We start from the raw sequence: 40,594 nt of genomic DNA, 5'->3' as shown, positions 1-40,594 counted from the left end.
TGCCGCCGGTTGGGTGGGTTCAAGTTCACCCGGAGATTACGCCACCTTCAAATTTCCACCACCTTCGCGACACGACCGTCGATTTCGAAGTATTCTGTTAAGGAGGCTGAATAATGCCAGTCATAAATACTGCTGCTGTTCGGTTAAGAGCTAACAATACAGCATCATTTCATGAAACGGTCTTCGCGCAGGGCTGGGACGAAACGGTTGATTTCGGAACACGCGGCACGCTTTTCGTCGATCAGGCTAATGGATCAGATGTGAATGATGGGTCGTCGCTGGCGAATGCCTTTGCCACAATGGGCGCGGCAAAGGCTGCCGCAGTCGATGGCGACCGCATCAAGGTTCGGGCTGGAACATACCGTGAGCAGATCGACGTTAAGCAGGGCGTCACTTGGGAGGGCTACGGCACCGACAAACCGATCCTGACCGGGGCCGAGGTAATGACTGGGCTCGTGCAATGCACGGTGGCAGACCAAACTCGCGTCGGGTCGAACTATGCCAGCATCTATAAGAAGGTGATGAACAAGACGAGCATCGCGCAAAACGATCCATACAATATGAACCTGCACGAAAACGGCGAGCGGCTGTTCATTTGCCGAGAATGGGGAACACCAAATTGGCGCGCTCTGAAAATTGAAGAGGAATACGGCATCTCGCCCTTGATGGGAGAGTTCGCGGTCGGAAACTACATGACTGCTGACACCATCCACCTCAAGAACACTGACGAGATTGACGGCTATACTCTGACATCGGTGACGAATAACTATACCCAAGAGCAGATCGAGGGTGCGATTATTCACGCCTTCCGCTCACCCAACGCAATTTCCATCATGGAAATTTCCAGTTTCGATCCGGTGAGTAACAAGATCACGGTGGTCAATGACACTGGTATCGTTGCTCAGGGTGGGGCGGCAAGTCCCTCGGCTAAGTTCGCCATCTTCAACCTGATCCCGGCAATGGAGCAGGGGCAGTATGGCTGGATTGATGAGGGTGATGAAACCGTCACTGTGTACGTGCGACCTAACAACCCGGCAAACATCAACACCGGAATTGAATACTCGGCTCGCACGCTGGGATTTCATGTCGAGGGCAGTCGCTGCGCTATGCGCGGCTTCGATGTGCGCCAGCAGGCTGGCACCGGCACGGGTAACGGCATTGGTATTTATGCAAACACGTCTATCAGTGACGCCACGGATGTTTCCATAGACCACGTTAAGGTCAGCAAGACGCGCCAAAGCGGTGACCGGGCTGCGATAACAATGAATGGTGCGCGGGCGTTTGTGAACCGCTGCTCGGTGGAAGATGTGCAAAACAGCTTTGGCATATTCATGGCTACACCCGGATTTTCACGCTTGCGTCGGTGTTATGTTTTTGGTGCAGCAAGCTCTCCAATCCGAGGGTTCGGAAACCCGGACAGCATCTTCGACCACTGCCTTTGCGTCGCATCCGGGTATTCCGCCCATGCCAACAAGTTCAACCATTATCAGGGCACGATCAGAACGCTATCCATCGGCATGGCATTCAAGGATTGCGACGGCTACGCCACCTATCAGGACGCCTCGCAACTCTACTATATCTCGTGCCTGTTCCCCGCGACCTTTAACGCCGGCAGCGGCAACACGTCCCGTGCCTTTGTCGATCAGAACCGTTCCAGCACACCAAGCCCCACACCTGCCGGGCCGATGGTCTTTGCGAACAACTCGTTTATTCCGCAGCCCGAGATCAACGGGTCCGATCTTTCAGCGGTTGGGAATACACTGACGCTGGGCGAAACATCAAACAATCACTCGCAGGTCTTCTTTGATCTGGTCAACAATTACTGGCATGGCGGAGGGGCTGGTGGGCAGACAAATTTTCGCGACTACAATGTCAACTCGCAGACTGCCCAAGTGCCAGTTGGAGCTAATGACCAGTCTGTTGCAATCAGCAGCGTGTTCGCCGATCCGGTAAATGGCGATTTTTCTGTCCCGGCCAATTCCGTGCTGCGCACTGGCACCGGCATGAGCCTGCAAGACTATATCACCAACACGCTTGAGCCGCTGTTCGGGGATCGCTTTGCCGACTGGAATATTGATGCTGCAGGCAAGGTCTTTGACCTGACGGCCCCGCATATCGGCTGTTTTTCAGACGCAGACGACTACGCCGTTTACCAGAATAAGATCATAGACGTCGCATGATCTTCGCCCTCGCAATCTGCCTGCATTTGGAGGCAGCGGTGTTCGCTATCTACGGGCCGCGCACCTCGGCCAGGCGCGTGTAGAACATCTTGATCGCTCCCGATTTGATGCTGAACGCGTCTGGCGGCGGCGACCCCGACGAAACGGTATCCAGCCGAGCGGCGGAACCGTCACACAAGCGCGGCTGGTATTGGTCGGCTTCGATCTTGGGCGCGATCGCCCTAGGCCACACAGTGCGATCCCGAGAGGATGATGAAAGCGGGCGCGCTGTGTGGGACCGAGGCTTTCTGGAGTATATATTGGTTTCACCGAGAGTTCGGGCAGCGGCTTCTCCTCGCTTCTAGGTCGCGTCGCATTCATAGGTTCAGAGTCCAGGCTCCGGCAAAGCGGATCTCTATTGGCGTGCCCCAGCCACAGTTTCATGGTCTGTTCTTACAGTGTACATGTGCGCGAATTCAGACAGGCACATGACAAGGCGCGGCTTCAGGCAAATTCAAAATCCCCCGCCGCAAGCCTTGCCGGTTCGTGGCCGGCCTTGGGTACCGCCCTGTTCTGATGGGACTTTCCGCAAATCGAGATTGGATGATACGGTTTGCGATGTCTGCGCACTCGCAAAAACCACTCGCGGTTTCTTGTTCCATATTGGCCTGCTGCGGCGTTACCCACATGGCGGTGCGTCGGCGCCATGTCTCATGAGGCATGAGCCGATTCGACGATCCCGAGTTTCCCAATTGGAGCCAAATCGACGAATCCGTGGTGATTGGTCCTTTTCTGACGACATTTTTTTTGCCGAAATTCTGACATAGTTAACGACCGGATCGGGGCGGCTCGACGGTGTTTGGGGACGCAATCCTGCCACACAAACAGGCTGTCAAAACCGGATTCGTGCGCCGGTTCATGCCTTTTTTTATTGGGCTAGAATAGATGAATACCCGCATAAATTGAGTGAAAACAGCTGCATACTTGCGTTCTGAATTGCGGCAAGACAGTGGCGCGATCATCCGGATTGCGCCACATTCAAAACACAATTGGCTCAAATTTCGCTTTGTTCGCCGCGGGCGGTAACCTACAAGAATTATGCCCACTGGGGGGTAGTGTTTGTGGTCATGGGGGCGGCCACACGGAACGTGCATCTTTGCAGATGTGGGAGACGTGTGAGCGCCGTGTCGCTGAATTGCGATATGATGAAGACGCGTAGTCGCGGAGTGTCTTCGCGGCGCGTTCCTGCTTGCGTATCCACCATTCTCCCTCGGTTAAGTGCGAGTCGCGTGAAGACCGTTATCGGCCGCGTCGACGTCAGTAACGATTTGCAATGACCGTGATTTGCGGTGCACCGGTCACGGTTGTGTATGAGGGGAATGTTATGGGTATCGATAGAACGGACACCGGTGCCGGCGTCGTGGATGGAACCCGCGGTGACGATACGATCGACGCCAATTACAGGGGCGATCCGCAGTGCGATGCGATCGACGGGGGTGATGCACGCCTTCCCGGCGAGAGCGGCGATCAGGACGTCGTCAATGCTGGCGATGGCGACGATATCGTTTTGGCGGGCGCGGATGACGACGAAGTCTTTGGCGGCGCGGGCGACGATTCTCTGGATGGCGGCGCAGGCAACGATTTGCTGCTTGGTGATCGCGACACCGCGGATAACGGCCCCACGCGCGAGGTCTTCAAATGGAGCGAGGCGCCCGATCCCCATCACATCCACGACAAGTGGAACGACATCGATGATGGCGACAAGCTGCGCGGCTTTACCCAGGATACCGGCAAGACCGAGGTGACCTTCAGCGGCACGTCGACCGGTCCGACGGTCTATAGCGAAGACAAGCATCTTGTCGCCGGTCTGGACACCGGCAATCTGCCTGCGCCGGACGCCAAGAGCGCGCTCGACAACGTGCTGAGCAAGGGTGGATGCTCCTCCTACAAATTCGATTTCTCGAACTCCGTTGAGGATGTCGCGTTTCGCATCAACGATGTAGATGGTGACGGCGTCGTCCAAGTGCGCGCCTTCGATGCCGATGGCAATGCGACGACCGTGAACCTGACCGCCGGCGCGTGCGTGACCCTGCTGGACAGGGACTCGGTGGCGGGGGCCGATACGGCCGACAGCAGGGGCGGATACGGCGACAACACCGATCCGGCCTACTCTGTTCTGGTCGAGATACCCGGACCCGTGGCGCGGATCGAGGTGGAGCACACCCAGAACGGGCCGCAAACCTCGGGTATCAAGATCACCGACATCTATTACGACACGGTCCAGGAGGTCGCGTCGGGCGACGATACCCTGAATGGCGGCGAAGGCGATGACAGCCTGCTGGGCGAGGGCGGCGAGGACGTTATGACCGGCGGCGCGGGCGCGGATCAGATCTGGGGCGGCGATGATGCGGACTTGATCATTGGCGGCACCGCGGGCGACATGGTCGATGGCGGCGCGGGCGGGGATGACGATGACACGCTTGATCTGTCGGGTAGCGGCCCGCTGCGCATCGTGGGCCAGACCACCGATGCCGATGGCAATTCGACCAGCGGCACGGTCGAATTCCTGGATCACACTGGTGCCGTCACCGGCACCATGACCTTTACCGAGATCGAGAACCTGATCCTGCCCGATCTTCCGGAGCGCGACGGCATCGTGTCGGGCACGGCCGGCAACGATGTGATCGACCTTTCGTATACCGGCGATCCCGATGGCGACCGGATCGACGCCAATGACGCGATCCTGGGCGATGTCGGCTCGAACGACGATATCGTTGAGGCGGGTGCCGGGGATGACACCGTCCGCGGGCGTGACGGCGATGACACGCTCTATGGCGGCACGGGCGATGACAGCATGAGCGGCGATGCGGGCGATGACAGCCTGAATGGCGGCGCGGGCAACGACACCCTGAAGGGTGGCACCGGCGACGACTCGCTGATCGGCGGTGACGGCAAGGACATCATCCTGGGCGGCGACGGTCAGGATACGGCACTTGGCGGTGACGGCGACGACTTCATCGACACCAGTGCGCCGCTGACAGGGTCCAACACGCCGCTGCCGGATGACGGCTTCAACGATCCGGCGGGCGTGCCTGCCGATCCGGATACCGAGAATGATCGTGACCTCGTTTCGGGCGGTGCGGGAAACGACACCATCTTTACCGGCGACGATGCCGACACCATCACCGGCGGTGCCGGGGATGACGTGATTTTCGGCGGTCTTGATGACGATGAGATCGACGCGGGCGAGGGCGACGATCTGGTGATCGGCGGTGAGGGCAGCGACGCCATCCTTGGCGGTGACGGCAACGACACCATCTATGGTGGTATCAAACTGTCTGTGGCCAACATCCCGGACGCAATCGATCCCGAGCTGGACAATGGTGACGACTACATCGATGGCGGTGCGGGCGACGACCTGATCTTTGGCGAGGATGACAACGACACGATCCTTGGCGGCAGCGGGGATGACACGCTGGACGGCGGGATCGACGATGATTTGATCCAAGGCCAGGACGGTGACGACAGCATCCTTGGCGGTAAAGGCGATGACATCCTCATCGGCGGCGCCGGTGCGGATGACATGTCGGGCGGGACCGGCCGCGATACGTTCATCATCGCGTCCGCCGAGGACGGCAATGGCGACAATGCAGATGGCGGCTCGGGCGGCGATGATTTCGACACGCTCGATCTGACCGGTGCCGGTCCCTACAAGATCGTCGGCGAGACGGTCGATGCCGATGGCAATTCGACCAGCGGCACGATCAACTTCCTCGATGCGCCGGGCGGGGCCGTGACCGGCTCGATGACCTTCCAGGAAATCGAGCGGATCATCCCCTGCTTTACCCCCGGCACCGTGATCGCCACGCCCAAGGGCGAGCGTCTGGTGGAGGAGCTTCAGGTCGGCGACCGGATCATCACGCGCGACAACGGGTTGCAGGAAATCCGCTGGCTGGGCCGCCGTGATCTGGAAGGAGCCGAGCTTTTGCAAGCGCCGCAACTGCGCCCGGTTCTGATCCGCGCCGGAAGCCTTGGCCGTGGCCTGCCCGAGCGCGACCTGCTGGTCAGCCCGAACCACCGCGTGCTGATCAACAACGAGAAGACCGCGCTCTATTTCGAGGATCGCGAAGTGCTGGCCGCCGCCAAGCATCTGACCGATCTCGAGGGCGTGGATGCGGTGGACACGAGTGCGATCAGCTATATCCACTTCATGTTCGACCAGCACGAGGTCGTCCTGTCGAATGGCAGCTGGACCGAGAGCTTCCAGCCCGGTGAGCAGACGCTCGACGATATGGACGACGCACAGCGCGGTGAGATCTACGCGCTCTTCCCCGAGCTGCGCGATCTTGAGGGTATCGAGGCCTATCAGGCCGCCCGCCGCTCGCTGAAACGTCACGAGGCGCGCCTGCTGACCAGATAAGCCCTTGGGTTCCGGTCGCGGGGCATCTTGGATGCAAAGTGATAGGCAATCCCGGTCGCAAGACCGGGATTGTTTCGTTCTTGGGTTCAGCGATTCTCAGGAGTCTCGCGCACGCCACGCCGCCCACGCCTCGGGCGTGTCCAGATCGGTAGTGGCGCGGTCGCCGGGTAATGGGACGGGATCGAAGCCCGCCGCGCGGATCAGTGCGGCCGCGCCGGTATCGCCGCTCACGTGCGCTAGCTGAGGGAAATACCGCGCCGGGAAGAGCGTGGGATGGCCCGCTGTACCATTCCCCGCCACGGCCCGCAGAATGCGGTCCGGTGCCGCGCGATGGGCGGCCAGCATGGCCTTTAGATCGTCGATATCGATATCGGGCAGGTCCGGCAGAAGGATCATCAGCGCGCTGGCGCCATCCGGCAGGGCGGCGATCCCGGCGCGCAGGGAGGCCGCGATGCCTTCCTCCGGCGCGTCTACCGGCACGGGTCGTGCGGCCGTGCCCTTCAGCGCGGCGATCCGGGCGGGGAAATCAGCGCGGGTCGTCACCAGAACATCGGCGCCCGTGGCCAGCGCGCGCCTTGTCTGGCGCAGCAGCAGGGGCACGCCGCCGACCTCTTCCATCAGCTTGTCGCGCCCGTCCATGCGCGAGGATGCGCCGGCAGCAGGCAGGAGGATTGCGATGGTCATTCCAGCGTGCGGGCGAGGGCGCAGAACTGCTCCAGCCCGACGGTCTCGGCCCGGTCGGTCGGCTGGATGCCCGAGGCGATCAGCCGGTCCTCGATATCGGGCGCCAGCCCCTTGAGCGCCGCGCGCAGCATCTTGCGTCGCTGGTTGAAGGCCATGGCGACTGTCCGCTCCAGCAGCTTGGGCTGCGCGGGATAGCGCGGCTGGGGCAGGGCGGCGAGATGCACAACTGCGGATGAAACTTTCGGCGGAGGGCTGAACGCCTCGGGCGGGAGATGCATGACGATGCGCGGCTCGGCCCGCCACTGGGCCAGAAGGGCAAGGCGGCCATACGCCTTGGAGCCGGGCGCGGCCACGATGCGCTCGGCCACTTCGCGCTGGAACATCAGCGTGAGCGATTGCCAGAAGGGTGGCCATGCATCGGGTGTCAGCCAACGAACCAAAAGCTCGGTCCCGACATTATAGGGCAGGTTGGCGGCGACCCGGATGGGCGGCGTCAGATGCTCTAGCGGGTCGACCTTCAGAGCGTCCCCCTCGATCACGGTCAGGCGGCCCGGATAGGCCTCGGCGATCTCGTTCAGCGCGGGTAGGCAGCGGGGGTCTTTCTCGATCGCCAGCACACGGCGAGCGCCTTCGGCCAGCAAGCCGCGCGTCAGGCCACCGGGGCCGGGGCCGATCTCCAGCACGTCGCACTCGGTCAGATCGCCCGCCTGCCGCGCAATCTTGGCCGTCAGGTTCAGGTCCAGAAGGAAGTTCTGCCCCAGCGATTTGCGCGCGCTCAGCTCATGCGCGGCGATCACCTGCCGCAGCGGGGGCAGCGTGTCGATGCTCATGCGCTTCGCGCGGCGCCCATGCGCGCCGCCATTTTCAGCGCTTCAATCAGCGAGGTGGGGTTGGCCATACCGCGACCGGCGATGTCCAGTGCGGTGCCGTGATCGGGCGAGGTACGCACGATGGGCAGGCCCAGCGTCACGTTGACGCCCCGGTCGAAATCCAGCGTCTTGATCGGGATCAGAGCCTGATCGTGATACATCGCGATGGCGGCATCATATCCGGCGCGCGCGGCGGCGTGGAACATCGTGTCGGCGGACATGGGCCCGGTGATATCCATCCTCTCGGCCTGCAATTCGGCAATCAGCGGGGCGATCATGTCCAGTTCCTCGCGGCCCATCTTGCCGCCTTCGCCTGCATGGGGGTTGAGGCCCGCGACGGCGATACGGGGTGCCGCGATACCAAAATCGCGGATGAGGCCGGCATGGGTGATGCGTATCGTGTCGACCAGCAACTCGCGCGTGAGCGCGCCCGGCACCTCGGCCAGAGGGATGTGAATGGTCGTCGGCACCACGCGCAGCTGATCGCTGGCCAGCATCATCACCACGCGCGGCGTGCCTGTCAGCGCGGCAAGGTATTCGGTATGGCCCGGATGGCCAAAGCCCGCGCCATCCTGCAGCGCCTTCTTGTGAATGGGCGCGGTGCAAAGGGCCAGCGCCGCGCCGTCCCGCACCAGATCCACACCGCGGGCGATGACGTCGATGACCCCTTGGGCATGGGCCGGATTGGGCGTGCCGAGGGTCAGCGGGCCGGGCATGGGATGGGAGAGCACCGGCAACCCCTTGGACGGGTCGGCCTGGGCGGGACGGTCGATAACCTGCACGGGGCAGCCTCCCGGCAGATGCGACGGATCGCCGATCCAGAAGAAGGGCAGGGACGGCCCCAAAGCCTCCCACGCCTTTTGTGCCAGCTCCGGGCCGACGCCCGCCGGCTCGCCGCAGGTGAGGGCGATGGGCAGGGCAGCTGGCATCAGTATTCGATGATACGCGCCTCGGCGCGCAACTGCTCCAGATAGCCGTCGGCAAAGGATTCGAGGCGCCGCGCTCCGATCTGCTGCGCCAGTTGCGCGGTATCGTCGCCAGCGTCTTCGCCGCCTTCCGCGCCCTCACCTGCGCCCTCTATCGTCTCGCTGCGACCGCACATCATAAGAAGGACCAGCGTCTGACCATTGGCGCGCGTCACGTCATAGGACACTTCGCCGGGGTCCAGCCGCGACAGCGAAATGGCGATATCATCCGGAATTTCGCCGAGGGCCTTGGTGCCGCGCTCCAGCACGCTTTCGGGCTGGCCCTGCGCGATGCCATAGAGGTCGTCGCAGGTGTCGGTCTGCGCATCGATCTGCGCCGCGCGGCCCAAAGCCTCGGGCGTGCGCCCGCCGGGAATGTAATAGGCGGCGTATTCGATAGCGCTATAGCTGGGCTCCTGCACGTCTGTTTCCTGGATGTCGCGCAACTGGAAGAGCGCGACCGCGCCGTCTAGCGGCAGCGGATCGGTCACCTCGCCGGGCGCGAGGCCCAGAACCAGCGGGCGAAGCACCGGAGGCAGCTTGGTGATCGGCTGCCAAGGCAACTGGCCGCCCGCCTCGCGCGTGGGCGTGGCCGAGAATTGCCGCGCCTGCGCGCTGAAGGCGGCGGTCGACGTCAGATCCGAGATTTCGCGCGCCTTGGCCAGCACCTGCTCTTCGCCCCGGCCCTCGAAGGGGATGATGATTTCCGACAGAAGGACCCGCACGCCGGTGCCGTCCGAGACGGCGGCGCGGGCACGCTCCAGATCGTCCTCGCTGACGGAGACGCGGGCGCCAAAGCGCGCCTGCGTCACCTCGCGCCAGAGCAGGCCGGAGCGGATGAACGCCTCGAACGTCTCACGGCTGACGCCGCCCCGCTCGAGCAGGGCGATCATCTGATCAGCCTCAAGATTGCCCTGCGCTGCGAAATTCTGCATCCCGGCGGTGATCTGCTCGTCACTGACGGTGATGCCCTGCGCGGCGGCGGCCTCGGCCTTGAGCCGGTCCTCGATCAGCTGCTCGCGCGCGAGGCGCGCGGGATCTGCCGGCGCGCGCAAAAGCCTCAGCAGCGCTGCGCGCTGCGTCAGCTCATACTGCGTGATGGCGGCGCCGTTGACCTTGACCACCGGATCGAAAAGACCCTGCGCGGTGGCGATGCCCGGTGCGGCGATGCCCGCCGCCCCCAGCGACAGCGCGAAAGCGAGGCCGATGGCCCGCATGGCCTGCGTGGCGGTGTGACTGGCGGTCTTGGTCAGTGAAGTCATTTCTTGCATTCCCGAACGTAGCTTTTGTCCTCGGCGCGGGCGCTGAAGCCGCGGAGGCCGACGGTCAGCGATATGTCCGTCGACGGCTCGAGGATAGTGGAAGAGGTGAAGCGGCGCGAGGCCGAAAGCGTAACATCGACGCATTCATTCGTATAGGTGATGCCGACGCCGGCATTGACGTTTTCATCGCTGGCCACGTCATACCGCCATTCGGCGCTGCCCGTCCAGTGCCGCGACAATCGGTAGGAGGCGTCGAAGGCCCATTCCGAAACCGTGCCGCCCCGATCCTCCAGAGGATCGTTCGGCAGCCAGATGTAAGTGGCCCCCAGGTCCAGCGCGGCATTCCTCCAACCGGCGCGCGCCTCTGCCTTGGTGGCGTCGAACACTTCATCGAACAGGCTGCGCGCGGTCAGAGTCAGGCCGTTCTGCGTGGCGATCTGCCCCGCGATCAGAAGATCCGAGGTCGATCCCTGCAGCCCTGAGGACAGGGGAAAGCTCTCGGCGCCGGTCACCTCCAACTGCGCTTTTTCACGCATGATCTGGCCCAGGCTGAGTGTGCTGCGCAGGCCGCCGGGCGCAAAGCGCGTCCAGTTGAGCCCCCAGACAGCGCTCAGCCCGCGATCGCGCCGGTCGGGGCCGGTGAAACGCGACAGGGACAGAAGGTTGCCCTCGTCGAACTCGGCCCGAGTGCTCTCGTCATTGGCGATGTTGGGCGTGCTGCCGCCAACCCATGCCAGTTGCACGACTGGCTCGATCATGTGCACCGTGCCGCGCGCCGTCGTCTTGGCCAGCGGGTAGCGCATGGTCAGCGCGGCGCTGGGAGTGGCGTCGGTATACTGACTGCTGGACGTGACCGCCGCGCCCCGCACATCGATATGATCTACTGCGACGCCGGTCTGAAAGGAGGTCCGCAGCCCGTTCGCCATCGTCCAGCTGCGGAGCCAGTCGGCACTGGCGGTCAGCCGCGCGACGTCGCGTCCGTCGGCAAAGCGGTCCAGGTCCGGGCCATCCGTTGTCAGCGAGGATGTCCGGTAGTGCCCATGCGCCTGCGCGGCAAAGCGCAGCTCGCCGCCCACGCGCTTGGGGAAATAGCGTTTCTCATAATCCAGATTGCCGACGCTGGTCGGCAAGGTCGCGTTGCTTTCATCGTCGCGCAGCGTGCGGAAATAGGTCAGGGCGGCGCGGCGCCATTCATCGCGCCGCACCCGCTCGACCGAGATCTCACTCTCGAGGCGATCCTTGTCGGAATAGCCGTAATCGACGAGATAGGCGTCGTCCTTGACCGCCTCGATGTTGAATCGCAGCACATAATCCTGCGGTAGCGAAAAGACGCCTTTGCCAAAGACGTAAGCTCGCCGATCACGCCTTCCGAGATCGTCGTCGCTGATTGCGCCTTCAAATTCGATCCCGCCCCTGGTGAATTCCTGGCGATAGCGGAACTCCAAGGTGCGCGTCTCGGTCGTGTAATACGGCGTCAGCGTCAGATCCTTGTGATCGCCGATACGGATGAAATAGGGCACTTTGACCCCGGTTCCGAGCAACGAAGAATTGTAAAACGATGGCGTCAGAAAGCCGGTCAGGCGTTCAACCGTGGGATCGGGCAGGCGCAGGCGCGGGAAATAGGCGATCGGCACATTGCCCACGCGAAATTGCGCGCCGTCCAGGAACAGCTGCCGCGTTTCAGCATCGTGGATCACGCGCCTTGCCCGGATCTGCCACAGCGGCGCGTCGCCCTCCTTGCACACCCGGCAGGAGGTGACGGCGGCCTTGTAGAGCTGCGAATAACGCCCGTCCGTGCGGCTGATCTGGTTGGCGGCCAGTTGCAGCTGATCATCCATCACCAGCCGCGCGCCGGTCAGGATGCCGTTGCGCATGTCGCGGTCCAGTTGCCCCTCATTGGCCAGAACGGTGGTGTAGCCCCCGTCATAAAGCGTCAGCGGCCCGGTGATTTTCAGCTGATCGGTGGTGCGGTCATAGGTGATGCTCTGCGCCTTGAGGCGCTGGCCGTTGAAGACAGCCTCGACATTGCCGGTGGCGATCAGGCTTTGATCTCCGTCGAGGGTCACATCATCCGCGATCAGCAGCGCCGGAGCGGGGGCGGCTGGGGGGGCGCTGCGCTCTTGGCTGCGCAGGGGGGCGCTGGCCAGGGCGATGGCGGCGACAAGGGCCAAGGCCGAGGTGGCAAGAGGGCGCGTGCGGATCATCCGTCCTCCATATGCAGAACGATGCCGAGGGCAAGCATCAATGACGCAACGGGCGGGGCCCAAGCGGCCAAAACCACTGGAATTTGCCCGTTCTCACCCAGAACTTGCGCGAAATTGCGGATGTAATGCAATGAAAAGCCCAGCATGATCGCGATCAGAACCGATACGCCGGTGTTCGTCGTGCGCACATGGCGCATGGTGAAGGCAGCGGCGATCAGCACCAGTGCCATCAGGAAAATAGGCCGCGCCAGCTCCATCTCGTACCAGACGGCATAGCGGCGAGCGGAAAAACCGGCCGCCTCCAATTGGTCGATGAAATCGGGCAGGTCCCAGATCGGGATGTATTCCGGCTTGCCGAAACTGTCGACGATGCCCTCGCGGGTCAGGGCGGAGGGCACCGATAGCGTCTCCATCCGCTCGGCCCCAGCCTCGGGGTTGAGCCCGCTGGCGAGGGTCCAGAGCTTGACGTCCGTCAATTGCCACTCGCCGATGCCCAGCGATGCGGTGCGCGCGGTAATGCGCCGGATGGGATCGCCCGTTGGAGAGAACGAGATGAAGGTCGCATCGTTCAGCACCGATACATCCGCGCTGGCCGAGACGGCATGGATCACCGTCTGCCCCTCGGCGCTGCCCTGGCGCAGCCAGAGCCCCTCGGCAGAGAGCGCGAGGATGTTCGAGCCGTAGCCGCTATAGGAGGCGACCAGATCGTGATATCTCTTGGCCGATGCGGCAACCAGAGGGTTGAAAACCGCAATCGACACGAAACCGACAAGCGCGGCCATCAGGACGGGCGCGCTCATGCCGCGCAGCCCCGAGAGGCCAGAGGCGCGCACCACCACCATTTCGGACGAGCGGGCAAGGCGCACGAAAACGGCGACGGAGGCCAGGATGATGACCAGCGGCAGGATCTCGTAATTGGCATGGGGCAGGTTCAGCAGCACCACCTCGGCGACCTCCCAGACCGTGAGGTTGGGGAAATCCTGCAACTCGTCCACCATGTCGATGAGGCCGAGGATTACCGCGAAAATTGCCGTGATGCCCAGATAGGTCCAGAGGAACTTGCGCGCGAAATACCAGTGCAGCGTCATGTGGCCGCCCCCTCCGGCGGGATGCGCCGGATGCCGCGCAGGCGCCGCAAGACGCCCGGATGCGCAGCGGAATAGAGCAAGATCCACACAATGGCGAAGCCGATCAGCGACGGCAGGTAGAGCAGGGGCCACATCATAGGCGCGATCAGCACGGGCCCCGCGACGCCGCCTTCGACCAGCTTGACGCCGATCAGCAAGAGGAACGCGGTCAGGATCTGGCGCCAGACGCCAAACCGGCTGAAGCCCCCCTGCAAGAGCGTGGCAAACCCGATCAGCGCCGCGACGATGCAAAGAATCGCCTGCGCAAAACGTGCATGAAGGGCCGTGACCGCGACCCCGAGCGTCACGCCCGTCCGCTCGGCCACTGCGGCCGGATCGCGGATCAGCTCGGGCGTGCCGGCAAAATCGATGCGGTCGAGGTTGAGCGCGCTTTGCGCCACGAGGCGGCTGATGTCATATGAAAAATCATCGAAATGCGTGGTGAAGAGGCGCTGGCCATCCGGCGCGATATTCTGCGCCAACCCGTCCAGCATCACCAGCTTGGTCCCGCCGCCCTCCTGCACCAGATAGGCCGAAGAGGAGGTATAGGTCGTCGGCGCGTTCGCGCGGCGGCGATCCGACAGGAAGACGTTGCGCAGCTCGCCCTCGGGCGTGATCTCGCGGATGTAAAAGGTAACGCCCGCGGCGGGATGCAGAAATTCGCCCTCGGTCAGAAGCTTGGCCGTGATATTGCCCGACACCTCGGCGCGGCGCTGTTCCAGCTTTTGCAGGCTGAGTGGGATGAGCACATGCGACAGGAGCGACATCATCAGCGCGACGATGACCCCGTAGTAGAGAACGGGCCGCGCCATGCGCCACGGCGAGTAACCGGTCGCCTGCATCACGGTCAGCTCGCTTTCGGTCGAAAGGCGATTGGTCACATAGACTGCACCCGCAAATGCCGCGATCGGCAGCACGATGCCGATCACGCCCGGCAGCGTGAGCGCGGTGAACTCGACAAAGACCCAAGACGACTGCCCGTCGCTGACGAGGCGGTCGAACATGCGCACGGCCTTGTTGATCCAGAAGATGGATACGAGGACCAGCGCGAAAAAGCCGAACAGCATCATGAATTGCGACAGCATGTATCTGTCGAATCTGGCCAACTCATTCCCCCCGCAACACCATATCTGGTGGCAAGTTATCTGAATTGGCCGCGCGGTAAAACTGCTAAAGCGGGCACGAGCCGGGCAATGGGCGGCGCCGCGCCGCCGGTGCGGCGGCCATTGCACTCGGGGCGAAAATGCGCAGAGTCCGGCGCAGAGAGTACATGACACGCATCGGCGCATACCGGGCCCAGCCGCCCGGTCGCCACAGCCTTTCAGGAGCCACTACATGACCGCACCCGCATCCACCCGGATCATCGAAACCGATTTCGACATGCTGGCCGAGGCCAAGGGCCGCATCGCCGTCGTGATCGGCAAGGACGGCAAGCTGGGCGCAGGCGCGCGGCGCATCAACAAGCTGACTAGGGGCGCGCTGGCGCGGATGATAGAAAGTGGCGCGCTGGAGGACATGAAATCGGGCGACGTGAAAACGCTGGCCTGGCCCACGGGTCTCAAGGCCGAGGCGGTCGACGTGCTCTGCCTTGAGCGGGGCGCCAAGGAGATCGAGGCGCGCAAGGGCGGCGCGGCATTGGGCAAGCTTTTGGACAAGGGCGGCATGACGGTGCTGGCCGCGCAGCAGCGCCGTCCTGTCGATCTGATGCTGGGTCTCATCCTGCGCGCCTACAGCTTCACCGACCGCAAGACGGACGAAAAGAAAGCACTGGGCGAGGTGACGATGATGGTCTCAAAGCCCGATGAGATCAAAGCGGAGGTCGAAGCCGCGCGCGCGGTGGCCGAAGGCGTCTTTTTCACCCGCGATCTGGTCAGCGAGCCGGCCAATCACCTGACGACCACCGAATTTTCCAAGCGCATCAAGGATATGGAGAGCCTTGGCCTGAAAGTGACCGTGCTGGAGGAGGACAAGCTGGAGAGCCTCGGCATGGGCCTTTTGCTGAGTGTCGGTCATGGCAGTGCCAGCCCCTCGAAGGTTGCGATCATGGAATGGAAAGGCGGCGCCAAGGGCGATGCGCCGCTGGCGCTGGTCGGCAAGGGCGTTGTCTTTGACACTGGCGGCATCAGCCTCAAGCCCGCCGCCGGCATGGAGGACATGACAATGGACATGGGCGGCGCGGGCGTCGTTGCCGGCGTCATGCGCACGCTGGCGCTGCGCAAGGCCAAGGCGAATGTCGTCGGCCTTGTCGGGCTGGTCGAGAATATGCCCTCGGACCGCGCGACGCGCCCCGGCGATGTGGTGACCTCAATGAAGGGCGACACCGTCGAGATCATCAACACCGACGCCGAGGGCCGGCTCGTTCTGGCCGATGTGATGTGGTATGCGCAGGAAACCTACAAGCCGCGCGCGATGGTCGATCTGGCCACCCTTACAGGGGCCATTATCATCGGTCTTGGCCACGACAACGCGGGCGTTTTCTCGAATGACGACACGCTTGCGGGCGACTTCCTCAAGGCGGCGGGCGCCGAGGGCGAGGGCGCGTGGCGCATGCCGATGGGCAAGTCCTATGACGACCAGCTGAAAAGCCAGATCGCAGACATGAAGAACGTGGGCGGGCGGCCCGCGGGCTCGATCACCGCCGCGCAGTTCCTGCAGCGCTTCGTGCAGGAGGGCACGCCCTGGATGCATCTGGATATCGCCGGCGTCGCTTCGGTCAAGGATGCCACGGATTACGCCCCCAAGGGCGCGACGGGCTGGGGCGTCATGGCGCTCAATCGCCTTGTTGAGGACATGTCCGGGGAGGGCTGATGGGCGCAGCCTATTTCTACCATCTGACGCGCGCCCCGCTGGAGGTGACCTTGCCCATGCTGCTGGACAAGGCGCGCAGTGCGGGCTGGCGCGTGGCGGTGCGCGGGGTCGATTCCGCGCGCATGGATGCGCTGGATGAGGCCCTGTGGAGCGCAGGGGGCGACGATGCCTTTTTGCCGCACGGCCGCGCAGGCCAGCCGCATGAGGCGGATCAGCCGATCCTGCTGACCACGCTGGCGGACATGCCCAACGGCGCCAGTTGCCTGATGGCGGTGGGCGGCGCCGAGGTGCAGCCCGAAGAGGTGCAGCGCCTTGACCGGGTCTGTGTGCTCTTCGATGGCAATGACGAGGCCGCGGTTACCCATGCGCGCACTCAGTGGAAGGCGCTGACTGACGCGGGCTGCGCCGCGCAATACTGGTCCGAGGCGTCGGGGCGCTGGGAGAAAAAGGCCGAAAAAGAGCCCGCCACGTCCTAGGACGGGCGGGCTGGGTTGTCCGGCCGTGTCCAGCGATGCTTACTCGCTGCGCAGCGGGATCTTGTCCTTGTTCATCTTGTAGCTCCAAGGCAGTTCGCTGTTCTTCCAGCCATCCTTCAGCCGCCAAGGCCCGCGCGGGTCGTCCTTGAGCGAGCCGCCCTCGAAGCCGTCGACCACGACGTAGACCTCACTCAACCCCAGTTCGGCCAAAGCGTTGGCCGAAGGCGCGCCGCGCGTGCCGCCCGAGCGGCACATCAGGATCACGGGCGTGTCCTTGTCCATGCCGCGTGCTTCTAGCGCCGCGGCGATCAGGTCGGCGAAAGCGGGGTTCTTGCGCATCTGTAGGACAGGCTTTTCAGAATTCCATGTGGTGGGATCCACCAATAGGAAAGGCACGTTCAGATCCACCACGTCCGTCCAGCCGGTGAACATGATCTCGATCGGCTCGCGCACATCGACAAACAGCACCTCGTCGCCGCGCGCCATCTTCATTTCATATGCTTCGCGGGCCGTCAGGTAGAGGCCCCATTCGGTTTGCTCGTCAGGGTCTTCGGGCGCATCCGCTGCAAAGACGGGGCTACCCAGTGTGACGGCGACAAGGGCCGCCGCGATCCAGGTCTTCATGGCTCAATCCTCCGTGCCGGTTCAGAATGACAGGACGCGCGCATCGGCGGCCATCAGCCGCGCGGCCATTTCGGGCGGCTTGGCGACGGTGATGCCGTCCAGCAGCACGTCCGCCTCGGCGCCCTTGCCGGGCAGGTAGATCGCGCAGACCTCGACGGTTGCGCCTGCCTCGCGGATCTTCTGCATCAGGCCCTGCGGGCTCATGCCCTTGGGCGGCTGGCCCGCGGTCGCGCTCTCGGGCGCGTCCTTGAGCGCCAGATCGCCGCCCGGCCCGCAAAGAAGCATATAGCCTTCAGCCCCTTGCTGAACCGATTGCATGGTCAGCACCATGGCCATCAGCTGCGTCTGTGCATCGGCACTGGTGACGACCGTCACGACCTTGGCGGGCGCATCCTGTGCGGCGGCGGGCTGCGCTGCGGCGAAGACGGCGGCGCAAAGGGTAAGGGCAGGCAAAAGACGCATGGGATATCTCCTTGAATGAACGCATTCGCTTAGATGAATGTAAGCGCAAACACCGCAGGGTGATTGATCTTGATCAATTCGTCCTGCGGTGGGGTGTCGCAGGACCCCGGTGCCCTAGCGTTCCAGGATCAGCGTGCCGCCGGTGATCTGCATGTTGGTGAACCGCTCGAGATAGCCCATGCCCAGTAGAGACTCGCGCAGCTCGCCCGAGTTGACGACGGCGCGCACGCTGCGGTCGGTGATCCCCTCGACAGAAAGGCTGTCGAGGCGCACGGGCGCGGTGCGCACGATCCCGTTGGCGGTGCTGGCCTGCCCGGTGAATTCCAGATCCTCGGGGTGCAGCCCCGCGGCAATGGCATCATCGCGGCTGAGCACGATATCGCTGGCGCCAGTATCCACGACAAAGCGGATCGGCGCGCCGTTCACTTCGGCGGCGAGGTAGTAATGCCCGTCCGGCGCGCGGGGCAGCTCGATCCGGCCCGCTTCCGAGCTGACCAGCTGGCGGGGCGCGACCGTGCCGCTGATCTCGTCCCAAAGGCCGATGGCGGCGATCACGCCGATGAAGATCAGCCCCCAGACCGCCGCCTGCTGAACCGTTTTGCCCAGTGAATTGCGGTTGGCGGCAAAGAACCAGATCATGACGGCGCTGCCCAGCACGACCAGGTAGATGAGGTTTGCGGTATCGAAATCAGTGTTCATGGGATCAAGATAAGGCGCGCCGGGCGGTTTCGCCAGATGACCCGGCGCGTGTTATGCCGCAATGCCGAATCCGCGCAGACCGTCCAGCACGAATTGCACCGCCAGCGCCGCTAAGAGCATACCGAGGACGCGGGTGACAACGGCAATGCCGGTCTTGCCAAGCGCGCGCTCCAGCATCCCCGCGCCAAGGAACGAGATGAAGACCAGCGTCATGACGAAAAGCATCGTGCCCAGCACCCATGCAAGCCCGCTCATGCCGCGATGCTCACCCGTCAGCAGGATGATCGTGGCAATGGCGCCGGGGCCGGCGATGAGGGGGATGGCCAGCGGAAAGATCGAGGGATCGTCATGGTCATCCTGCTCGGCCGTATCCTCGCGCCGCGCGGTGCGGCGCTGGAACAGCATGTCGAGCGCGGTGAGAAAAAGAAGGATGCCGCCCGCGATGCGGAAGGCGGGCATCGAAATGCCAATAAAACCCAGCACCGCCTCGCCAAAGGCGCCAAAGACGCAGAGCAGGGCCGCGCCCATCAGGCAGGCACGAATGGCGATCACGCGGCGCATATGCTTGTCCATGCCTCGCGTCAGCGCCAGGAACAGCGGCGCCAAGGCGAACGGGTCAAGCACGATGAAGAGCGTGACGAACGTGGTGATGAGGGCGGCGCTTTCCATGCCTCTCCTTACCGTCTCAAGGCGGGGTTGGCTATCATGCCTCTGCGCGTTCCAGTTTTTCCAGCGCGCGCATCCAGAGGGATTCGGCGCGCTCCTGCGCCTCCATCACCTCCGAATACTTCTTTTGCCAGACGGTCGCCTCGTCCTTGTTATCCTCGTCATACATTGCGGGATCGGCCAGTTTCCGGGCCAGCTTGTCGGCCATTATGTTCAGCTTTTCAACGCGTTCCTCGCATTTCCTCACGTCCTGCTTGAGCGCGGTGATGGCATCCTTCGTGGGGCGCTTCGGCTTTTGCTCCTTGGGCTTCGGCGCGGGCTTGTCGCCCGCCAGCAACATGGCGCGATAGCTCTCCAAATCGCCCTCATAGGACGAGACGCCACCATCCTTGACCAGCCAGAGGCGGTCGGCGACGAGACTGAGCAGGTGCATGTCGTGGCTGACGAGGATCACGGCGCCTGTGTAGGCGGTCAGCGCCTCCACCAGCGCCTCGCGCGATTCGATGTCGAGGTGGTTGGTCGGCTCGTCGAGAATGAGCATATGCGGCGCGTCAATGGTGGCCAGCATGAGGCTGAGCCGCGCCTTCTGCCCGCCCGAGAGCTTGCCCACCAGCGTCTCGGCCTGCTCGGCGCCGATGCCGAAGCCGCCGAGGCGCGCACGCAGGCGCGATGGCGTCTCGCCGGGGCGCAGGCGGCGGATATGATCGATGGGCGTCTCGTCGACATGCAGCTCCTCGACCTGATGCTGCGCGAAGAAGCCGACGCGCAGCTTGGACGAGGTGGTCATCTTGCCGCCCATCGCTTCAAGTTTGCCCGCCAAGAGTTTGGAAAGGGTAGATTTTCCCTCGCCGTTCTTGCCGAGAAGCGCAATGCGGTCATCCTGGTCGATGCGCAGGTTCAGACGTTGCAGGATCGCCTTGCCGTCATAGCCGACCGAGCCGCCCTCCATATGGATGATGGGCGGTGACAGTTCCTCGGGCGAGGGGAAGGTGAATTTCTTGAGCGCAGCCTCCTGCGGGGTGGTGATCGGCTTCATCTTGGCGATCATCTTGAGGCGGGATTGCGCCTGCACGGCCTTGGACGCCTTGGCGCGGAAGCGATCAACAAAGCTTTGCAGATGCGCGCGGCGCGCCTCCTGTTTTTTCGCCTCGGATTCGGCGGCCGCCAGCCGAGCAGCGCGTGTCTCGGCGAAGGTGTCATAGGCGCCCTGATAGAGCGTCAGCTTCTTGTCCTCGAGATGCAGGATAGAGCCGACAGCGCGGTTCAGGAGGCCCCGGTCATGGCTGACGATCAGCACGGTGTGCGGATAGCGGGCCAGATAGGTTTCCAGCCAGAGCGCGCCTTCGAGGTCGAGATAGTTGGTCGGTTCGTCGAGGAGCAGCAGATCGGGCTGCGAGAAGAGGACAGCGGCCAGCGCTACGCGCATCCGCCAACCGCCCGAGAAGGCGCTGCACGGCTGTCGTTGCTGGTCGTCGTCAAAGCCAAGTCCCTTGAGGATCGAGGCCGCGCGGGCCTCGGCGCCCCAGGCGTCGATATCCGAAAGGCGCGTCTGCACCTCGGCAATGCGCGTGGGGTCGGTCGCCGTCTCGGCCTCGGCCAACAAGGCCGCCCGCTCGGTGTCGGCAGCGAGGACAGTGTCGATCAGCGACACCTCATTGCCGGGCACCTCCTGGCTGACACCGCCGATGCGGGCGCGCTGGGGCAGGGTGATGGCTCCGCCCTCCAGCGCCAATTCGCCCCGGATGATACGAAAGAGCGTGGTTTTGCCCGTGCCGTTGCGGCCCACAATGCCCACCTTATGCCCGTCAGGGATGGTGGCCGAGGCGTTTTCGATCAGCGGGCGGCCCGCGACGGAGTAGGATATGTCATCAATGCGCAGCATGCGCGGAGCGATGGCGGACCGCTCCGCCCTTGTCAACGTCTTAGTCGAGCAACGTGGACAGCCCTTCGGCGGGGAAGGATTTGAAACCTGTCATCGGCTGATCGCCTTCGTTTCTGAAGGCAAAGACGTGGATTTCATCGTGCCGCAGCGTCGCCCGGCAAAAGCTGTCCTCTTGCTCCATCGAGGGCGGGCAGGTTGCGAGGTCCATATGCGGTACGGCCAACTCGAACTGGTCATAGGTCAGCCGGCCTGAATTCTCGGCGAATAATGGCGTGGCGGTCAGGGCGAGGGCCGATGCGGCCAAGACGGCTTTAAAGGTCATCTGCGGAGTCCTTGTGTGTATATTGGTTCGTGACGGTTACTTGATCGAAACTATCGGGAATAGAAATGGTAAAACGAAGCCATAGTGTCGCAGCCCGAATAGGTCTTTTACCCGGTTCCCGCGCGTGTTACCGCAGCGCCCATATCATCACCCACACATATAGAGGCTGACATGGCTAAAGAACGCACACTGAGCATCATCAAACCCGACGCGACCAAGCGCAACCTGACCGGCAAGATCAACGCCAAGTTCGAGGATGCCGGTCTGCGCATCGTCGCACAAAAGCGCATCCACCTGACCCCGGCGCAAGCGGGCGAGTTCTACAAGGTTCACGCCGAGCGTCCGTTCTATGGCGAGCTGTGCGAATTCATGGCCTCCGGCCCGGTCGTCGTGCAGGTGCTGGAAGGCGAAGGCGCCATTGCCAAGAACCGCGAAGTGATGGGCGCGACTAACCCCGCCGATGCCGCCGCCGGCACCATCCGCGCCGAATTCGCCGAGAGCGTTGGCGAAAACTCGGTCCACGGCTCGGACGCGCCCGAGACGGCAAAAGAGGAAATCGCGTATTTCTTTGCGGGTCTCGAACTGGTCGGCTAAGCGTCAGATCGTTTCGGGATCACACCGATCTCATCAAGGGCCGCATCCATCGGGGTGCGGCCTTTTTCATTGGATTGGGAGGCTTGCGTGGCGGTTTTGATCTGGTCGAACCGGGCGCGCAGGGCGGCCTTCTCGGCGCCCTGGCAATCATTCCAAGGGCGGCCCTGAAGGCCCATGACCATGGCATAAAAGCCGATGAAATGTGGCTGCGTTCCCGCCGCGATCAGGCGCGCATAGGCGGCATCGGGGCCAAGCGCGCGGAGCTCCTCGGCCGAATGGATGCCGGCGCGGGCGCAAGCCGCTTCGACGGCGGGACCCAGATTTCGGATGGCGGAGACGGGATCAGGCGCGGCGCTCATATGTGCAGCCTAGCGCCCGATCTTGGGGCGCGCCAGCGCTCAGATGTTGGCGAAATCGCTGAAGACCTGCCGCGAGATGATCTGCGGTTTCGTCTTGGACGGGCGCGCCGCAGGGCGCTGTGTCATGGTCTGGGCGGGTTCGGTAGCTTTGGCCGATTGCGGCTTGGGGGCGGGGGTCGAATCTGGCATCTGAGTGCTCCTGAAGAAAGGGTCACGCGCCGGAGGTATTTCCAGCTGGCAGCTGGTGTGATTCCCCATGCTCGCCGTGAACCGGGGCGTGAATGCGGTGCAATTGCGGCAAAATTTGGGCAATGGCAATATGCAAAGAACCGCATCGGCAAGGCAGGGCCGATGCCCCGCCAAGCTGTTGTCATGCCAGCATTTTTTCCACCGTCTCCCCAAAGGCCGAAGGGGTGGGCACAATTGTCACACCGGCCCCCGACAGGATTTCGACCTTTTCCTGCGCCGACTCGCCGAAGGCTGACACGATGGCGCCTGCGTGCCCCATGCGCCGTCCCTTGGGTGCCGACAGGCCCGCGACATAGGCCGCGACGGGCTTGGTCATGTGATCGCGGATATAGGCGGCCGCCTCTGCCTCCTGCGGGCCGCCAATCTCGCCCACCATGACGACCGCGTCGGTGCCCGGATCCTTCTCGAACAGCTCGAGGATATCGCGGAAGGACGAGCCGTTGATGGGATCGCCCCCGATCCCGATGGAGGACGACACACCGATGCCGCGCGCCTTCATCTGGCTGGCCGCCTCATAGCCCAGCGTGCCCGACCGTCCGACGATACCAACGCGGCCCGGCAGATAGATGGCCGGCGGCATGAGGCCGGCAAAAGCCTGACCCGGCGTGATGATGCCAGCGCAGTTGGGCCCGATCAGGCGCATGCGGCGCGCCTCCTTGTAGCGGCGCATGTAGCGTTTGACGCGGATCATGTCCTGCGTGGGGATGCCGTCGGCGATGCAGACGCAGGTCTCGATCCCGGAATCCGCCGCCTCCATGATCGAGTCAGCCGCAAAGGGGGGCGGGACGAAGCAGATGGCCAGCGTCGCGCCGGTCTCGGCAACCGCACCCTTGACGGTGTTGAAGACCGGCAGGCCATTGTGGAGTGCGCCGCCCTTCCCGGGGGTCACGCCGCCAACGACGTTGGTGCCATAGGCGCGCATCTCCTCGGTATGAAAGCTGCCGATGCGGCCCGTCAGGCCGGTGACGAGCACCTTTGATGTCTTGTCGATGAGGATGGCCATCAGTTCGCCCCCGTCTTGGATGAAGATTTCCATGCCGCAACCACCTTGTCCGCGGCATCCGCCAATGTCTCGGCAGTGGTGATGTCGAGGCCGCTGTCAGCCAGCACCTTGCGCCCCTCGTCGACATTGGTTCCCGACAGGCGCACGACCAGCGGCATGGTCAGCTCAAGCTCCTTGACCGCGCGCACCACGCCCTCGGCGATCCAGTCGCAGCGGTTGATGCCAGCGAAAATGTTGACGAGGATCGCCTCGACCTTGGGATCGTTGAGGACCGCTTTGAAGGACATCAACACCCGTTCCGGGCTGGCCCCGCCGCCGACATCAAGGAAATTGGCCGGCTCGCCGCCCGACATCTTGATCATGTCCAGCGTCGCCATGGCGAGGCCCGCGCCATTGACGATACAGCCGATATGTCCCTCAAGGCCGATATAGCTGAGGCCGCGATCCTCGGCATAGGTCTCACGCGGGTCCTCCTGGCTCTTGTCGCGCAGTTCGGAAATCTCGGGGTGGCGGAAAAGCGCGTTGTCGTCAAAGCTGAGCTTGGCGTCCAGCGCGACGATCTCGCCCGATTTGGTGACAACCAGCGGATTGATCTCGACCATGGCGGCGTCCATTTCGTCCATTGCGCGGTAGGCGCCGGTGATCTGCTTGACCGCCTGGGGGATCAGCGCGGGCTCAAGCCCCAGCTGAAACGCGATCTCGCGCGCCTGAAAGGCCTGCATGCCCACCGCCGGATCGACGACCGAGCGGATGATGCTGTCCGGCTCGTCCGATGAGATATCCTCGATCTCCATCCCGCCCTCAGCCGAGGCGACAACGACGACGCGCTCCTCGGTGCGGTCCATGACGAAGCCGAGGTAAAGCTCCTGCGCGATATCGGTCGCCTCCTCGATATAGAGGCGCCCGACCAGCTTGCCGCCGGGGCCGGTCTGATGCGTGACCAGCTTGCGGCCCAGCATCCAGGCAGCGGCATCGGCGATCTCGTCATCCGTGCTGCAGATCTTGACGCCGCCAGCCTTGCCGCGCGCGCCGGAATGGATCTGCGCCTTGACGACCACGCGCTCGCCCGAGAGTTCCTGCGCGCGGTAGACAGCCTGCTCGGGGGAATAGGCGATGCCGCCTCTAGGCACGTTGACGCCGAATTTCTTCAGCAGGTCCTTGGCTTGATATTCGTGGATATCCATGGCGCTACCTCATCCCTTGGCCGTGATGGCATCGGCCACCTGCAGCACGTTGTTGGCCATGCGCTCGCTGGCGGCGTCGATCATCTTTCCATCGAGGCTGGCCGCCCCCTTGCGTTGCGCTTCGGCCTTGCGAAGCTCTTCGATGATGCGCCGCGCACGGGTGACTTCGGCCTCGGGCGGCGAAAAGGTTTCATTCGCCAAAGCGATCTGGCTGGGGTGGATGGCCCATTTTCCTTCGATTCCAAGTGCGGCGGCGCGTTTGGCCGAGAGGGTATAGCCGTCCGGGTCGTTGAAATCGCCGAAGGGGCCATCGATCGCGCGCAGGCCGTAGGCGCGGCAGGCGACGGTCATGCGGCTAAGCGCGAAATGCCACTGATCGCCGGGATAGTCGGGATTCAGCCCGCCGATGACAACGGTGCGCGCGCGGTTGGATGCGGCGTAGTCCGCCACGCCGAAATGCAGCGCCTCCAGCCGTCCGGGCGCGGCGGCGATCGCCTCGACATTGGCCATGCCAAGCGCGGTTTCGATCAGCGCCTCGAGGCCGATCTTGTGCGTCAGGCCCATCGCTTCCTCAATCTGGCTGACCATGGTTTCCACAGTATAGAGGTCACCCGGCACGCCCACCTTCGGCACCAGAATCGTGTCCACATGGCTGCCGGCCTGTTCGAGGATGTCGACCACGTCGCGATACATGTAATGCGTATCAAGGCCGTTGATGCGGATCGACATGGTCTTGCCCTTCGCGCGCCAGTCGATGTCGTTCAGAGCCTCGATGATGTTCTTGCGCGCCTGAACCTTGTCGGGCGGTGCGACGGCATCCTCGAGGTCGAGAAAGATGTAATCGACATCGCTATCGGCGGCCTTTTCGATCATCGATGGGTTCGAGCCGGGCACGGCCAGTTCGGATCGCTGCAAGCGCTGTTTTTTGAGCGGGTGCAAGGTGTAGCTCATGTCGGTATCCTCCCTCGGATCATGTCACGAGGGTCAGACTGCCTCAGCCCGCGCCCGCCGCCTACTTTCGCACGGGTAGCTTTGCGAGGTCTGGGAGGGGCCCGCGCCGCGAACGGGTAGGGCGGCGCTACCCGGGCCAGGCGCTATGGCATGCAGCGGGGTGCGGAAAACGAATGTTTTCCGCTAGGGCACGATGCGCACCGGCTCGTTATTGCAAAAGATGATCATCTGACCGCCATTCTCGACCGCATGATAGCCGCAGCGCTGCCATTCCGCGACGAAGCGGGCGCGTCCGACATACCGGTTGAAATGATCCAGCTTTCGGCGCAGGACACGGCCATCGCGCGCGGCCTGCGTGCCCAAGACGCCGCGCATCCATTGCTCGGGCGTCAGGGGGATGGCGGCATTCATGCTCATGCCCCGACTATCGGCGGGGCATGGTTAATGGCGGCTTAAAAAAGCTCAGGCATGTTTGCGGTAATGCTCTTGGGCGGCCGCGACACCTGCACCGGGCGTGATCCTGGCGCCCGCATCGCGCAGCGCCATTTCGGTCGCCGACAGCGCACCGCAGAGCATCACCGAGTTGAGCGAGCCCAGATGGCCGATGCGGAACGCCTTGCCCGCCAGCTTGCTCAGGCCGCTGCCAAGAGAAGTGCGATACTTCGAATAAGCGCCCGAAATCACGTCCTTCGCGTCCACGCCTTCGGGCGTATATATGGCCGAGACAGTATCCGACTGCCATTCGGGCGCAGCGGCGACCAGCCTGCACCCCTCCCACTGGGCGACGGCCTGCCGCACGCCTTCGGCGAGATAAGCGTGGCGTGCCCAGACGGCCTCCATCCCGTCGGCCAGCATCATGTCCAGCGAGACGCGCAGACCGCGCAAAAGCTGGGTTGGCGGCGTGTAGGGGAAATAGCCGGTGTCGTTCAGCTTGATCATCTCGTCGAAGGCGAAATAGCTGCGCGGCATCTTGGGGCTGTTTGACGCGTTGATCGCCAGCGCCTTGTCCGACACGCCCAGAAAGCCGAGGCCCGCAGGCAGCATGAAACCTTTTTGCGAGCCTGCCACGGCCAGATCGACGCCCCAATCCTCCTGCTTGAACGGGATCGAGCCGATGGCGCTGACGCCGTCGACAAAGAGCAGCGCGGGATGGCCCGCCGCGTCCAGCGCATCGCGCACAGCCTTGACGTTCGAAGTCACACCTGTCGCTGTCTCATTATGAGTGACGAAAACGGCCTTGATAGCATGGTTGGTATCGGCCTTCAGCTTGGCAGCATATGCTTCGACCGGCACGCCCTTGCCCCACTCGACCTCGATCAGATCCACGTCGAGGCCCAGACGCTCGGCCATGTCGGCCCAGAGTAGCGAGAATTGGCCAAACCGCGCCATCAGCACCTTGTCGCCCGCCGCCAGCGTGTTCGAAATGGCGGATTCCCACGCGCCCGTGCCCGAGGACGGGTAGATGAACACGCGGCCATCCTTGAGGCGGAACACCTTCTTTATGTCTTCGAGAAGGGGGCGCACGAAATCGCAGAAATCGGGCGCACGCATATCCTCCATCGGAATGTTCATGGCGCGGCGCACCTCTTCGGGGACGTTGGTGGGGCCGGGAATGAATAGATGGGACGTGCCATGCATAAGTCTTCTCCTGTTGCTGCGGATATGTATCGGGATCGCTGCGCACAGCCGCAACGCCCGTCCGCATGGGCCTGTCCGCGATTTGCCGTGACGGCGCGCCGAACGGGTAGGGCGGGCCTACCCGGCAGGGTGAGGGCGGAGGGCGGCATACCATGGCACACCAAAAAACACCGCAAGATCAGGGAGTTCGCCCGGCGCGCCACGTAGAAAACCCGTGACAACGGCGCGCCGATATGCAGCAATCAAGCGATGGAGGAGACCGTTTTGACAGATGCGCGGGTGATCGTTGCGGACCGGCAACTGATCGTGTGCCAGGGGATCGGCTCGCTTGTCGGGCAGATTTCGGGGACCGAGCTGGGTGCGTTCGCGACCGATCTGGCAGCTCTTCGCGCGGCGCTCGAGGGCGAAAAGGGCCGCGTTATTGTGATCCTCGGCGTCCGGCTGGCGGATTGCGATCTGGCCACCGCGATGGAGATGATCCGGCGCGATTATCCCGCCGCACTGGTTGTCGTGGTGGCCGACGAAGGAGAGTTCGCCTTTATCCGTGCGGCGATCAAGGCCGGGGCCAATTCTGTCTGCATGATGGCGCAGATCCTGATTAGCCTGCCCAAGATCCTGGGCAAGCTGGTGGATGGCCATTCCATCGTCCCGACCGAGATCCTGCGCCGATTGGCAAACGAGACGACCGATACGCTGTCGCGGCGCGAGCATGAGATCCTGGGACTGTTGGCCAATGGGCTGACCAATTTTCAGATTTCAGCGCGGCTGGGCCTCTCGGAAAATACCGTCAAGTATTACCTCAAGGCGATCTATCAGAAACTGGACGTCAATTCGCGTGGCGGGGCCATCGCGAAATACGTGGCCGGAAACTACTGAACATGCCTGACGGGGTGCATCGCCATCCGAAGACGTCTGCGCCCCGTCGCGGCGGCGCGATCATTTGGTTGGCGCGTTCTTGACCTTGGCATCCTGCGCGATGCGCTTTGCCTCGGCCTCGCCTCCTGACTTGGAGGGATCATAGGTCCGGATGGCGATGGCGGGCTTGCATCCCCGCGCCTCGTAGCGGCTGAGCAAACCCTGATTGCGCCGCTGGTAGGCCCGCGCTTCTTCAGCGGACGCCCCTTTGAGATCCATGAAGAAGAGGGCCGGCCAAAACAAGATCGCCCCGGCCGTTCCGGCAACGACGTTCTTTGTCTGCTTGCTGTGCTTTTCGTCGATCAGCCCCTGAATGGCCTTGCTGTTGACGTCGATCTCGCGGCGCAGCTCGCCGCAGGACAAGCGCGCGTCGCCGTCATGTATCTCCTTGATCGGGTTTGGCTCGCGGCCCGCGCAGGCGGTCAGCAGCAAAAGAGCGGAGAGGGTGAGCGGCAAGGTGCGGTGCATCAATGGGTATCCCGTTATGAATGGAACCCGTTGAATAGACCGCAGGACTTTAGAAATTCCTAAGCCGCGCCCGGTTTTACCCCCGCCGCCTGCGGCGCCGACCACCATCCTCGCCGCCGCCCGAGCCTGCGTTGAAGTTCGGGCTGGGCAGGGTGGTGATTTTCGACAGCTCGGGGAAGGTGGCCGTCTTGTGGGGGATCGCGTTGGCGGCGACAAAATGCTCCTGGAACTTGGGCTCGATCGCGGTTTCCACCTTGTGGATGCGGCGCACCGTGCGTTCGATCTCGGCGCGGGCCTTGAGGCTGCACAGTGCGATGCGCGCGCCGGTTCCGGCCGCGTTGCCCGCCGATGTCACCTTCTCCAGCGGCGCGTCGGGGATCATGCCCAGCACCATCGCGTGCAGGTTCGAGATATGCGCACCGAACGCGCCAGCCAGCACCACGCGGTCTACCTTGTCGACCCCGCGCTCGTCCATCAGCAGGCGCGCGCCCGCATAAAGCGCGGATTTTGCAAGCTGGATCGCGCGGATGTCGCCCTGGGTCACGGTGATGCGCGGGCCGCCCTCATCGGTCGAGTCGTGGACCAGATAACTATGGGTGCGCCCCTCGGGCACCATGCGGGGCGTGCCAGTGGCCTCGGCGCTGCCCATCAGGCCGTTCTCGTCCATGAGGCCAGCCATGCGCAGCTCGGCCACCGCCTCGATGATGCCGGACCCGCAGATGCCGGTGATGCCCGAGGCGCCGATGGCGGCGTCGAAGCCGTCCTCGTCGGACCAGAGGTCACTGCCGATCACGCGAAACCGCGGCTCTTTCGTCTCGGGGTCGATGCGGATCGCCTCGATCGCGCCGGGCGCGGCGCGCTGGCCCGAGCTGATCTGCGCCCCCTCGAAGGCCGGGCCGGTGGGCGAAGAACAGGCCAGAACGCCCTCTTTGTCGCCCAGAAGGATCTCGGCATTGGTGCCGACGTCGATGATCAGGACCAGATCTTCGGACTTGCCCGGCTGCTCGGACAGGGCCACGGCGGCGGCGTCGGCGCCGACATGGCCCGCGATGCAGGGCAGGATGTAGACACGCGCGCGCGGGTTGATCGCGCTCAGGTCCAGCTCGCGCGCGTCCATCGAGATGCTGTCCGAGGTCGCAAGCGCGAAGGGCGCCTGGCCCAGCTCGACCGGGTCGATGCCCAAGAGGAGGTGGTGCATGACCGGGTTGCAGACGAACACCGTCTCGACGATCAGGTGAGGGGCGATATCCGCTTCCTTGGCGATCTCCTCGGCCAGCGTGTTGATTGCCTCGCGCACGGCGCGGGTCATTTCCTTGTCCCCGCCAGGGTTCATCATCGCATAGCTGACGCGGCTCATCAGATCCTCGCCAAAGCGGATCTGCGGGTTCATGATGCCCGAGGACGCGATGACGGCGCCGGTATCCAGATCGGTCAGATGCGCGGCAATGGTGGTTGATCCGAGGTCGATGGCCAGGCCATAGAGCCCGTCCTCATGCAGGCCCGGCCAGATTTCCAGCACGCGCGCCACATCGCTCTCATGGCCCTTGTTCAGGGCAACCGTGACCTGCCATTTGCCCTTGCGCAGGGTCGGCTGCAGTTTGGACATGAGGCTGAGATCGGCGGTGATGGCCGGGATTTCCCATTGCTCGCGCAGCGCGCGGGCGAGGCGCTCCATGTCGCCGGTGGGCTCGTGCATGTCGGGCTCGTCCACCTCGACCATGTAGAGGCGCGTCGCCGGGTCCATCTCGATCACGCGGGCCGAGGCGGCCTTGCGCACCACCTGGCGATGGACCTGGCTTTCGGGCGGCACGTCGATCACGACGTCGCGCTGCACGGTCGCCTGGCAGCCAAGGCGGCGCCCGGCCTTCAGGCCGCGCTTTTCGTCATAGCGCCGCTCGACCGAGTTCCATTCCGACAGCGCATCAGGGGCCACGGTCACGCCATGCTTGGAGAACTCTCCATAGCTGGGCGTGATCTGGCATTTCGAGCAGATGCCCCGCCCGCCGCAGACCGAATCGAGATCGACGCCCAGCTGCCGCGCGGCCGTCAGAACGGGCGTGCCCACCGGAAAGCGGCCACGCTTGCCCGAAGGAGTGAAGACGACGAGGGGATCGGTGCTCATGGCGGGGGTCCATCTGTTGCGCAAAGGCGTTGCCGGGACATTAGGGAATTAATCGCCAAGGGAAAGGCCGGGAGCGCCGCAAACTGGCTCAGAGGCGGCATGATTTGCCCATCGCGCTATCGGCGTAAACAGGTGTCAGCCGCGTCTCAGCGGCTCGCCATCGGGCAGGGTGATGCCGGCCACCTGCTCGGAGATGGGATCGTTCGACAGCGGATGTGCCTTGGCCGAGTAATCCTCGGGGTCGCGCATCAACTCCCACTGGCCGCCGACATGCAACTCCAGCCCCGAAAACCCGGCCTTGTAGCCCATTTTCGGCGATCCGGGCACCCAGTAGCCCAGATAGACATGCGGCAATCCGGCCTCGCGCGCGATTTCGATGTGATCGAGGATGATATAGGTGCCCAGCGAATGGCGGGTCAAATCCGGATCGAAGAAGGAATAGACCATGCTGACCCCGTCCTCGAGTACGTCGGTCAGGCAGACGGCAACCAGCGCGCCGGTCTCACGCTCCACATATTCGACGACGCGCGTGCGGATGGGGGTTTCCTCGACCATCGAGGCGAATTCGAACGCATCCATATCCGCCATGCCCCCTGCCGCGTGACGCGATTCAAGGTAGCGGCGAAAGAGCGCATATTGATCCTCGGTCGCCCAAGGCGAGGTCGCCCGCCGCTCAAGGCCGGCATTACGGCGCATGACCCGCCGTTGGCTTTTCGAGGGGGTGAAATCCGTGACGCTGATCCGCGCCGACATGCAGGCGGCGCAATCGGCGCAGGAGGGGCGATAAAGCACGTTCTGCGAGCGGCGAAAGCCTTGCTTGCTCAGTCCGTCATTCAGCCGCTGTGCGCCGTCGCCTTGCAGGGCCGTGAACAGCTTGCGCTCCATCCGGCCCTCCAGATACGGGCAGGGCTGGGGCGCAGTCACGTAGAACTGCGGCGCTATCGTATTGGTATGTCGCATCAAGGACCGTTTTCAGCAGCGTTTCGCGGAGCCTAGCAATCTAGACGACCGGGGCCAAGCCGGGAATCCCGCCACACGTCAGAGAACGGCGCGGCGATTGATCGCGGCGGTGCCCAGCACGACATCGGTCAGGCCTTGGCCGCGCCCGCCGACCAGCATCAGCAGCACCGAGATCACCTGCGGAATCGCGAAGGCCATCGAGGCGCTGTAGCATAATGTATGAATGACTGCGGTCATCGGATCCAGCCGCGTGCCGTCATGGCGGCGCAGCTCAATCGCCATCAGCGCCATGCCCCAGGTCGCCGAGCCGCGCGCCAGCGTGGCGCTGCGGTAGACCAGCCCGACCGCCAGCATCAGCGCGGGCAGAAAGAAAAATCCGATGCCCAGGGTCAGAATCAGTGCGACAACGCAAAAGATCAGGATCATGACCGAATCGACGATCCAGGCGAGGAACCGTTTCATCGTCACGCCCGCATAGAATTCAGGCTGCGCGACGGGGTCGGGCAGCCCGCCATATGCGGCGGCACTGTTGTGGGCGGGGTCGGGGCTGTACATCTTCGTCTCTTTCCTGCGATAGGGCGCGGCGCGCCTCACGTTATCAAACCATCGCAGCGCTGGGGTTCAAGTGCGCGCAAAAACTCCGGGCAGGGCGGCTACCCTGCCCGGAATGGCGTGGATGGACTCAGTCCTCTTTCGAGGTTTCCGCATCCTTTTCCGCGTCGGGGCCGTGATCGGCGCCGCGAGGGGTGCGGGCGCGCTCGTCCATGAACTGGTCGAACTCGGCCTTGTCCTTGGCCTGGCGCAGACGGTCGAGGAATTGCTCGAAGCTGGCCTGCTCGTCCTGGAGGCGGCGCAGTGTTTCGTCGCGATAGGCGTCGAAGGCGGTGTTGCCGCTGCTGCGGGACATGGTCACGGTGGGGGCCGCCTTGCGGCGTGCGTTGCAGGATCCGAACATGCGTTTGCTCCATATCATATAGGCGAGAATAGCGAGGCCGACCGGCCAGATCGTGGCAAAGCTGATCACCAGAACGGCGATCCAGGCCAGTTTGCCGCGCTGGTCCAGCCATGTGGCCGCGCGATCGAGCCAGCGCAGCACACCGCCGGTCACGGTCTGGGTTTGGGCATAGGTGGTCATTGTCAGTGTCCTCTCAAGCGGGTGATGTAAACTCTCTTCACATTGAATAGATTGGGGCGGGACCCGGCATCCGCAAGAGGGTATGTGAATATTATTTACATTGCCGAGGCCGCCGCACGATGCGCCATTGACCGCCCCCGCGCCATGCGTATCACTGAGGGCATGGATTTTGCCCACCGCATCCGCCGCATACCGCGCCCCTATCAGACCGAGCCTGCCGAGGAGGCGCGCGCACGGCTCAAAGGTATCGGGGATGATCTGTCCGATGTCATCGCAGGCGCCGCCGGGTGCAGCCCCTATCTGCGGCAACTGCTGCAAAGCGAGGCGGATTGGCTGCCCGGCGCTCTGGATGCGCCCGAAGACGCGCTGGCGGGTGTTATGGAGAGGCTAAGGGCCGTCGAGGGCGATCCCGCCGTCCCACTGCGACAGGCGAAACGGCGCGCGGCGCTCCTGATCGGTCTTGCCGATCTGGCCGGGGTGTGGCCGCTGAAGGTGGTCACGCAGGCGCTGACCGATCTGGCCGATCTGGCCTGCGAGACGGCCCTGCGCCACGCCATCGGTCACGAGCTACGCCGCGGCAAGCTGCCCGGCATGAGCGAGGCCGATCTGGAGAGTTGCGCCGGCATGACCGTTCTGGCCATGGGCAAACAGGGTGCGGGTGAGCTGAACTACAGCTCGGATATCGACCTGATCTGCCTCTATGACGATACGCGATACGCGCAGGACGATCAGCACGAGGCCCGCGCCGCCTTCGTGCGCGCCACCCGCCGGATGGCCGCCACGCTCAGCGAGAATACCGCAGAGGGCTATGTCTTTCGCACCGATCTGCGGCTGCGCCCCGATCCGGGCGTCACGCCCGTCTGCATGTCGATGGCCGCCGCCGAGGCCTATTACGAAAGCCTTGGCCGCACTTGGGAGCGTGCGGCCTATATCAAGGCGCGCCCTTGCGCGGGCGATCTGGCGGCGGGCGAGGCGTTCCTGACTGCCTTGCAACCTTTCGTCTGGCGGCGGCATCTGGATTTCGCCGCTATCGAGGACGCGCATAACATGCGGTTGCGCATCCGCGCGCATAAGGGGCTTGGGGCCGATCTGGGTGGCCCGCTGGACCTCATGGGCCACAACATGAAACTGGGGCGCGGCGGCATCCGCGAGATCGAGTTCTTTACCCAGACGCGGCAATTGATCGTCGGCGGGCGCGATCCCTCGCTGCGGATGCGCGGCACGCTTGAGGGATTGGCGGGGCTGGCTGAAAAGGACTGGATCCCGACCAATGTGGCAAGCGATCTGGCCGATCACTACCGCTTTTACCGCGAGGTCGAGCATCGCCTGCAGATGCTGCGCGATCAGCAGACGCATGACTTGCCCGACTCTGACGAAGATTTCGCGCGCCTGGCCGCCTTCATGGATCGAGAGGTGGATGAGCTGAAGGATGAGCTCTTGTCGCGCCTCACGGCGGTCGACGGCGTGATCGAGCGGTTCTTCAAGCCCGATGCGGGCGAGGAGGACGCGGCAGACGAGGCGGAGCAGGGCACGTGGCTCGATGCTACGGTGATCGGGCGCTGGCCCGGCTATCCGGCGCTGCGCTCGGACCGGGCGGGGCAGATCTTCCGCCGCCTGCGCCCCGACATCATCGCGCGCCTGTCGCGCACCTCGCATCCCGAGGAGGCTTTGCTGGCCTTTGACGGCTTTCTGGCGGGGCTGCCCGCGGGGGTGCAGGTCTTCTCGCTCTTCGAGAGCAATCCGCAACTGATCGAACTGCTGGTCGATATCGTCGGCACCGCGCCGGCACTGGCGGGGTATCTGTCGCGCAATGCCGCCGTATTTGACGCGGTGATTGCCGGGGATTTCTTTGCGCCCTGGCCCGGCCTTGCGGCGCTGCGCGCGGATGTCTCCGCGCGGCTGGCGCGCGAGCGGGACTACGAGGGGCGCCTCATTGCGCTGCGCAGTTGGCGGCGCGAATGGCATTTCCGCATCGGCGTGCATCACCTGCGCGGGCTTGTCGATGCCGCGACCTCGGCGCGGCACTATGCCGATCTGGCCGAGGCGGTATTGGGCGCGCTCTGGCCCGAAGTCGTCGCCGAGTTCTCACGCAAGCACGGGCCGCCGCCGGGGCGCGGCGCGGCGGTCATGGGAATGGGGTCGCTGGGCGCGCGAGCGCTGAACGCGGCCTCGGATCTGGATTTGATCGTGATCTACGATTCGGACGGCGCCGAGGCGTCGGAGGGCCGCAGGCCGCTGGCCGTTCAGCCCTATTACGCGCGCCTGACGCAGGCGATGATCTCGGGGCTGACCGCGCAAATGACCGGCGGGCGGCTCTACGAGGTGGACATGCGCCTGCGTCCCTCGGGCAATCAGGGGCCGGTGGCCACGTCGCTGGGCGCGTTTCAAGACTACCAGCGCAATCGCGCCTGGGGGTGGGAGCATCTGGCGCTGACCCGCGCCCGCGCCATCGCGGGCGAGGCCGACCTGGGCGCCGAGGTCGAGGCGTTTCGCTGTGATCTGATCGCCGAGGTGGCGGGGCGGCCGGACACCGCCCCGCGCCTGGCGCGCGAGGTCTCCGAAATGCGTGCGCGCATCGCTGCCGCCAAGTCGCCGGAGGGACCGCTGGACCCGAAACTGGGGCCGGGACGGCTGCAGGATATTCAACTGATCGCGCAGGCGGCGATTCTGGTTTCGGGCGAGGTCGGCCGGGTGGCAGGCACGCAGGCCGGGCTACGGGCGGGCACATCGCTGGGCTGGTGGGACAAGGCGGGCGCGCAGACGCTGTCGCGCGCGCATGCGCTCTGCCGCGATGTGCAGATGGCGGCGCGCCTTCTGGGCGAAGGCCCGCTGGATGCGGATACGCTCGGCTCGGGCGCGCGCGCGTTCGTATTGCGCGAGACGGATCGCGCCGATATCTCAGACCTTATCGCCGAGTTGGAAGCGCGCGCGCAGGCGGCGGCGGATGTCATAGACGCGGCGCTATCGGAGGCGGCGCGCGCCGATGCGGAAGGCTGTCAGGGAGCGACACCGTGAAATCAAGCGATCCACTCGACAGAAAGGGCCTCATCTTCGAGGCGTACCGCATCGACGGCATCAAGATTGAGGAATGCCGGTCGATCTTTCTCGACTGGGCGCTGTCGCTGCCCGACGGGCAGGACACCCAGGAGGCCATTGCGCATTTCCTGGCGCGCTATCAGGCGCACAACCCCGATCATCCGATGACCGCGGTGCTGCTGCAGGGACAGGAGGCCTCGGCGCGTCCGCGTCGGCGCGGCGGCTGGAAATCTCGGCCACGGGACTGACACGCGACTGACGCAGGCCAAGGCCGCGCCGCAACAAGGCCCCGCATTCATCACGCATATGCACCTCATTTGACGCGAATTGGCCTCAATTCGGAGCCATCAGTCAATCCTGAGCGCGGGGATACGCCCCGACAAAAGAAGGCCGAAACGGCCGCAGGAGGACAGTCATGTCTAAACTTCGCACAACGATCCGGATGATCACGGGTCTGTCGCTGGCTCTGGGAATTTCGGCCTGCGCGAGCGTGCCTGACCAGTCGGTGAGCCGCGCCGCGATCGTCGATGCGCCGCAGCGCGCCACGACCATCGCTGTGGACATCCAGTCCGTGCGCGTGAATGTGCCCCGCACGCTCAAGGTCTCGGAGGCGAACCGCTATTACCCCGGCGGCGACATTGTCTGGCGAGGCGATCCGATGGGAGACCGCTATGCGCAGGTTGGCGCGATTTTCGAAGAGGCGATGACGCGCGGCACCAAGGACATGAAAAACGGTATCCCCGCCGTTCTTGATATCGAGGTCCAGCGCTTTCACGCCCTGACCGAAAAGACACGCTACACGATTGGCGGCGTGCATGCGCTGACCTTCACCGTCACGCTACGCGATCCGGCCACGGGCCAGGCGCTGACCCCCACGCGTCAGATCCGTGCCGACCTCAAGGGCTATGGCGGCAACGAGGCCATCAGGGCCGAGCAGCGCGGCGAGACCCAGAAGGTGCGCATCACCGCGCATCTCGCCAAGGTCATCCGCCAGGAGCTGATCGAGCCGGGCAGTTTTCACGCAACGGGGCTGGGCCTGATGGGCGTTCTCAATACGCTTTAAGCTTTGCGGAAACCGTAAAACCCTCTAAGGGGACGGCATGACACCGTCCCCTTTTCCCGTGATCCGCCTCAAACCCAAAACCTCGCCCAAGGCCGTCCGCTTTGGCGCCCCTTGGGTCTATGACAACGAGCTGGTGACAGACCGGCGCACCAAGGCGATCGCGCCCGGCACTATTGCCCTCTTGGAGGATGCCGAGCGCGCGCCCCTGGCCCTTGTTGCTGTCAATCCCGCCTCGCGCATCATGGCGCGGGTGCTGGATCTTGATACCTCTGCCCAGATCGACCGCGCCTGGCTGACCCGGCGCCTTTCCCGCGCGCTCGAACTGCGCGAGACGCTGTTCGATGCCCCGTATTATCGCCTGATCCATGCCGAGGCGGACGGCCTGCCGGGGGTCATCATCGACCGCTTTGGCGATACCTGCGTGATCCAGCCCAATGCCGCTTGGGCCGATGTGATGTTGGACGATCTGGCCGCCGCCACGGCCGACGTTACAGGCGCGCGCAACATCCTGAAAAATGCCAGCGGCCGGGCGCGCGGTCTCGAGGGGCTGGATGATGCCTCTGCCGTGCTGATGGGCACCGCGCCGGAGGCGCCGGTGCATGTGCCGATGAACGGTGCCACCTATCTGGCCGATCTGACCGGCGGCCAGAAAACCGGCCTTTTCTACGACCAGCGCCCCAATCACGCCTTTGCCGCTCGCTTGTCGAAGGGCGCGCGCGTGCTTGACGTCTTCAGCCATGTCGGCGGTTTTTCGCTTGCCGCGATAGCGGCGGGCGCGGCCTCGGCGCTGGCGGTGGACGGCTCAGAGCCTGCGCTGAACCTTGCACAAGGCGGCGCGGATGCGATGGGGTTAAATGATACCTTCCAGACTCGGCGCGGGGATGCCTTTGAAGTGCTGACCGCGCTAGGGCAGGAGGGCGCGCAGTTCGACGTGGTCATCTGCGATCCGCCGGCCTTTGCACCCTCGAAAAAGGCGCTGGAGGCTGGCCTGCGCGCTTACGAGCGCACCGCGCGCCTTGCCGCGCCGCTGGTGCGTCCCGGAGGTTATCTGGGCCTCTGCTCGTGCAGCCACGCCGCCGACATGGACGCCTTCCGCCGCGCCAGCCTGCGCGGTATCGGGCGCGGCCTGCACGAGACGGGGCGCAGCGCGCAGCTGATCCACACGGGCGGGGCGGGGACGGATCATCCGATGCATCCGCAACTGGCCGAAAGCGGCTATCTCAAGGCGCTCTTTTTCCGGCTGTGAGGGCGCTGCTGGACACATGCGTGATCTATCCCACGGTCATGCGCCAGATGCTGCTGGGCGCGGCAGCGTCGGGCGCCTTTACCCCGCTCTGGTCCGCGCGCATCATCGAGGAATGGCAGCGCGCCGCGATCAAGCTGGGGCCGGACGGCATGGCGCAGGCTGCCTCTGGGGCCGCTCTCTTGGCCATGCACTGGCCCAAGGCCGAGATCCGCTGGTCCGGGTCGCTGGAGGATCGGCTCTGGCTGCCCGACCCGGCGGATATCCATGTGCTGGCCGCTGCCATCGCAGGGTCGGCGGACGTGATCATCACGCTCAATGCCAAGGATTTTCCGCGGCAGATCCTGGCCGAGGAGGGCCTGTCGCGCAGCGATCCGGATGCATTCCTGCATGGCATCTGGCAGGCACAGCCGGAGATGATGGCCGAGGTTGCGGACCAAGTTCTGGCCGAGGCGCGCCGCCTTGGCGGAACGGACTGGACCTTGCGGCCTTTACTGAAAAAGGCGCGCCTGCCGCGCCTTGCCAAGGCACTGACGCAAAGCTGAGCGGGTCAGCCCTGACCCCAGCGGCCCTCCAGCTTTTCGATGGCGGCGATGCGCTCACCCGTCTTGGGGTGGCTCATGAGCCAAGCGGGCGCGGCGCCGGAATTCGACTTGGTCAGCGCCTCAAGCTTGAGAAAGAGCGATTTCTGCGGTTCCGTCCCGATCCCGGCCTTGACCAGCAGCGCCGCGGCATACTCATCCGCCTCGTACTCATCGCGGCGCGATAGACGTGCCGCCAGAAGCGAGGTCAGCCCCCCCGCGATCATCACGCCGATGCCGGGCAGGAAGCGAGAGAGCACCATCGCCAATGCGGTGCGCAGGGCGTTTTGCCCGGAAAAATCGATCATGCGCCGCCGCGAATGGCCCAGGGCGACATGGCCCAGCTCATGCGCGATGACCGACGCCATCTCCTCGCCCGACACCTCGCCGGACTGGAACTTGTTGTAGAAGCCCCGCGTGATGAAAATGCGCCCGTCCGGGGCGGCGAGGCCGTTCACTGGCTCGATCTCGTAAATATGCACCCGGATCCGCGCCAGATCCAGCGCCTGCGCCAGCCTGTCGGTCAACGCCTTCAGCTTGGGGTCCACCAACTCGGTCGACTTGTCGGTCAGATCACGCGAGGTGCGCCAGACCGAGAAACGGAACATGACGAACGCATAGATCAACGCCAGAAGGATCGGGGTGAATTTCAACATGACTCATATATGGGCCGCCGCAGCGATGCGGGCAAGGCGCAGATCCATTCCGGCTACGCGTCCCGTCACCAACCCAGAACATAGACCTTGAGCGGCATCCAGATGCCCATGCCCATCATCATCAGGTTCTCGGTCAGCGAGACGAAACCCAGCGGCACATTGCTGCTTCCGCCGACGCACGCGCATTTCAGTTCGCGCTTGTCGATATAGACCGCCTTGAAGACCGACACGGCGCCGACCGTCCCGACAAAAAGGGCAACCGGTGCCGAAAGCCACGTGAGCGCCCCTGCGACCATCAGGATACCGGCAAATGCCTCGGCGAAGGGGTAGATATACCCGTAGCGTACCCAGCGCCGCGCAAGGAGGTCATAATTTAGGAACATGGTCGAAAAGCTTTCGATATCTTGCAGTTTCTGCACGGCCAGGAAGCACATCGAGATGGCGATGAACCATTCGAAGGCGCGCAGGGTGACGAGGTCCTGAAAGGTGAACCATGACAGACCCAGTGCCATGAGGAAGGCGACGGAAAAGATCGCGATGACGGGCGTGTAGGAGATGTCCGACCGCTCGCTTTCGGGCTTGTCGAGGTCGAAATAGACCCGCAGCGCCTCGTATCCGCCGATGCGCTCGTCCCCGATCCAGGCCTGCGGCGTTGTATCGACGCCGTAACGCTCCATGAAGGCGTCGGTTTCCTGGCGCGTGGTCAACTCATGGTCCTCGACCGTGTACCCTTCACGTTCCAGAAGATCCTTGGATTTGAGGCCGTAGGGACAAAGGTGGCCCGGCATGACCATGCGGTAGAGCTTGG

38 protein-coding genes (1 of these 38 cut by a window edge) are annotated in these 40,594 nt (G+C 64.0%); 11 read left to right on the top strand and 27 right to left on the bottom strand.

The window, feature by feature from the left end; translation table 11 throughout:
• Positions 1-113: 113 nt before the first annotated feature.
• Both ACEWPL_RS03865 and ACEWPL_RS03860 read left to right on the top strand, forming a co-directional pair.
• Positions 114-2,180, top strand: a complete 2,067-nt coding sequence (locus tag ACEWPL_RS03865; protein ID WP_393929947.1) for a hypothetical protein — start codon at positions 114-116, stop codon at positions 2,178-2,180.
• Positions 2,181-3,543: 1,363 nt separating this feature from the next.
• Positions 3,544-6,579 carry a Hint domain-containing protein gene (locus ACEWPL_RS03860; protein ID WP_393929949.1) on the top strand — a complete coding sequence of 1,012 codons (3,036 nt, stop codon included), beginning with the start codon at positions 3,544-3,546 and terminating at the stop codon, positions 6,577-6,579.
• A 96-nt stretch (positions 6,580-6,675) separates the two neighbouring features.
• On the opposite strand, the gene ACEWPL_RS03855 is transcribed toward ACEWPL_RS03860, so the two are convergent.
• From ACEWPL_RS03855 to lptF, 7 genes are read right to left on the bottom strand one after another with little or no spacing between them, the layout of a single operon-like run.
• Positions 6,676-7,263, bottom strand: a complete 588-nt coding sequence (locus ACEWPL_RS03855; protein WP_393929951.1) for a nucleotidyltransferase family protein — start codon at positions 7,261-7,263, stop codon at positions 6,676-6,678.
• Positions 7,260-8,093 carry a 16S rRNA (adenine(1518)-N(6)/adenine(1519)-N(6))-dimethyltransferase RsmA gene (gene rsmA, locus ACEWPL_RS03850; RefSeq protein ID WP_393929953.1) on the bottom strand — a complete coding sequence of 278 codons (834 nt, stop codon included), beginning with the start codon at positions 8,091-8,093 and terminating at the stop codon, positions 7,260-7,262. Before rsmA ends, ACEWPL_RS03855 begins: the two co-directional genes overlap by 4 nt.
• On the bottom strand, positions 8,090-9,061 hold the full coding sequence (gene pdxA / locus ACEWPL_RS03845) for a 4-hydroxythreonine-4-phosphate dehydrogenase PdxA (RefSeq protein WP_393929955.1): 972 nt from the start codon (positions 9,059-9,061) through the stop codon (positions 8,090-8,092). The genes rsmA and pdxA overlap by 4 nt, the downstream gene beginning before the upstream one ends.
• Positions 9,061-10,359: a SurA N-terminal domain-containing protein gene (locus tag ACEWPL_RS03840; RefSeq protein ID WP_393929957.1), complete on the bottom strand. Its 1,299-nt coding sequence runs from the start codon at positions 10,357-10,359 to the stop codon at positions 9,061-9,063. The genes pdxA and ACEWPL_RS03840 overlap by 1 nt, the downstream gene beginning before the upstream one ends.
• Positions 10,356-12,563, bottom strand: a complete 2,208-nt coding sequence (locus ACEWPL_RS03835) for an LPS-assembly protein LptD (protein WP_393929959.1) — start codon at positions 12,561-12,563, stop codon at positions 10,356-10,358. The genes ACEWPL_RS03840 and ACEWPL_RS03835 overlap by 4 nt, the downstream gene beginning before the upstream one ends.
• Positions 12,560-13,651, bottom strand: coding sequence for an LPS export ABC transporter permease LptG (gene lptG, locus ACEWPL_RS03830; protein WP_393929961.1), 1,092 nt, complete (start codon positions 13,649-13,651; stop codon positions 12,560-12,562). The genes ACEWPL_RS03835 and lptG overlap by 4 nt, the downstream gene beginning before the upstream one ends.
• A complete protein-coding gene (gene lptF / locus ACEWPL_RS03825) occupies positions 13,648-14,775 on the bottom strand; it encodes an LPS export ABC transporter permease LptF (RefSeq protein ID WP_393930213.1) in 1,128 nt (375 codons plus the stop codon). The genes lptG and lptF overlap by 4 nt, the downstream gene beginning before the upstream one ends.
• A 250-nt stretch (positions 14,776-15,025) precedes the next feature.
• Here lptF and ACEWPL_RS03820 point away from each other — a divergent pair, with 250 nt between their 5' ends.
• Together ACEWPL_RS03820 and ACEWPL_RS03815 are read left to right on the top strand one after the other, a co-directional pair.
• On the top strand, positions 15,026-16,498 hold the full coding sequence (locus ACEWPL_RS03820) for a leucyl aminopeptidase (protein WP_393929963.1): 1,473 nt from the start codon (positions 15,026-15,028) through the stop codon (positions 16,496-16,498).
• Positions 16,498-16,974: a DNA polymerase III subunit chi gene (locus ACEWPL_RS03815; protein WP_393929965.1), complete on the top strand. Its 477-nt coding sequence runs from the start codon at positions 16,498-16,500 to the stop codon at positions 16,972-16,974. The genes ACEWPL_RS03820 and ACEWPL_RS03815 overlap by 1 nt, the downstream gene beginning before the upstream one ends.
• Before the next feature lie 39 nt (positions 16,975-17,013).
• Here ACEWPL_RS03815 and ACEWPL_RS03810 read toward each other — a convergent pair whose 3' ends face one another.
• From ACEWPL_RS03810 to ACEWPL_RS03785, 6 genes are all read right to left on the bottom strand, one after another.
• Positions 17,014-17,598, bottom strand: coding sequence for a rhodanese-like domain-containing protein (locus ACEWPL_RS03810; protein ID WP_393929967.1), 585 nt, complete (start codon positions 17,596-17,598; stop codon positions 17,014-17,016).
• Between the two features lie 21 nt (positions 17,599-17,619).
• Positions 17,620-18,060, bottom strand: coding sequence for a DsrE family protein (locus ACEWPL_RS03805; protein WP_393929969.1), 441 nt, complete (start codon positions 18,058-18,060; stop codon positions 17,620-17,622).
• 114 nt (positions 18,061-18,174) lie between these two features.
• Complete coding sequence (locus ACEWPL_RS03800) at positions 18,175-18,759, bottom strand: retropepsin-like aspartic protease family protein (RefSeq protein WP_393929971.1); 585 nt, start codon at positions 18,757-18,759, stop codon at positions 18,175-18,177.
• 51 nt (positions 18,760-18,810) lie between these two features.
• The gene (locus tag ACEWPL_RS03795) at positions 18,811-19,428 is read right to left on the bottom strand and encodes a MarC family protein (protein WP_393929973.1); all 618 of its coding nucleotides are present in this window, start codon (positions 19,426-19,428) and stop codon (positions 18,811-18,813) included.
• A 34-nt stretch (positions 19,429-19,462) separates the two neighbouring features.
• On the bottom strand, positions 19,463-21,307 hold the full coding sequence (locus ACEWPL_RS03790) for an ABC-F family ATP-binding cassette domain-containing protein (RefSeq protein WP_393929975.1): 1,845 nt from the start codon (positions 21,305-21,307) through the stop codon (positions 19,463-19,465).
• A 40-nt stretch (positions 21,308-21,347) separates the two neighbouring features.
• Positions 21,348-21,629, bottom strand: a complete 282-nt coding sequence (locus ACEWPL_RS03785) for a hypothetical protein (protein ID WP_393929977.1) — start codon at positions 21,627-21,629, stop codon at positions 21,348-21,350.
• 171 nt (positions 21,630-21,800) lie between these two features.
• Between ACEWPL_RS03785 and ndk the strand changes: the two genes are divergently transcribed.
• A complete protein-coding gene (gene ndk / locus ACEWPL_RS03780; RefSeq protein ID WP_393929979.1) occupies positions 21,801-22,223 on the top strand; it encodes a nucleoside-diphosphate kinase in 423 nt (140 codons plus the stop codon).
• Here the strand turns inward: ndk and ACEWPL_RS03775 are convergent.
• The 7 genes from ACEWPL_RS03775 to ACEWPL_RS03745 form a co-directional block, all read right to left on the bottom strand.
• Positions 22,220-22,582, bottom strand: a complete 363-nt coding sequence (locus ACEWPL_RS03775) for a TfoX/Sxy family protein (RefSeq protein ID WP_393929981.1) — start codon at positions 22,580-22,582, stop codon at positions 22,220-22,222. The two genes, ndk and ACEWPL_RS03775, sit on opposite strands and share 4 nt — an antisense overlap.
• A 39-nt stretch (positions 22,583-22,621) precedes the next feature.
• Positions 22,622-22,771, bottom strand: coding sequence for a hypothetical protein (locus tag ACEWPL_RS03770; protein WP_393929983.1), 150 nt, complete (start codon positions 22,769-22,771; stop codon positions 22,622-22,624).
• 181 nt (positions 22,772-22,952) lie between these two features.
• Positions 22,953-23,834 carry a succinate--CoA ligase subunit alpha gene (gene sucD / locus ACEWPL_RS03765; protein ID WP_393930215.1) on the bottom strand — a complete coding sequence of 294 codons (882 nt, stop codon included), beginning with the start codon at positions 23,832-23,834 and terminating at the stop codon, positions 22,953-22,955.
• The gene (locus tag ACEWPL_RS03760; protein ID WP_393929985.1) at positions 23,834-25,018 is read right to left on the bottom strand and encodes a malate--CoA ligase subunit beta; all 1,185 of its coding nucleotides are present in this window, start codon (positions 25,016-25,018) and stop codon (positions 23,834-23,836) included. Before ACEWPL_RS03760 ends, sucD begins: the two co-directional genes overlap by 1 nt.
• A 9-nt stretch (positions 25,019-25,027) precedes the next feature.
• Positions 25,028-25,969 (bottom strand): HpcH/HpaI aldolase/citrate lyase family protein, encoded by a 942-nt coding sequence (locus ACEWPL_RS03755; RefSeq protein WP_393929987.1) that lies wholly within the window; start codon positions 25,967-25,969, stop codon positions 25,028-25,030.
• A 183-nt stretch (positions 25,970-26,152) separates the two neighbouring features.
• On the bottom strand, positions 26,153-26,386 hold the full coding sequence (locus tag ACEWPL_RS03750; protein ID WP_393929989.1) for an N-(5'-phosphoribosyl)anthranilate isomerase: 234 nt from the start codon (positions 26,384-26,386) through the stop codon (positions 26,153-26,155).
• A gap of 45 nt (positions 26,387-26,431) precedes the next feature.
• The gene (locus ACEWPL_RS03745; protein WP_393929991.1) at positions 26,432-27,607 is read right to left on the bottom strand and encodes an aminotransferase class V-fold PLP-dependent enzyme; all 1,176 of its coding nucleotides are present in this window, start codon (positions 27,605-27,607) and stop codon (positions 26,432-26,434) included.
• A gap of 264 nt (positions 27,608-27,871) precedes the next feature.
• On the opposite strand from ACEWPL_RS03745, the gene ACEWPL_RS03740 reads away from it, so the two are divergent.
• The gene (locus tag ACEWPL_RS03740; RefSeq protein WP_393929993.1) at positions 27,872-28,483 is read left to right on the top strand and encodes a helix-turn-helix transcriptional regulator; all 612 of its coding nucleotides are present in this window, start codon (positions 27,872-27,874) and stop codon (positions 28,481-28,483) included.
• A gap of 60 nt (positions 28,484-28,543) precedes the next feature.
• Here the strand turns inward: ACEWPL_RS03740 and ACEWPL_RS03735 are convergent, their stop codons facing one another.
• The 5 genes from ACEWPL_RS03735 to ACEWPL_RS03715 all read right to left on the bottom strand — a co-directional run bounded on the left by ACEWPL_RS03735 (position 28,544) and on the right by ACEWPL_RS03715 (position 33,207).
• Positions 28,544-29,098 carry a hypothetical protein gene (locus ACEWPL_RS03735; RefSeq protein ID WP_393929995.1) on the bottom strand — a complete coding sequence of 185 codons (555 nt, stop codon included), beginning with the start codon at positions 29,096-29,098 and terminating at the stop codon, positions 28,544-28,546.
• Complete coding sequence (locus tag ACEWPL_RS03730) at positions 29,067-31,112, bottom strand: ASKHA domain-containing protein (protein ID WP_393929997.1); 2,046 nt, start codon at positions 31,110-31,112, stop codon at positions 29,067-29,069. Before ACEWPL_RS03730 ends, ACEWPL_RS03735 begins: the two co-directional genes overlap by 32 nt.
• A 135-nt stretch (positions 31,113-31,247) precedes the next feature.
• Positions 31,248-32,072 carry an arginyltransferase gene (locus ACEWPL_RS03725; RefSeq protein WP_393929999.1) on the bottom strand — a complete coding sequence of 275 codons (825 nt, stop codon included), beginning with the start codon at positions 32,070-32,072 and terminating at the stop codon, positions 31,248-31,250.
• Positions 32,073-32,150: 78 nt separating this feature from the next.
• Entirely contained in the window at positions 32,151-32,627 is a 477-nt protein-coding gene (locus ACEWPL_RS03720; RefSeq protein WP_393930001.1) for an RDD family protein, read from the bottom strand.
• A gap of 127 nt (positions 32,628-32,754) precedes the next feature.
• A complete protein-coding gene (locus tag ACEWPL_RS03715; RefSeq protein ID WP_393930003.1) occupies positions 32,755-33,207 on the bottom strand; it encodes a DUF2852 domain-containing protein in 453 nt (150 codons plus the stop codon).
• Positions 33,208-33,369: 162 nt separating this feature from the next.
• Here ACEWPL_RS03715 and ACEWPL_RS03710 point away from each other — a divergent pair, with 162 nt between their 5' ends.
• The 5 genes from ACEWPL_RS03710 to ACEWPL_RS03690 all read left to right on the top strand — a co-directional run bounded on the left by ACEWPL_RS03710 (position 33,370) and on the right by ACEWPL_RS03690 (position 39,094).
• Positions 33,370-36,222 (top strand): bifunctional [glutamine synthetase] adenylyltransferase/[glutamine synthetase]-adenylyl-L-tyrosine phosphorylase, encoded by a 2,853-nt coding sequence (locus tag ACEWPL_RS03710; RefSeq protein WP_393930217.1) that lies wholly within the window; start codon positions 33,370-33,372, stop codon positions 36,220-36,222.
• Positions 36,219-36,491 carry a hypothetical protein gene (locus ACEWPL_RS03705; protein ID WP_393930005.1) on the top strand — a complete coding sequence of 91 codons (273 nt, stop codon included), beginning with the start codon at positions 36,219-36,221 and terminating at the stop codon, positions 36,489-36,491. The genes ACEWPL_RS03710 and ACEWPL_RS03705 overlap by 4 nt, the downstream gene beginning before the upstream one ends.
• Positions 36,492-36,658: 167 nt before the next feature.
• Positions 36,659-37,306: a DUF6778 family protein gene (locus tag ACEWPL_RS03700; RefSeq protein WP_393930007.1), complete on the top strand. Its 648-nt coding sequence runs from the start codon at positions 36,659-36,661 to the stop codon at positions 37,304-37,306.
• A 37-nt stretch (positions 37,307-37,343) separates the two neighbouring features.
• A complete protein-coding gene (locus tag ACEWPL_RS03695; RefSeq protein WP_393930009.1) occupies positions 37,344-38,552 on the top strand; it encodes an RSP_2647 family RNA methyltransferase in 1,209 nt (402 codons plus the stop codon).
• Positions 38,549-39,094, top strand: a complete 546-nt coding sequence (locus tag ACEWPL_RS03690; RefSeq protein WP_393930011.1) for an RSP_2648 family PIN domain-containing protein — start codon at positions 38,549-38,551, stop codon at positions 39,092-39,094. Before ACEWPL_RS03695 ends, ACEWPL_RS03690 begins: the two co-directional genes overlap by 4 nt.
• A gap of 5 nt (positions 39,095-39,099) precedes the next feature.
• Here ACEWPL_RS03690 and ACEWPL_RS03685 read toward each other — a convergent pair whose 3' ends face one another.
• Together ACEWPL_RS03685 and ACEWPL_RS03680 are read right to left on the bottom strand one after the other, a co-directional pair.
• Positions 39,100-39,786 carry a M48 family metallopeptidase gene (locus tag ACEWPL_RS03685; protein ID WP_393930013.1) on the bottom strand — a complete coding sequence of 229 codons (687 nt, stop codon included), beginning with the start codon at positions 39,784-39,786 and terminating at the stop codon, positions 39,100-39,102.
• Positions 39,787-39,851: 65 nt separating this feature from the next.
• Positions 39,852-40,594 carry the 3' portion of a MauE/DoxX family redox-associated membrane protein gene (locus tag ACEWPL_RS03680; protein WP_393930015.1) on the bottom strand. 25 nt of this gene lie beyond the right edge of the window, so only the last 743 of its 768 coding nucleotides appear in the window; its start codon lies beyond the right edge, outside the window — the gene reads right to left on this strand; its stop codon occupies positions 39,852-39,854.

It is taken from the genome of Roseovarius roseus (assembly GCF_043355935.2).
Lineage (GTDB): Bacteria > Pseudomonadota > Alphaproteobacteria > Rhodobacterales > Rhodobacteraceae > Roseovarius > Roseovarius roseus.
The sequence above is the reverse complement of the archived record's forward strand: the minus strand, read 5'-3'. Positions and strand labels throughout refer to the sequence as shown.

What these genes read in the sequence shown, in the direction of transcription:
- ACEWPL_RS03815 (WP_393929965.1), top strand. Translation starts at nt 16,498, where the DNA reads ATGGGCGCAGCCTATTTCTACCATCTGACGCGCGCCCCGCTGGAGGTG.
- ACEWPL_RS03805 (WP_393929969.1), bottom strand. Translation starts at nt 18,060, where the DNA reads ATGCGTCTTTTGCCTGCCCTTACCCTTTGCGCCGCCGTCTTCGCCGCA.
- ACEWPL_RS03730 (WP_393929997.1), bottom strand. Translation starts at nt 31,112, where the DNA reads ATGAGCACCGATCCCCTCGTCGTCTTCACTCCTTCGGGCAAGCGTGGC.
- ACEWPL_RS03790 (WP_393929975.1), bottom strand. Translation starts at nt 21,307, where the DNA reads ATGCTGCGCATTGATGACATATCCTACTCCGTCGCGGGCCGCCCGCTG.
- ACEWPL_RS03750 (WP_393929989.1), bottom strand. Translation starts at nt 26,386, where the DNA reads ATGAGCATGAATGCCGCCATCCCCCTGACGCCCGAGCAATGGATGCGC.
- ACEWPL_RS03795 (WP_393929973.1), bottom strand. Translation starts at nt 19,428, where the DNA reads ATGGAAAGCGCCGCCCTCATCACCACGTTCGTCACGCTCTTCATCGTG.
- ACEWPL_RS03865 (WP_393929947.1), top strand. Translation starts at nt 114, where the DNA reads ATGCCAGTCATAAATACTGCTGCTGTTCGGTTAAGAGCTAACAATACA.
- lptF (WP_393930213.1), bottom strand. Translation starts at nt 14,775, where the DNA reads ATGCTGTCGCAATTCATGATGCTGTTCGGCTTTTTCGCGCTGGTCCTC.
- rsmA (WP_393929953.1), bottom strand. Translation starts at nt 8,093, where the DNA reads ATGAGCATCGACACGCTGCCCCCGCTGCGGCAGGTGATCGCCGCGCAT.
- ACEWPL_RS03800 (WP_393929971.1), bottom strand. Translation starts at nt 18,759, where the DNA reads ATGAACACTGATTTCGATACCGCAAACCTCATCTACCTGGTCGTGCTG.
- ACEWPL_RS03755 (WP_393929987.1), bottom strand. Translation starts at nt 25,969, where the DNA reads ATGAGCTACACCTTGCACCCGCTCAAAAAACAGCGCTTGCAGCGATCC.
- ACEWPL_RS03785 (WP_393929977.1), bottom strand. Translation starts at nt 21,629, where the DNA reads ATGACCTTTAAAGCCGTCTTGGCCGCATCGGCCCTCGCCCTGACCGCC.
- ACEWPL_RS03695 (WP_393930009.1), top strand. Translation starts at nt 37,344, where the DNA reads ATGACACCGTCCCCTTTTCCCGTGATCCGCCTCAAACCCAAAACCTCG.
- ACEWPL_RS03760 (WP_393929985.1), bottom strand. Translation starts at nt 25,018, where the DNA reads ATGGATATCCACGAATATCAAGCCAAGGACCTGCTGAAGAAATTCGGC.
- ACEWPL_RS03720 (WP_393930001.1), bottom strand. Translation starts at nt 32,627, where the DNA reads ATGTACAGCCCCGACCCCGCCCACAACAGTGCCGCCGCATATGGCGGG.
- ACEWPL_RS03715 (WP_393930003.1), bottom strand. Translation starts at nt 33,207, where the DNA reads ATGACCACCTATGCCCAAACCCAGACCGTGACCGGCGGTGTGCTGCGC.
- ACEWPL_RS03745 (WP_393929991.1), bottom strand. Translation starts at nt 27,607, where the DNA reads ATGCATGGCACGTCCCATCTATTCATTCCCGGCCCCACCAACGTCCCC.
- ndk (WP_393929979.1), top strand. Translation starts at nt 21,801, where the DNA reads ATGGCTAAAGAACGCACACTGAGCATCATCAAACCCGACGCGACCAAG.
- ACEWPL_RS03840 (WP_393929957.1), bottom strand. Translation starts at nt 10,359, where the DNA reads ATGACTTCACTGACCAAGACCGCCAGTCACACCGCCACGCAGGCCATG.
- ACEWPL_RS03700 (WP_393930007.1), top strand. Translation starts at nt 36,659, where the DNA reads ATGTCTAAACTTCGCACAACGATCCGGATGATCACGGGTCTGTCGCTG.
- ACEWPL_RS03810 (WP_393929967.1), bottom strand. Translation starts at nt 17,598, where the DNA reads ATGAAGACCTGGATCGCGGCGGCCCTTGTCGCCGTCACACTGGGTAGC.
- sucD (WP_393930215.1), bottom strand. Translation starts at nt 23,834, where the DNA reads ATGGCCATCCTCATCGACAAGACATCAAAGGTGCTCGTCACCGGCCTG.
- ACEWPL_RS03820 (WP_393929963.1), top strand. Translation starts at nt 15,026, where the DNA reads ATGACCGCACCCGCATCCACCCGGATCATCGAAACCGATTTCGACATG.
- lptG (WP_393929961.1), bottom strand. Translation starts at nt 13,651, where the DNA reads ATGACGCTGCACTGGTATTTCGCGCGCAAGTTCCTCTGGACCTATCTG.
- ACEWPL_RS03770 (WP_393929983.1), bottom strand. Translation starts at nt 22,771, where the DNA reads ATGCCAGATTCGACCCCCGCCCCCAAGCCGCAATCGGCCAAAGCTACC.
- ACEWPL_RS03710 (WP_393930217.1), top strand. Translation starts at nt 33,370, where the DNA reads ATGGATTTTGCCCACCGCATCCGCCGCATACCGCGCCCCTATCAGACC.
- ACEWPL_RS03860 (WP_393929949.1), top strand. Translation starts at nt 3,544, where the DNA reads ATGGGTATCGATAGAACGGACACCGGTGCCGGCGTCGTGGATGGAACC.
- ACEWPL_RS03725 (WP_393929999.1), bottom strand. Translation starts at nt 32,072, where the DNA reads ATGCGACATACCAATACGATAGCGCCGCAGTTCTACGTGACTGCGCCC.
- ACEWPL_RS03735 (WP_393929995.1), bottom strand. Translation starts at nt 29,098, where the DNA reads ATGGTGGTCGGCGCCGCAGGCGGCGGGGGTAAAACCGGGCGCGGCTTA.
- ACEWPL_RS03835 (WP_393929959.1), bottom strand. Translation starts at nt 12,563, where the DNA reads ATGATCCGCACGCGCCCTCTTGCCACCTCGGCCTTGGCCCTTGTCGCC.
- ACEWPL_RS03685 (WP_393930013.1), bottom strand. Translation starts at nt 39,786, where the DNA reads ATGTTGAAATTCACCCCGATCCTTCTGGCGTTGATCTATGCGTTCGTC.
- ACEWPL_RS03855 (WP_393929951.1), bottom strand. Translation starts at nt 7,263, where the DNA reads ATGACCATCGCAATCCTCCTGCCTGCTGCCGGCGCATCCTCGCGCATG.
- ACEWPL_RS03775 (WP_393929981.1), bottom strand. Translation starts at nt 22,582, where the DNA reads ATGAGCGCCGCGCCTGATCCCGTCTCCGCCATCCGAAATCTGGGTCCC.
- pdxA (WP_393929955.1), bottom strand. Translation starts at nt 9,061, where the DNA reads ATGCCAGCTGCCCTGCCCATCGCCCTCACCTGCGGCGAGCCGGCGGGC.